Annotated in this window: 23 protein-coding genes; all 23 read right to left on the bottom strand. The window is 45.6% G+C overall.

Going from position 1 to position 41,115, the window contains the following annotated elements:
- Positions 1-191: 191 nt before the first annotated feature.
- Positions 192-1,046, bottom strand: coding sequence for a UTP--glucose-1-phosphate uridylyltransferase (locus tag CPA45_RS20255; RefSeq protein WP_096654732.1), 855 nt, complete (start codon positions 1,044-1,046; stop codon positions 192-194).
- A 526-nt stretch (positions 1,047-1,572) separates the two neighbouring features.
- Positions 1,573-3,156, bottom strand: a complete 1,584-nt coding sequence (gene pgm, locus CPA45_RS20250; RefSeq protein ID WP_422822050.1) for a phosphoglucomutase (alpha-D-glucose-1,6-bisphosphate-dependent) — start codon at positions 3,154-3,156, stop codon at positions 1,573-1,575.
- Positions 3,157-3,614: 458 nt separating this feature from the next.
- The gene (locus CPA45_RS20245) at positions 3,615-4,838 is read right to left on the bottom strand and encodes a glycosyltransferase family 29 protein (RefSeq protein WP_096654730.1); all 1,224 of its coding nucleotides are present in this window, start codon (positions 4,836-4,838) and stop codon (positions 3,615-3,617) included.
- Positions 4,839-4,846: 8 nt separating this feature from the next.
- Positions 4,847-6,211 carry a phosphotransferase family protein gene (locus tag CPA45_RS20240; RefSeq protein WP_096654728.1) on the bottom strand — a complete coding sequence of 455 codons (1,365 nt, stop codon included), beginning with the start codon at positions 6,209-6,211 and terminating at the stop codon, positions 4,847-4,849.
- Between the two features lie 3 nt (positions 6,212-6,214).
- Entirely contained in the window at positions 6,215-7,954 is a 1,740-nt protein-coding gene (locus tag CPA45_RS20235; protein WP_096654726.1) for an NUDIX hydrolase, read from the bottom strand.
- 45 nt (positions 7,955-7,999) lie between these two features.
- Positions 8,000-8,764 (bottom strand): histone H1-like repetitive region-containing protein, encoded by a 765-nt coding sequence (locus CPA45_RS20230; protein ID WP_096654725.1) that lies wholly within the window; start codon positions 8,762-8,764, stop codon positions 8,000-8,002.
- Positions 8,764-11,046: an HAD hydrolase-like protein gene (locus CPA45_RS22885; RefSeq protein ID WP_096654723.1), complete on the bottom strand. Its 2,283-nt coding sequence runs from the start codon at positions 11,044-11,046 to the stop codon at positions 8,764-8,766. The genes CPA45_RS20230 and CPA45_RS22885 overlap by 1 nt, the downstream gene beginning before the upstream one ends.
- A gap of 34 nt (positions 11,047-11,080) precedes the next feature.
- On the bottom strand, positions 11,081-11,803 hold the full coding sequence (locus tag CPA45_RS20220; protein ID WP_096654754.1) for a 3-deoxy-manno-octulosonate cytidylyltransferase: 723 nt from the start codon (positions 11,801-11,803) through the stop codon (positions 11,081-11,083).
- Positions 11,804-11,876: 73 nt separating this feature from the next.
- On the bottom strand, positions 11,877-13,550 hold the full coding sequence (locus tag CPA45_RS20215) for an aldolase catalytic domain-containing protein (RefSeq protein WP_208858566.1): 1,674 nt from the start codon (positions 13,548-13,550) through the stop codon (positions 11,877-11,879).
- 533 nt (positions 13,551-14,083) lie between these two features.
- Positions 14,084-15,151 carry a glycosyltransferase family protein gene (locus tag CPA45_RS20210; protein ID WP_096654721.1) on the bottom strand — a complete coding sequence of 356 codons (1,068 nt, stop codon included), beginning with the start codon at positions 15,149-15,151 and terminating at the stop codon, positions 14,084-14,086.
- Between the two features lie 312 nt (positions 15,152-15,463).
- Positions 15,464-17,716: a glycosyltransferase family 2 protein gene (locus CPA45_RS20205; protein ID WP_096654719.1), complete on the bottom strand. Its 2,253-nt coding sequence runs from the start codon at positions 17,714-17,716 to the stop codon at positions 15,464-15,466.
- Between the two features lie 2 nt (positions 17,717-17,718).
- A complete protein-coding gene (locus tag CPA45_RS20200) occupies positions 17,719-20,121 on the bottom strand; it encodes a glycosyltransferase family 2 protein (RefSeq protein ID WP_096654717.1) in 2,403 nt (800 codons plus the stop codon).
- Between the two features lie 87 nt (positions 20,122-20,208).
- On the bottom strand, positions 20,209-21,753 hold the full coding sequence (locus tag CPA45_RS20195) for a glycosyltransferase family 4 protein (RefSeq protein ID WP_096654715.1): 1,545 nt from the start codon (positions 21,751-21,753) through the stop codon (positions 20,209-20,211).
- Positions 21,750-23,738: a glycosyltransferase family A protein gene (locus CPA45_RS20190; protein WP_096654713.1), complete on the bottom strand. Its 1,989-nt coding sequence runs from the start codon at positions 23,736-23,738 to the stop codon at positions 21,750-21,752. The genes CPA45_RS20195 and CPA45_RS20190 overlap by 4 nt, the downstream gene beginning before the upstream one ends.
- A gap of 110 nt (positions 23,739-23,848) precedes the next feature.
- The gene (locus CPA45_RS20185; RefSeq protein WP_096654711.1) at positions 23,849-24,748 is read right to left on the bottom strand and encodes an ATP-grasp fold amidoligase family protein; all 900 of its coding nucleotides are present in this window, start codon (positions 24,746-24,748) and stop codon (positions 23,849-23,851) included.
- Positions 24,749-24,857: 109 nt separating this feature from the next.
- A complete protein-coding gene (locus CPA45_RS20180) occupies positions 24,858-27,500 on the bottom strand; it encodes an enolase C-terminal domain-like protein (RefSeq protein ID WP_096654709.1) in 2,643 nt (880 codons plus the stop codon).
- 564 nt (positions 27,501-28,064) lie between these two features.
- A complete protein-coding gene (locus tag CPA45_RS20175; RefSeq protein WP_165771596.1) occupies positions 28,065-32,207 on the bottom strand; it encodes an MmgE/PrpD family protein in 4,143 nt (1,380 codons plus the stop codon).
- A 54-nt stretch (positions 32,208-32,261) separates the two neighbouring features.
- Entirely contained in the window at positions 32,262-34,211 is a 1,950-nt protein-coding gene (locus tag CPA45_RS20170; RefSeq protein ID WP_096654705.1) for a CapA family protein, read from the bottom strand.
- Positions 34,212-34,237: 26 nt separating this feature from the next.
- Positions 34,238-35,407 carry an ATP-grasp domain-containing protein gene (locus CPA45_RS20165; protein WP_096654703.1) on the bottom strand — a complete coding sequence of 390 codons (1,170 nt, stop codon included), beginning with the start codon at positions 35,405-35,407 and terminating at the stop codon, positions 34,238-34,240.
- Between the two features lie 13 nt (positions 35,408-35,420).
- Positions 35,421-37,325, bottom strand: a complete 1,905-nt coding sequence (locus tag CPA45_RS20160) for an acylphosphatase (protein WP_096654701.1) — start codon at positions 37,323-37,325, stop codon at positions 35,421-35,423.
- Positions 37,326-37,336: 11 nt separating this feature from the next.
- Complete coding sequence (locus tag CPA45_RS20155; RefSeq protein WP_096654699.1) at positions 37,337-38,731, bottom strand: enolase C-terminal domain-like protein; 1,395 nt, start codon at positions 38,729-38,731, stop codon at positions 37,337-37,339.
- Between the two features lie 78 nt (positions 38,732-38,809).
- Positions 38,810-39,997 carry a sugar-transfer associated ATP-grasp domain-containing protein gene (locus tag CPA45_RS20150; RefSeq protein WP_096654697.1) on the bottom strand — a complete coding sequence of 396 codons (1,188 nt, stop codon included), beginning with the start codon at positions 39,995-39,997 and terminating at the stop codon, positions 38,810-38,812.
- Positions 39,994-40,833, bottom strand: coding sequence for a hypothetical protein (locus tag CPA45_RS20145; RefSeq protein ID WP_133066804.1), 840 nt, complete (start codon positions 40,831-40,833; stop codon positions 39,994-39,996). The genes CPA45_RS20150 and CPA45_RS20145 overlap by 4 nt, the downstream gene beginning before the upstream one ends.
- Positions 40,834-41,115 lie beyond the last annotated feature (282 nt).

The following is a 41,115-nucleotide window of genomic DNA, read 5'->3' as shown; positions in this document are numbered from 1 at the left end:
ACACCAATCTATTGCACCTACCGTAGCGCGGCGTAACGAATCTCGCGAGGGACGAGCGTATGAGGCACCCGCGATGGGTGACGGCGCCACCTAGGTACGCCTACGCGGGGCAACATCCGCGGGTGCGCCGTAGGCTTACCCGCGCTACAAAACCGTTAGCATCAATTTATACGAGCTTTGTGGGGTTGGCCTTACACCTCGTAGCCCGCTTCTCGGGCGAGCGTGGTGTTGGCTTTTAGCCAACCTTCAATATGTCCGCAATCAAAGGTGCGGCCACGCATGCGGAAGGCTTGCACAGTTTTACCCTCCTGCATTAAGCGATCAATAGCATCGGTTAGCTGGATCTCATTGCCAGCGCCCGGCGGTTGATCACGCAATAACTCCATAATGCGATAGGGCAACACATAACGGCCAATAACAGAAAGACGCGAAGGCGCATCTTCTGGATTCGGCTTTTCTACCACCCCACGCATATCAGCACTCTCACCAGCAGCGGGTTCGTCACAATCCACAATACCGTAACGATAGACCTCTTCCTGGGGCACTGCTTCTACCATAATCTGCGAAGCATCATTGGCATTCCAACGTTCTACCATGCTGCCCAGGTCACAGGCACTGCTACCCAACTGGGGTTTTACCAGCACGTCAGGGAGAATAACTGCAAACGGCTCATCTTTATCCAGCAGATGTGCTGCGCAGAAAATCGCATGCCCAAGGCCTTTTGCGTTAGGCTGGCGAACGCTGGTTACTTTGAGCTGTTTCGGAGAAATAGAGGAAAGCGTTTCCAGCAACGCATTCTTGCCTTTACTGGCCAGCGAATGCTCCAGTTCAAAGTGAGCATCGAAATGGTCTTCAATGGCCGATTTACCCGCCCGAGTCACTAGAATTATTTCATTAATACCCGCTGCCAGCGCTTCTTCCACCACATGCTGAATAAGCGGGCGATCCACAACGGGTACCATTTCCTTGGGAATCGCTTTGCTGATGGGTAGCAGGCGTGTGCCGAAACCGGCCACCGGAATAATCGCTTTGCGCACTTGGATCATCATTAACGTCCTTTTACTGAGCATTGCTCTTCAGAGGGAGAAAAGATAAAGAGCAAATCCACTCTAAACTGAAAGCAAACGGTATACCGAATGATATAACAAATAAGCAGGTAATTGAGTCGAACCTTCCAACGCCAGCACATCCCGGCAAGCCCTATGCCCAAGCAAGCCCCGCCGCGGGTGCGCCGTAGGCTTACCCGCGCCACAAAACCTAATAACCAAACCACCACATATCTGTAGCGCGGTGTAACGAGCTTTGTGAGAGGAACGAACACATGCGAGGCACCCGCGGCGAATTAGCCACCCGACCGCGCCTCGCCACCATCGCGGGTGCGCCGTAGGCTTACCACGCGTTACAAAACCTAATAATCAAACCACGACATATCTGTAGCGCGGTGTAACGAGCTTTGTGAGAGGAACGAACACATGCGAGGCACCCGCGATGGGTAACGGAACCACCCCACTCCGCCTAGGCCCGCGGGTGCGCCTCGCGCCGCCGTATGCAGCTGGATAGGTGCGTTAGCGGCTAGCTTTTTAACACGCTGGAAAGCAGTGCGGTGGCGCTTTCAATGAGGTCATCCAGGTGCTGTGAGCCTTTAAAGCTTTCTGCATACACCTTGTAGAGTGATTCAGTGCCACTGGGGCGGGCGGCAAACCAGCCGTTTTCGGTAGTGACTTTCAAACCGCCAATGGTGGCACCGTTGCCAGGGGCGTTAACTAATACAGCAGTAATAGGGTCTCCAGCTAACGTAGTTTCGGTGATACTTTCGGCGCTTAGCTTTTTAAATGCGGCCTTCTCTTCGGCAGTGCACGCTGTATCTACGCGCTTATAGAAGGGCTCACCGAATCGCTCGGTTAACGAGCGGTAATACTCGCTCGGTGTTTTACCAGTAACCGCTGTAATCTCAGCGGCTAATAAACAAAGCGCAATACCATCTTTGTCCGTCGACCACGCCTGGCCATCACGAGTCAGCAGGCTAGCCCCTGCGCTCTCTTCTCCGCCAAAGGCAAGCCAGCCATCGTATAAACCATCTACAAACCACTTAAAGCCAACCGGCACCTCATACAGTTCGCGCTGATGGGAAGCCACGACACGGTCAATCATAGAAGACGACACCAGCGTCTTACCGATCTTCAGCGTACTATCCCACTCAGGCCGGTGGCTAATAAGGTAATCTACGCATACCGCTAAAAAATGGTTCGGGTTCATTAGCCCGTTGGCATCAACAATGCCATGGCGATCGGCGTCTGGGTCATTGCCAAAAGCAATATCAAAGCGGTCTTTAATCTTCAGCAGATTTGCCATCGCATCGGCACTAGAGCAATCCATGCGAATTTTGCCATCGTGATCCGGTGGCATAAAGTTAAAGCGAGCATCGATCGATGTGTTTACCACTTCAAGATTGAGGCCATACAGCTCAACCACTGCTTGCCATACTGGCAGAGCCGTGCCCCCCATGGGGTCTACCCCAAGCGTAAGATTAGCTTTCTGAATAGCAGCCATATCAACGACATTGCCCAGCTGAGCTACATATTGGGCAGTAAAGTCGTACTCCTTAGCGTCCGCCAGAGCCTGCTCTAATGGCACCAAGGAAATATCACTCAGCTGACGCAGCAAGTACGCATTAGCGCGTAACTCAATCCACTTTGTTGTTTCGGTATCGGCAGGGCCACCGTGGGAAAGGTTGTACTTAATGCCACCATCTTCAGGTGGGTTATGAGAAGGGGTAATAATTAAGCCATCGGCTAAGGCGGCCCCAGGAAGATGGTTGTGCTGCAAAATCGCATGGCTAACGAGCGGCGTTGCTGTGATGCCGCAATCTTTCTCGATAAGCACCTGTACTTTATTAGCAGCCAGTACACGCAACGCGCACTCCCAGGCAGGCTTTGAGAGTGCGTGGGTATCGTAACCAAGAAATATCGGCCCTTGGTAGCCCGCTTCAGTGCGGTAGTCCACTACAGCTTGGGTAATCGCAATAATATGTGCAGCGTTAAAGGTGCGCTCCGTTGCACGGCCCCGATGCCCAGAAGTACCGAACGTCACGCGCTCTTTTACCACTTTGGCATTTGGGGTCTCATCAAAAAAGAGTTCTATGATATTCACTATCATCGTGTTTTCCATAACAGAGCTGCCAATAACAGGGCTATCCATACTAGAGCACCTTAGCCTTTTAAAAAAACTGATTTAACTTTCATTAACACTTTTCATTAACGCACTAACTTGGCTACTTTCATCTACCAAATTAGAGCATAGCAAAAATAGCAGCTCGACCGCTAAGCTACACTTGTCGGCCCAGAAAAGACCTTGTCAACAAGACCCTGTCAACATAGACCCAATCCACATAAACCTTGCCAACATAGACCCTACCAACATAAACCCTACCAACATAGACCCTGCAACATAGCGCCTATCAAAAGAATCCCCTGCCATTGGGATTATGCAGGCGCTAGGGCGACCAGCCCGCGTCATCACATGAAACAATATGATCCACCTAAAATTAATTTTAATTTATCAGTGTAACCCTTGAGAAACAACTGGTAAAAAAGAGTAAAAAGTCAGATCAAACATCAAAGCACACCTAGCAGAAGCTTCTTATAAACGACGGCTTCTTTTTTCCAATTGTGACGGGGCGCAGCAAAAGCCATCGGATCAGAGTAGTGGTAAACACCCTCCTCCTCTACATTGCCGTCGATACTCAAGCCAATCATACTATTTTTAGGGAAGTAGCCTAGAACTCGATAAATAGTATAGCAAGTCATCAAGCCAGATGAAGGCGGAGAACCAATCATGGCCTGCAGCTCAAAAAATAATTTTTCATCAAAAAAATCCGTAGCTTGCACCTGAGAAGAGATCTCAAGTACCTCAGGCCATTTCGGTATGGAACGATAGATAGAGTTAGGACCGGTAAAAACAACTAAGCTGACGCCTGCTTGCAATGTCCGATCAATCAGCGGTGTCGGAAGCATTCGCACCCAAACATCAGTTTTGGAGCCAATATCATCGACAAAATTGGGCCCTAAAGAGTAATTATTAAACCTAATCACAATACGTTGAGCATCAATCCACTCACCGACATTCGCACCGATAACACTAGGGGAATTTCCCACTACACATATAGACCCCTCTGACTTCTTAACAATATCAATTAAACTCAACTGTGAAGAAGCTAACCGATCAACTTCATGATGCGCCGTCACAGGGGCAAAGTAGTGAGTGAGCGCTAGATAGCTAGCTGAGGCACATGGAGATAAACGGCCAACTTGATACCACTTTTCAGCCTCGTCTATTTTATTTTGCTGTAAAAATTCAGAAGCCAATTCCAAACAGGCGCGATAATAGAAATTCTTATACAACAGACCTACTGAAGCCATTTCAGAGTCAAAGGTACGTAACTCGGAGTCTGTCATCCTGCGGGTTTCTCGCAATGTCGCAATTAACTTAAAGAGATAGTAATTCTTTAGTAATTTAGCCCCCCTGTCAGCGGCTGCCACTAGAAGACTAATGGTTCTATCATTCACCTTTCCAGTCGCTCGCCGAGACAATGCGATAGAAAGAAGAAACAAGCCTGACGATTTTTTCAAATCACCCTGGCGATACAGCAAAAGCACTTCTTTAAATTTCTTCTTCTCGAACAAGCGGTAGGCAAAGATCCCTTTAATCCAAGGAAAAGATTTCTTCATCAAAAAAAGTGAAAACGTATCTAAGCGAGTACTCAAGAAAAAGCGACCTCGAAAGTAGGAGGCACAAAAAACAAAAATTTGCATCGGCAAAAATATAATTTTTAAAATCACTTACTCTCCTACCACTTATCAATAGACATAATATTATTTCTTAAAAACAACAAAGCATCTCCAATACGGCTCTCTTTTTGTTTCTCTAAATTTCTAAGGCAATGAAAATAACAAGCCCACCATGTAAAAATCTTATTATGTGCAGAAAATGGAAATTTATCATGCAAGAAAAACTGAACCTCAGAGTATTTCAAGTTTGCTTCAGACACAAAAGTCGCAATATCATATCCCAAAGGACCAAAAGACAAATTCCCCCAATCAATGACAAAAAACTCTCCATCACTTGAAAGAATCACATTATCTGCTTTAAGATCAGTATGACAAAAGCCACTATCCAGCGTATCATCACCTAACAGCTTATTAAAATGAGCTTTCTTTAAGAAGAAAAAACCTATATCTAGCGCATATTGCGTTGATGAAACCGAAATATTACGAAGATGCTTTATCCTTCTCAATGAGAAAATAAGCATCAACCGAAGATATTTATAAGATGTATTATCATGTGTATTAAAGAGAACATTTCGTAAGTTCACCATATTACGCCCTAATGACAGAGGCAAAGTCGGAACTCGAAATCTATCTATCTTAATACTAGAAAGTCCACCACTTTTCTCAAGCTCATGGCCACCAAACTCACAGCTACCAAACTCATTATCAATTAATTTATCAGCATAAAAATCAGCGTTACCTAAACGCTCTACTAGCTCTAAAACTTTGTCATGCGGAATAACTTCAATAGGTTCAAAACTACCCTCACCTTGGCTTATGTAAGGAAAGCAAATTGCTTTAAATGGACTTTGATTGCCAGAGTAATAAACCGGCCTTAAAACAAAGGTGGATGAGATGAGAGGAGCGCAATATTCATAAAAAAATGCTTCACGGATATAGTTGTCTTTCTCCTTGTAGAACTTAGTAATAAACTCAGTCTTCTTATTGGCTACATGAAGTATACATCCCCTATTTGCAAACCCGCCGGGAAAAGAAAATTGCTTAGTCACACGGCCAGCCACGGGCAGCGCGCCCCGTAACTCTCGCATCATTCTTTTCCACTGCTCAGAGTCTATTGTCTCCATAGCCAAGTTAAAATAGGATAAAGCACTACGTTTTTTCCCTAAGGCACTGAATAATCGCGAGCATGCCCAGTAGTAACGGCATTGCTCGCTAATCACTAGCTTATCTGGCCGTACCCTATCTATATAGCTAAGTGCAGAAATCCATTCTTTCTCCCACACTTCCGCCTCTATACGGAGTAGATATATATAATCAGTAGCATTTGGTTGCAGGCATGCTAATTTCAGATAAGCAAGGGCAAGCTTGCGCTTACCCTCCTTCAGCTTATCAATTGCGATCACTGCATAGTGCTCAGCCAGCATCAATTATAACTCTACGGAACGACGATTAGCTGAGTTATGGTCAGCATAAAAATCAAGAGCCATTAGTGCGTTAGTGCTAATAATAGACACTGGCATATTTTTAATCGTAGCAGTCTCCCACCACAGATGCTTAGTAAGCTCAGTCGTTGTCTTCATAGACACAAAGTACTTGTTAGGGACATCAATTTTATAGACGAAATTTAGAATATATTCGTCTTTTCGATGTGGTTCAGGATAAGAAATCAATTGCTCAAAGCCTACTATAGGTTGAGCTTGAAGACGCAACACCTCAGAACCAAGCAAATCCTTCGTTAGCTTACCAAAAGCACTATCTAAAGTAAGGCCTGGGGCAACACGCATTGACGGTAAATCAAACTGGTTACGCGATGGGAAAGAGCGTCTTTCAGCCATCAGCACCCTACCTTCACCATCCTCAATTACCAAGCTAATCTTGATTGAAAAAACAAAAGGCTGTGGTTTATTATAATTAATAGTGTGGGTATCCAGGTACTTAAAGGCATTTCCAGACAGCTTCGATCTCGGCATGAACACCTGCTCACACTCTGGTATAGCCGCACATAGCTCCGCGAGCGTTGGCTTTGGCTCCTCATCAGTTGCTGTTGCTGCTACTTCTGCTTCCGGTATTTGTACTAGCGTTTGTCCATATGTAGAGGTAGCGCTAAGTGCAGGTTTAGTTGTCTCACTTGCATAGACAAACGTATTTTCTGCCACCAGGAAATTAATTAATTTCTCACCATCAACTGCGATATTAAATGTTAATGCTGTTCGCTTTAGTGTCTTACCCGCAAGATTTTGACGTACTTGTAATACATCATCGGTAATATCCATAAAGGATAGTACGCCATCTGGTAACTTACTCAAATTTGGGGAGATACCATAGTACTCACCAAGTAGGCGCCTCAACCCCATTGCAATCGTTTCTTTTGGGTTCAGCATTACAAAGGGCGTGGTTGCACCTGCATGTTCAATAGGATGTAATCGCACCACACGTAAGAGCGGCCCACCTACCTTTACTAGCCTTGCAAGCTCTTTTTGTGGATCTTCAATAACAACAGGGGTAACCGGTTGAGGCAATGAGGGTATTTCACATACCTCAACTTTGCTATCAGACGTGCTGTGGCGGCGATAAAAATCTTCCGCTGCGTCAAAAATTGGTTTTTGTGCAGGCTTTAAGTTTAGTGTTTTAAATGATGGTAATCGGTAGCTTAGAAGTTTTACTTTAGCAGAATTTGCTTTCGATAAATTATCAAATGCTGTGCAAAACCAGCTTGCTATTACACTGGGAGTTTCTTGCATCCGTATTAGTTCTAGCTCGTAAGGCAAAGCATACCGATAAACCTCGAAGCCTAATCTTTTTTTTATCTTTGCCCCAAACCCATTCGATTCTCTAGGATGAAGTAGGTACACGAAGCGTATATCATTAGAATAGCTCTTTCGAATAGCTTCCAACATTGAAAAATAAAGAGTTTCATTCATTGAATCTCTCTCAACAAACGGAGCACCCAAAAAATGAACAAGAGAACAGTTCACTTCTTTTGAATCTAAGCTACTGCGTAATAAAGACTGATCATTCTCAACAACCCGAATTCCATTTACGGGGAATAAGTCATAGACAGAATAAATTGTCTGGCGCGTAGGCAATTTCACTTTGTTCTTCAAAGTTTTTTCATGCCACAGATAGTGGTATGCCTTACGGTAAAGCTTACCTACATTAGTTTTCATTAGCACACCCAATTCAATTAAAACCAAATTAAAAAAATATTTAATTTATTTTCGCCTTACTGCTGGCCTTTTAGCTACCGGCTTCTTTGCTACGGACTTTTTAGCTGCTACTGGCTTTTTGGCTACAGGCTTTTTGGCCACCGGTTTCTTGGCTACCGGCTTCTTGGCTACCGGCTTTTTGGCTACCGGCTTCTTGGCTACCGGCTTTTTGGCTACCGGCTTTTTGGCTACCGGCTTTTTGGCTACCGGCTTCTTGGCTACCGGCTTTTTGGCTACCGGCTTCTTGGCTACCGGATTTTTAGAAGACAGGTTTTTTTTCTTCCGACTTTCACGCACCTGAGGTGGAATAACACGCTCTTCTTGCCATAGAAAATATGATAAGGTTCCGTCCTCAAGCCAAACCAGCTCTTTAGCTTCAACAAAACTAGCGATGACTTTATTTTCCTGCTGCCGATTGTGGCATAGAAAAACATAGCGACACCCTTTTGCCTGATTTAACTTTTCCTGCCACTCTTTAAAGAATCGATACTGAATAATTCTCTTACGATTCCCTTTTTTCTTAATCCTAGGTGGCAGCGGGAATGGATCGATCCAAACAACATCTTTCCACTCAACAAAACTCTCTAAAGAACGGTCTAACGTAAGGTTATTGCTTATTAGCTTCAGGACCAAAATACATTGACGAGTATCCAATCCCCAGTTGTTAGCTGCTTGCAAAGCGTTATAAACATGCAATGGAGTATTGCAAATAAAAACAGCTTTAACCCTATCCAGATCAACATCAAATTTATCTGCATTAGCAATATTCATTACACCCCCTCCCTGCTCGCATATTTGAGCTGCGACTCTAGGGCCTTAGATATTCTATAGCCTATTTCGCATTCATTTTCTTCTAAATCAAACTCATAGGCTGGAAGACAGGGGTCAATATAAGCATCCAAGTGGCCAAAGAACGTAGATTCACCTATAAATTGTAAATAATGATAAACATCGTTTTCAGTATGAACATACCCACCCGATATTTTCCCATAAGCTTCTATCAAATCTTTTTCAGTACGAATTTTATATATACCTGGTGCATCTTGATAAATAATATTCCCCAGCACCAGGGCTGGTTTCAACTTCAACCAAGACTCTAACGCTGCAGTGCCTGTGAGAGTAGCAATCGCTTTAGCATTCAATTGTAATTTATCAGAAGGAGCATCCATGCTAATCAAAACGACATTCGGGATGTTTGAAATTTGCTCATAAAAGTCCATTGCTCGAACTTCAAGCTTTTGATAAGGATGTTCCTTCACAACTAGCACCCAATCCTTGGGAAGCTTTGAGGATAGAAAACTAATAGCTCTAACCTGATCAGAAAACATGCCTCCCAATGGGTTAGAACTAGCCTCAGGCTGCATGTGAAGAGCATAATATATAAATGGAACTTCAGGAACACCCTTAACAGCTAATGATGAAAGCTTTTTCTTATTACTTAATTCTGCTTTTTTTGCAATCCACCCAAGGCGTGCTCTAGAAAGCTTCTTTTGATAGAAAAACTTAAGAAAAGAACTAAAATTATCAACAGCAGCTTTAGCTGGCACATATTGAATAGGCGGTTTTATTCCTTTCTGACTTAATACAGAACGAGATAAACCACCAAGCGTTTCATCTCCCATCACAACTTTATCAAATATCAATTGCAAGTCAGAAGCAAGGGGTGAGTTATACTCATTAGATCTAGAATAACTAACCAGCTCTCCTTCTCGATTATAAACCTCACTATGATTGTATAATGATTCAGGAATATAGAGCCTTGCCATTACTCCTGGCACTATTGGCATTCTATAGGGGAAAGCAGTCGGTATCTTTTTAAACCGACATAGCTCATAACATATTAGATCATCACCTAAGTGAGGCACATTAGAATTAACATAAAAAAGTATCTTATCTTTTTCTATCTGGCTATCCCAGTAAGTTATTTTATTTAAAGTTTTTTTCCTTATATTATCGGAAATTTGAAAAAAAGGAATCGAAATAGATTCTAGCTGTGAATAACGATGCCTTTCTTCCATTTCCATGATGGAGGAAAGGCTTAAATTAGAAGTTAATTTTTCCAGGTTAGAAGATGAGCACTCTGATAAATACTTTGGAGATGAATCCTTAAAGCATATTTCCTGATCAACTTGTCGGCCAAGACCTTCCTTAAAATAGTACATTGCAGAACGAGAAAAAATAGTCGGAAACACAGAGAAATGACTAGCAATGTGTTTCAATACACCAGGTCCTATAGTAAGGCCTCCTGCAAACCTAGACTTTTTTAAAGGCGAAAAAGGAAAGCCAAAAAAGTAAGCATTCTCTCTATCAACCACCTCTGAGATTAATTCAGCCCCAGTTTGCTCCTTCTCAATCAAAGCTTTTTGCTCAGCTATTTGAGCAGCGATACTTAGGGATATAAAACTTTCAAATGCCGGAAGACTGTGGCTTTCAACATACTCTTCCCAGCCATCAAAATCACTGACTGCGGAGAGGAACATGAAGTCAAGACCATTAGCCTTGGCTACTTCATGATCATAGCGGGCATCACCAAAGAAGATACCGGGGTAATCGCTGTCTTTTAAATCCAGATTTTTGACTAACGTTAATTTATCAACAGGGTTACCGTAGATGCCGTCAAAAAACTTTGCTAACCCTTTAGCTTCAAGTACCCAACGAACCTCATCCTGTGCCCCACCGGAGACAACAAATTTTTTAGCTTGGGCTGGAAGGCTTGTTAAAAACTCAAGTACACCGGGTAATACCTCACAGCGAACAAGCCCTTCGGCTGTCAACTTACCATAATCATTCAGCGCTTTTTGGTACTTATCTTCTGGCAATTCAGAGAGGTTAAGGATATTCAGAAAGAAGTATTCGAACTTTTTCTGCCTAGAAATACCACCATTGGCTTTATGATATTCAGTGAAAGCCTGTGCAGCAGGCTCTCCATAAGGAAGCGCTGCGTGATAAAAGGCTTCCGTTTTGACGCGGTTGGAGTCTAATAAAACGCCATCGCAATCAAATACATAAGTATTAAATGATTTAGTCGGTGTATTTAGCTTGTATTGGGTCATCTCGCCATCCGCTGGGGCTTATTTCGATCAATGTTTAAGCTTCTAGCGCCTTAAGCACACGCTCTACATCTTCTGGAGTATCTACTGCAATGGAGCTACCAGAAACTGGCACCATCCTCACTTCATACCCAAGCTCTAAAAAACGCAGAATTTCTATATCCTCCAATTCCTCTAAAGGAGTTTTTTGCTCTTTAGAAGCGTAGTCGCGTAGTGCCTGCGGTGGAAATGCATAAATACAAACTTGCTTATTAGCACGCACAAAATCAGCGGTTTTCGTACCAGGAATAGGAGCGCGGCTCATATACAGAAGACGACCATCCGGCCGGAAGACCACCTTTGGTACGGTTCTACTACTGTAATCCTGCTCAGTTTCAATGGCACAGTAGGCATTGAGTACTTCACCAGGCGTTTTTTCTGCTAGGTCGATCACTTTCTTAATATCGTCAGGGTGAATCATCGGCTCATCACCCTGCACATTAATATAGAGGTCTGCCTCTAGTTTTTCTGCTGCTGCCGCTAAGCGATCAGTACCCGTCAGGCAGGTATCTGGGGTCATTACCCACTGCATTCCATGCTCTTCACAGTGGTCAATAATCCGCTGGTCATCTGTTGCTATATAGACTTTTTCTTTCCCCAACACAGGAACGCAGCGCTCCCAAACCCGCTTTAGTAGGCTTTTACCTGCAATGTCTACCAATGGCTTACCTGGGTAGCGTGTGGATGCATAGCGTGCAGGTATTAGAATAAGGGTCTTCATATCGATCATTTGCTCCAAATTAAATAAATTGCGCATGCAGTATCTGCATGCGCACGTAATACATCGCCTGCTATTAAGCGGACATTCTTTGGGCAAAGATCTCTTTCTCCACACCCTGATACACAGCTTCAGAGAAGGGAGAAACGGTAGCGATAGAGAGGCTAGTAGGAGTAATTGAGGTTAACGGCAGGACACCAGGTTGCTCGTTATACAGGCCTAGTGCGTTTTCCATCTGTTTATGGCGAGGATCTTCACTTGTGTAGCCATCAAAGCCAGCAAGATAAAGATTAGAGGCACCACCAGCATTTACTGCCGCGATGGCATAAATTGCTGAAAGCGCGTGGGGAATGGTTGCGTTTTCAGCCATCACCTTCAATTCACCACTTTCGACGCTGACGCCGTAGTCTTGAATTGTCCAGTGGTTCCAGGTGTCTTTATCTACATACTGGAGCAAAGCATTTGGTGCTAATAGCAGCCCCTGATTTTTCGCATAAAAGTCTTTATCTAGCATCAGGCGGTCAGGGTTACATGCGGCCCATGAGTCGATTAAGTGGCTGGGAATCCAAGGGTTGATATTGATACAAATAACGTAAGGTTTTTTCTTTTCAATAAAGTATTCAAGCGCTTCCAGGTGGTTTTTCACCTCTTCGCCTGGCCCTACCAACAGCACATCACGACCTTCAAGCCAACCAGTGGCATCCCACGTACCAACACTCACTAGTGGCTCGCTTTCAGTTACATCTTTTAAGCGATCCCGCGAGAACCCGCTGGCACCCGCTGCCCCCAAACGCTTCAGCGCTTTGACAATAGCGACAGGCTTGTAGCGCTCATCGGATAGCATTTCCTGAACATAGGTTGGGTGAACACCATAGGTCGCGGAAAGGTGGTAATAAATACTTGGGCCCCAACCACACTCCCGTTGTACTGGCTCAAACTCTTCAATGACCAAGCTCATTAATGCATCGAGTTCTGTTTCTCGCATGCCTTGTTTAGACAGCTCCAGCAACAGGTACTCCATACGTACGTTACCAGCACCACGCCCCATGCCAGTTACCGTACCATCAATCCACGTTACACCTTCTTTAATAGCGGCCAGCGCATTAACCAGCCCCATGCCCATATTGTCGTGTGCATGGAAGCCCATAGGACCTTTCCAGGCTTCACGCAGTGCACTCACGATAAAGCTGATATCGTCGGGCAACATGTTTCCAAGGGAGTCGGCAAAATAGAGGGAGTCAATTGGCCAAGTGGCTGCAATTTCAGCCTTTTTGATTAATTCATCGCGGCTGCGACCACTGGATTGCATTAAGTTAAAGCCAGTGACATAGCCTAGCTTATGCAGCTCTTCCATGATTTCGCCGCAGTTATCCACTTCATTGAAGTGAGCAGCAACACGAACCAATGTGACGGGGGAGTCTTCAGCTTTACAAAATAGCTGGGAAACAGTTTCCTTTGGATTTCCGTACTTTAGAAGATCTTTCGCATTACACATTACACCGATCTTCAAATCGCGGGGAACGTCGAGGCGCTTAATCCAGGAATCAGGGGTGTAGGCGTAAGGACCTTCGAAAGCGCTGGATTCCAGTGCTCGAAAGCCAAGTTCTACATAGTCTATACCAGAAGCTGACATTACTTGTAGATAGCGGTTTGCCAACTCTGTGGAGTAGTCCCAGTTATTGTAGTAACCGCCATCACGGAAAGTACAATCTAGAACCACCAGATCCTGGCATTCATTTTGGTTCATCATTTCTCACACCCCTTATCATGTTTACTCTGCCAAGCAGATATTTAGTAAACTAATACATGACAAGCTAAGCACCTGATAGTGTTAGCTTTTGTTACGAGGTGAGCTTTTTTGGCGTGTACCGTATAAACACTACATAGGTACTGTATAAGTACCATACGAGCACTATTAGTACTGTATAATTTTTATTAGGTCTTGCTTGCTGATCTGTGCCAGCCTTTTCAGTTCAATAACCCGTGCATGCCCTTCTTTTTAAAGCTTTAGCATTATGATCCTACCCAGTAATAATCGAGATCTCAAGAATATAGTGCATCTCAATGTGTTCCACCACGGAAAATCAACGATATGAGTGAAGAAAACAGTCATCCATGTGATTCTGAGGCTAGTTTTGGGGAAGATCTGTAGACCTCCCTTACACTTTCCTTGTATCCCCCAAACTAAAGCCAAAAAAAACCGGCTCTTGTGGAACCGGTTTTTATCCAAGCCATTGAATTTTCAATCCATTAAGTAGCCTAACCTGAGCGCTGATCTTAGTCTTAGCTAGTTCTCGCTCTCCAAAAATCGAATGCGTGCTGGTGATGACCAATAGAGGCAGCTTTTTTTGCTGCGTTTTTTGCCATAGCGAGGGTTTGGGCAGGGTTATTCAACAAGATTTTCATGCACTGCAGCCAGTCGTTGGGGTCATCGTTCGCGAGCATGCCATCAACGCCGTGCTCAACGACCTCATTGTATGGGTAACGGTTGCTATAAATACCCACCCCGCCCATGGCTGCAATATCCAGAAACTTAATGTACGACTTTCCGGCGTTAAACTCTGTTGGCCACAACGGTGCCAAACCAATATGGATGCGTTGCTGCCCCTGGTATTCACGGAAGGCATCCCAGGGCAGCGGTGCAGGCGTATAACAGCGCGCCAGCGAGCTTAGAGCCTTGGGTGTGTACTGCCCCAGCATAATTTCAAAGGCGACATCTTTACGCTGGTGATGAAGATCAACCATCGCCGGCGCGATATGCTCTAAATCCGCCACATGGGCTCGTGTGCCATAAAAGCCAACCATCCAGGGCGTTTTGCTAGAGGGCGGTGCGTCAAAATGCGCAAAGCCAGGTAAAGACGCTAGCAAAGGCGGCGTCAACACTGACACCTTCGAGTGCTGGGTCTTTAGCGTATCAGCCAGCTGCTGGCTGGAAGCCACCACTTCATCGGTTAGTGCCAATATAGCTGGTTGATAATGAACCACATCCTTCATACGTCGACGATAAGAATCAGGCAGTGTCTTGTCGTGCACCGCTGCCTTTACGTTATCGTCAATCAAATAAACAATGTGGCCCAGCTTATGTTTATTACGAGCTAACCATTTCAGCCATACGGTAGGTAACGAACGGCAAACCAGTACATTCGCTTCTTCAAACATGGCTGGCAAAGCCCTGGTGTACCGCCATGGAAACCAGTGGCTACGCGTTTGAACCTCATCAACCTCAATACCTAGCTTCTTTAACTCTGGTGCTGCTGACACTAAAAAATAGATATCTTCTGTTGGATAGGCACGGTCCCGCAACATTACCCATCGGTGCTGGCGTTTTCGCGGTATCTTCCGCTCAATCATGCTCAATGGAATGCTCCTTCACTTCCTGGCTTGTAAAATAACTGCAGCACTGCGGGCTATACAGCAAAGGCACAAGGGCCAATTGCGCTACCCCTTGCCTTGCCAAACATAAAGAAGCAGAGCGTGGGATAACGAAACAGGCCCAGGTGTTGCCGGGATACTACTCAGGAATGCTAAAGCCACAGGTACTGCACTTATTGGTTGGGTTCAGGCTTTTGTACTGACATCATTTTTGTAATCGCGCCAATAACTTGGTGATAGCACTGTCCCCTCTTCTTATATCGCCTCCTTCCTGTATTACCTTCTTCCTTATCACCTCAGCGAGAAGTCCTCGTGCGCTAAGGTTAGGTTAGGGTTATAGGCAGGGTCTTTATCTAGCAATGGCCCCCACTGCTTGCGCATATAACGTGCTTCTTTCAAAGCACGGGCACGTTTTTTGGGCGTATCATCGGCCCCGCGTGAAATAGACTCATGGTGGTAGAGTTCGGCGTAGGGAGTCCAGAGATTACGTAGCCCCAGCTCATGCACCTTTAAGCAAAGATCTACATCGTTGTAAGCAACGGCGAGGTCTGGTTCGTTAAGGCCCCCCACTTTTTCAAATACCTCACGGCGAAGTAGCAGACAGGCTGCCGTCACGGCCGTTAGGTTTTGCACAAGCTGTAAACGCCCTGCATAACCTTCCTCGTTATGCTGGAAAAAGCGGTGTGCATGCCCTGCCACACCGCCTACCCCTAATACAACGCCACCATGTTGAATGGTCCCATTGGGGTAATAGAGCTTTGCACCCACACAGCCCACTTCCGGCCGGGATGCCTGGCTGACCATTTCTGTTAACCATTCGCCATCGATAGGCTCAACATCGTTATTAATCAGGCCGATGATGTCGCCTTTAGAGTGCTTGGCACCAAAGTTGTTAATTGCCGAGTAATTAAAATCGTGGTTCCAACGCAGTACTTTTACTCTGGAGTCCCGCTGCTCCACTTCGGCCATATAGGCTAGTGTTCTAGAGCAGCTGGACTGGTTGTCTAAAATCAATAATTCAAAGTGCCGGTAGTCGGTTCTCTCTAAGATAGCGTCCACACATGGCTTAAGTATTTCGACACCATCGCGGGTAGGTACCAACAAACTCACCAATGGTTGAGGTGTAGGCACTGGCCACATAACCCGGGCAGAATTGGCCACACGCCCCTTTTCAACGTGAGCAGATAGGTTTTGCTCATTCAGGCTCAAACGCACCAGCGAAGGGTAATCGTCAGCCGGTGAGAGGGTAAACGGAGATACCCGATGAAAAAGGATGCGGCCAATATGCTCAATTTTCTCAATGCCAGTGGCCAATGCATTTAGCGCCAGCTTAGCCTGCCAGTTGCCCACAGAGCTGGCACAAGGCAAGCCACCAGCAGGCATTAGCTGCGGCAATTTATCCCCGCGCACCCATATCGCACCGCCAACATACGGCTGAGAAAGCAGTAAATCCGGGTTCCATTGAGGTTTAAACAGCGGCGAGTGGCGCATGCCATCTGCGTCTAACTCATCCTCATCGCTATAAATTAACTCGGCATCCGCACAGCGCGCCAATGAGTAAAGCGCATGGGTTGAAAGCCTGTCACCAGGACATAAAACAGACACCCACGTAGAGGCAGAAAGTGCCGTTGTAAGAGGCTCAGACTGGGTATCAGATACGGTAATACGCGGGTCTTTTGTAACCAGTGTCTTTATGTGCTGCAAAATAGCGCATTTCTGAACATCGTGCTGCTGGGCATCATCTTGCTGAACATCCGCCGTGCAGTCTGGTGCAGGTAATAAGACTACTTTCCAGTTGCCAAGCGGTTGATCCTGAAGACTGGCGATGGTGCTATCAAGCGCAGCTGCGGTATGGAAACCCGTGATAGGAATGTAAAAGTAGTACATACCGACGAGGTCTAGCTGACGCGCTTTAATGTTCGCACTGACCTTTGCGGCATCAGGTTTGTCTTCAAACTTACGCACCCAAAGCCGATAGTTACGACGTGAGCATAAGCTGATATAGGTCGACTCATATTCACGAATCACCGTTCTACGCCACGACTCCCCCCGCTCACGGGCGCGTTCACGGATAATGCCAGCCGCCTCTTTTGGGGTAATATCGCGATAATCCTGATGAATATTAATCAAACGCTGCAGTAAACGGTCGCGTGCAAACGCTGGCGTTACCCACACAAGACGGAAATGCGGTATTGAAAAATGCCCCTTCGCGTTCATCGGCCTGAAGGCGATACGCTTTACCCCCCAAGGCACATGCACCAGCCGCTTACTTAACTTGCCAACCCGCAACGGCATATCAATATTGAAGGTTCTTCGCCCCGCTTCAAAGCGAAAGCTGGCTGCCACTGTGGTTACCGAACGGTCTACCATCAGCTCAATCATATACCAGCCGGGTAAATAGACATTGCGCTGGGTGGTAAACTCCATCGACTCGTCGAGTGCTTCCCAGCGATGGTGATAGGCATCCCATACCACATTATCTTTAGGCTCTAGCACTTGCTGAAACGTCAGCGTGCCTAGCACCACTTGCATATTAGCTGTCATCGTCACGCGCTAAACCACCCTGCTGGAAGGCAATCATTCCATTTATCCATCCCCCATCCCGCTAATTTAGCCTGGCCAGCAGGCATGCGTTCAGCAAACGCGGCGGTATGTTCTTCCATGCTTACGCCTTCTGTTTTATCAAGAATGGTATCTTGCAAAGACCACGTGACTTGCGGTGCCTCTACCATAAAACGTGCATTCGTTTGTACTAACACTACCTGGGCAGCGACAGAATGAACCAGTGACACATCAACATTACCGGCGCTATGTACAAATATCACACGGCGGAAAATACGCACTAAAAACGGAAACATCATATAGCTTGACGAGGCCCCCATCACCAAACAGCACTGATCAAGCACAGCATCGCTATTTTCCCACACTATCACCCGCCCAAAATTGGCCAGGCCATTGTCGTAGCGTTTCAGCTGCCGGTGGTCAAACGAGCTTAAGCGCTGGGTAGCGGCCATACGTACAGGGTTCAGCTTATTTCCTAGATCCCCACGTAAACGCACCACTTTATACTGATCTTCAGCGAACCAGTGCTCCGCCTCTTCTAGCGTTGCCAACCCTAACCGGCGTGCCACTTCGCACGTAACGTGCATAGCGCCTTGCTGTGTCCAGTGGGTATCCGTCACATGGTAGGCGTCATCGCCCATCTGCTTCAGCAATGTTTCAGGATACAAACAAAAATCATCAGGTAACGCCGCGACCACCTGATCAGCCGGTGAAACCTCCCCCATGGGGTAAGGGTGGTAGTGGCTCATCACCCGTTCTTTACTGGGGGCAACCACCATCAACACCTTCGCATTTACTTGATGGGAAAGCGACACCAACTGCTCGGCATAGGCAACCCACTGAGCGATAGCCTTCTGGCCTAACGACATATAGCCAAGGTGCTGATAAAGACTAGCGTTAGTATCTTGATCCAAAAACAGCCAGCCCTGCTTACCAATCAGCGCGCTTGCCCGCAGTTCCTGTACTGATGCATCGGGCATAAGCGTTAAACGCTCTAGCGGAATACGTTGCTCCCCGGCTTCAGTAGGCAACACAGCAGAAAGCTTTACATTTCCTGAACGAATCGGCAGCTCAATACGGAAGTGAACGGTGTCATCAAGACAGCCACTGTCATGGTCAGCAAAGTCATTGTCACCGAAGTCATTACCACCAACGTCATCGCCACCAAAGTGGTTAGCAGGAAACACGTACTCCACACCTGCTTGCCAGGTACAGGCGAGCTTTATGCTTTTTTTCTCTTTCTTTTTCTCTTTCGCTACCGATAATCCTTCAACACTCAAGCTTGCCTGAAGCAATACGCCACGCTGGGTGAGTATCACCCGCGATGGCTGAGGCCATGTTCGCTGCCAGGCAGTAATGGGCGATGCCAGGGGGGCAGTTTGAGCTCGCATCGGTGTATAACGTACGCGCCGCCACCATGATAAAGAAGACGCCAGTGTTTTACGCCATCGCGACTGCCGAGGCGCATTAAAAGGGATCGCAAATGCGCTGCTACTAGGTAACGAAAGTGACTGCTGGTGTACACGGCCCGCCCATACCAGAGCGGCATTACACTCACGCCCATTGCGGTCAAAACGTGAGAAATAAGCCTCACCGTGGGTGGCTGTCAAAGTGCCGTTCCAAGGGCTATCAACACGACGCAATACCTGCCCAAGCACAAACTCTTCCACTGATTTTACCGCATAATGATTAATGCGAGCGCCCTGCCAACACACCCGACGGCTTACGCCTGGCTGCTCCTTGGCCAATTGCAGTGGTGCACCTTTGCTATTAACGTAGCGGCCCGCTGTTAACACTGCATGGCGCTCATTCTCAAAGTGACTAACCCGCGAAGGCCTAACCACACTTTTGTAAAGCCGGTTATAACGAAATTTACTGTAAGAGCGTTGGGTAAAGCGCTCAATCACTAAGCCATCGCCACGAAAGCGCTCTCCAGAAGAACCAAAGCATGCAGAATTAAGCGCCAAAGCGCTTACATCCGGGTCGCTAAATATCTTACCAAGCCAAGCACGTAACCCATTTTCCGGTAGCGTGTTATCAGGCGTGTCTTGAGAGTCGCCATCCTGAGAATCGCGGTCCTCATCCAGCGGCAGTAAAAACTCATCCGCATCAATGAAGGCGACAATATCCAGGTACGTGGGGCAAGCTGCCAATAAAGAACGGTAAGCGAAAGGTTCACTTGCCCCATCATCACCGCCATAGGGATGCACCAATGTCACTAGGCCAAGGCGTGAAAGTTCACGTAAATAAGCATAAGAACCATCGCTGCTGCCAGTATCTGCAATAACAAAATGCTCAACACCTACAGCCAAATGGAAAGCAACCCACTCTTGCAGTGCATCCAATTCATTTTTAATTACCGCCGCAACACCTAACCGGGGCAACATATTCGACGTTGAAATAGTCCTTCACTCCCAGTCGTTGCTATCGTCTTGTCTATCAGTCTTGTGCTGATAGTCACTACTAGTCATCGTTTACTTGTTACTAACCGAAACATCACTTTGCGGCTCGGCTTCTACCGTGGCCACAGGAAATAGATAGCTTAACGCCTGTGCCATCGCTACCTGGTGAGCCTTAGCACTAAACAGAGCATTAGCGCGCTGGCGGCCAGCATGCCCCATAGCAATGAGCAATTGAGGCTCCCTTGCCAATGTTTCAACCCACTGAGCCACGCGCTGCACATCCCCCTTGGGGGCTAAAAATCCTGTTTTGCCATGCGTTACAAGTTCAGGCAGTGCACCCCAATCATAGGCCACTACAGGCCTTCCAGCAGCCATCGCCTCTAATACAGTACGGCCAAAAGACTCCTGAAAATGCGAGAGGTTCACCACAATGTCCAGGTTCGCCAGTGCATCCTGCGGGTCTTCCGCATAGCCTTTATGGATTAAATAACCTTCCTTACCCATTTTAAGTCGCTGATGAAGTAAGGCTTCTAAATCCGGGGTGCTTGCCCCGTATAAACAACACTCTACCGCAACGCCCTTGCGTGCCAAGGCATCCGCTAGCGCGGCAAAGTCTACAAGCCCTTTTTTCGGGATCAAGCTTCCCAGTAACCCAATCCGTAGCGGCCGTTGCCCATCAAACTGTAAAGCAGGAACCGTTTGCCAAACAGGCATATCTATCATATTGGGTACAACCGCAACCGGCACGCCTCTGTGCTGGAACGCCTCGGCAGTACATTGAGAGTTCACAATCAAAAGGTCTGAATGGGCAACAGCATGGGCCACCACGCCCTCAACCGAACTATTTAGCGCTTGGCAAAGGCCTGGGTCGTGGGCGGGTAGCTCACGAACGTGCGTTAACACGGGTAAGCCTAACTGCCTAGCCGCCACCGAAGGTGCTTGTAGTGTTAGCGTATTCACATACACAGCGTTAGCGCCTGTGGCTTCAAGCAGCGCCTCTATAGCGGCTAGCGTGGTGGCGTCATCAGCCTCACCCTCTCGCCACCAACCATAAGGTATGGCGTATACCGCACGGCTAACGCGTTGCAACGTGGCTACATAGCCTGGGTTGCTAACGTTAGGCACTACCACCACAGTGGCAACACCTAACGTCTCAAGAGTACGCAGTGCATCTAACAAGCTGCGTTCCGCGCCATATAACCGCGGGTTAACCGTGTGCGCAAATACTGCTAAACAAGGTTGCCCATTCAATGCCGCTTGCGCACCGCTACCGGGAAAACAGGGCATGGGGCTTAGTCCTCGCCAACGCCCCCACCACCAATAATGAATAACCGCCTGGGCAGGCCCCCACCATTTATTGCCACCATAACGGTAACCATAACCGCTGATGCTAATACGCGGAGATAGCTCACGGCCCTCATCAAGGCCGTATAACAGACAATGGGCGAAGGCACTCCCCTTAGCAGCAGCTACATCTGGGTAGCGCAGTAAATACCACGGCTTGTTGAACAAGCGTGCGACTGCCCAAAACAAAAAGGGGTAACGCCAGCCATGCTGCCGCCACCCCTTCTTGTGCTGCCCCCACCCCAGGCTTTTAAACGCCCGCCATACCTTCATAGCACCACTCGACCACCACCAGCCAAATACGCAGTTAATAATTCTGTTTGCGCAGCGGGTAGCGGCTTACCTGTTAGGTCACGCACCCCTTCACGCGTCATTAGCTGCGGCACACTATCTGGCCAGCTAACCGAAGGAGCAAGCGTTTGTACACGCACTTCGCCACAGCGCAGTTTGATACCACCATGGGCAACGGCAATGCCTTCTTCGTGGCATAGCTCCCACATATCATCCGCCAGCCAACGGGTATTAAAGTCATCTGGCCTGCTCCAGGGGCAAACCACAACGCGGTACCCTTCATGGCGCAACCGCAGTAGCGTATTCAATAACTGCAGCAGTTCTGGGTTGCGTGCAGAAACATCCGCCACGATAGCAATATCGTAGTGCATACAGGGCTGTGGATGGTTACCCAAAGGCGTCGGGAAAAGCCGCCGTGCGCTTTGGTTAGACATTACCGGCACCACCTGACGTTCCCGCCACCACGACGCGGCCTGATGATATAAGTGCCGCACACCGCAATGGATGGTGCGCACGTGGGTCGTTTTACGCTGGGTTAATGAGGCTGCCTGTACTAACGAAAATGCCAAGGGCACATCGGCGGCCACTTTCAGCAATGCCTCAGTGCCGTAATGCTTCTGAAGTCGCTCTACAAATTCATTATCCGCCGCTACCGCTACCTCGTCCCACAGCCCCAAGGTATCGAATACCTCACGACGAACCATAACAGATGCCGGATTAGGCTCTAGCCAGTCAGCACATAAATGCCATGGCCCCAGCGGCTGTAAGTGCTCATCTACCCGTACCCAAAACGACTGGGTAGCCATCACATTGGCATGTTGAATCAGCGCCAATACCTGGCGCTCAATTTTTTGTGGATGCGACCAATCATCGCTGTCATGCACGGTAACAAAGGCGCCCTTAGCGGCTTTTATACCCGTGTTTCTAGCGCTGTAAGCACCCTTGTTTTTCTCGTGCCGAATCAGCCTGAGCTTAGACTCCAAGCGTGCTTTTTTTTCTACGCGCTTGGCAGTACCATCGGTACTGGCATCATCTACCACTATAATTTCAATGTTAGGCCAGCTCTGAGCCAGTAGCGACCTCAACGCTATATTGATCGTGGCTGCGGCGTTATATGCAGGCACCACTACTGACACCAGCGGCATACGCCTACGCACCTTGGTGCGTACCCGGCGTGTTTTTAACCGCCCTAAGCCACTTCTCGACTCCACAGGCAGTAGCGGCACCAGCTTACGCTTGGCAAACCATTTGTTAAGCGATGCTAAGCGCTGTTCCAGAGGTAAGTTGACCGATGCTAATTGCAGCATCGCCTCATCAAACCCCTTGGCAGAAAAGTGCTGATGATCGCGCAGCTCGTCAAGGCCAGCCTGCTTACCCAAGCGCACATAACACTTCAGTAACGCCTGGGGAACCACCCGCTGGTATGGCCCATCATCGCCTTCAGCCAGTGTTTGCAAATACGCCAGAGCCTGTTCATAACGCGACTGCCCATAGTACCAGCTAGCTAAATACCACAGCGCCGCTGGTTGCCCCTGAGCTGCCAACGTCTGCAATTCAGGGATAGCAACACCCGCATGGCCATGCCATGCCTGGTGGTGTAACCAAACCGCCTGCCCCTGGAACAGAGGAAAATCGCTGATATGCCCATTGGCAGAAGGCAAACGCCCCTCATGTATGCCGTAGCGCAAAAAGTGCAGCAGCGGATTAACCTTAGCCCGCCCCACGTCACCATAGCGGCTGGTGTACCACTGGGAATCAAACCTAGGGCTAGGGGTTAGCCCCGCCCGCCATCCCAAGCGCAGAAAGTGCAGTTCAGGCCTTACCCACAGCCAGCGCTGCCAAGTAGGCATTTGCAGCTGATAGTGGCCCCGCACGAACTCGCCGTGCTGGGCTAACAAACGAATATCGCTGCGCTCTTTTGCATTGGCCAGCGGGTAAAGCGCTTTTAAAAAAGAAATAATAGCCACTAATAAGCTCAACTACACTTTGGATAATTACAAAAAACGCTGAAGGAAATGGTCTTCGGCGACTGGCAACAGCACGCATTACGAAGGTTATTAACTGGCTTGGCCCCGGTTTAAGGGATAGCCAAACTCGTATCTAACTCAAACATTGCCCCTAAATAAAGATCTGCCTGTTCACCAAAGGAGTGATACGTACCCGGTACCGGCGTTAACTCACCTAATACCGGCCCCTGGCGGGCTTCGTATAAATCCACACGGCAGAAAGGCGTAGGCAATGCGGCTGAAACCTGCTCTGCCATTTTTAGCAATGCATCTGGGTTACGCGGTGGCAATAACGCCGAATCTATTGCTTCTTCATATTTACCCGTTGTAACGGGATGCCAATCACGATCATACCAGCGATAATACTGCCCCTCGGGCTGACGGGCTACCTGCAAAATTAAACCTATGCGCCCACGGAATGCATAGAATTTAAAATCATCGACTGGACGTAACAGACCTGAAGGCGGCAAAAGCAGCTCTTCAAGCTGCCAATGGTTAGGAAACTGATGCTCGCGCATTTCCTGGTAGAGCTGTTCGAGAATATCCACCAAACGCAAACGGCAGCGTAGCTGCAAGCACTCAAACGTTATCTCATCTACCCGCTTGAGCGAGAGTACCCCACGGGAGCTATGGGCTTCTTTGGGTTTAATCACACACGCATCTATACCTTCCAGCACATCACGTAAATGCTGTAAGGAAAAGTCATCCTTAAGAATTTGTGCCGTAAGTACACCCAGTGCTTGCATTTGGCCTGCTACCCACCCGCGATTCCCCGCCAGCTCCGAGAAGCTGGTAACCCCTGGCTGCTGCTCTTCGCGCTGATAGCGGCGAACCAGCGCATCCATGGTTACCCGAAAGGACGGTGGCACTGGTAGCGAGCCTTTGCGGGCCGGGTGAGAGGCTTGAACCCAAGCCAACTGCTCTGGCTGCAAAAGAAAATCATGAAACGAAGGGAAAAGTGACGTGGTCATTTAAACAACTCTAAGAAGGCCACCTAATCGTGCAGCACAGGCAAATGGTTGGCGATACAGCAGTCAAATGAAAAAACTGCAACAGTCAGATAATTTTGCGAACAATTACTTAAAAAAGAAATGACGTGACTTTTCTAACATCGCTACTACTGCTGACTAACATTGAAATCAAAGATGGGAGAGTCAGAATTTTAGACAAATCCCCTTTACAAGATAAAGCAGTTACGAATCGGTAGCGTTGAATTTCACACTCAACCCCTTCAGCTTCCAGTTCACGAAGAATGTAGGTGTGCTGGTGATGGTCTAATTCACCCTCGACCTCGATAAACATACCCGTATAGCTAGAATTCTCAAGCGCTGTGTCAATATGGGAGTAATTCTCTCCCCACTTTCTGTGCAACACAGAGCATAAAAACTCACGTGCTACATTGACCGGTTTTCCATACATAGGAAAATGAGCAGCGCATATAGAAGGCGACGTATTAACCTCACAAATACATGCCTGCTGGCCATTAATAGGTTTCGTATAATCTTCAAGAATAAAGTCCACCCCAGTCTCGTATAATTCTTGAACACTATTTACAGCTTTGATTGCAGCTTCCAAAACAGTAGGGTGTACTTTATGAATCACAGACCGCGTATCAGCTCCTTGACTGATAGAAAAAACAGGGCTTATGGTAACAACTTCCCCCACACAAAGAATGGAATTAAGCGTTTTCCCTTGCCGCTTAATCTGGAACTCAGCAGCTGTGCTTTTCTTCAGATTACTGTTAGAGAGCCTTGGGTTCTCGGATCTTAGCTTATTTTTTGCATCTATAAGGTCATTAATAGAACTAACCCCATCACCAACGACGTGTGGCTGGATTCTCTCAATAGCCGCAACCGCTTTACCACCAGCTACTATAATTCGTAGCTCTTTACCAGAAACATGCTTTTCTAGTATTAAGGTATCATCATTCCTTTCACTAGCCAGTTTATTGTTAGTAACCTGATCAATTGCCCATAGCAATTCCTCAGAATTAGAGATATTTGCGGTTACACCAACACCACCAGTCCCCACTCCTGGTTTAATAACTACAGGCCAGCCTAGTTTCTCTGCGTATGCAACAATTTCAGCTCTATCATCGTGAATACTGTATGAGTTACCCTCTGCGACAGGAGCGCCCGCAGACCTAAACAATTCCTTAGTAACTGCTTTCTCTTTACACACTAGCCTTGTTTCTTTCGGAATGCCTAATGCTGCTGTCCAGGAGAAGGTTGCTATATTACCAGCCTCGAAAACTGAGAACTTAGTTGGTGTAGAGCGAACGGAGTTAAGCCCGAAGAGTAGTGCTTCACGCTCAATTAAGTGATTATCCAGTTCCTTAGGAGTAAAGCCAAGCAGTTCTTTATTTTTATAAACATTCAATGATTTATCAAAAATCAACGGCTTATCGAAAGCAACTCCCTCTCCTCTTGAGAAATAATCTTCTTTATATTTCTCTATAGCTTTATAATCCAGGTCAGATCCTAGTCCTGGCTTATCCCCCAGAAGAATTTCATTTATTGAAGCTGAAACATAGCGAAGTGGATTCTTTGCAAGGTTTTTTTCAACATTTGCAGCAGGTGATGTTGTGCAAAAATCAATTCTAGGAAGTGCTTTATAAAGGTTGTAAATAGCCCTACCCATCATATCGCTGGTACCAATCATACCGCCTATATAAACCATGGTATCCGGCGAGTTTTTCTCAACATATTCACCAAGCTCTAAGGCTTTAAGCAAACCACCAACTTTGGGTATTTTTATATTAATTGCTTTACAGCCACCATGGCTCATCAGTAACTTAAAATCATCCAAGTCCCATAATGACTCATCTGCCATAATAGCGATTCTGCCATATTTCAGCGGCAGCAACTCATCACACAGCCGCTGTAGAGAGCATAGCTCTTTCACGTACTTCTTAGGAAGTGGCTGCTCAATAATCATTAACTGCTTTTCATTATCCTCCTTGCTCATCCAGTCAACAGCTAATTGTATAAACTCGATTGCGCCTTCTGGTGAAAGCGCCTCATTTAAATCCAGCCAATACGAGGTATTTTTTGACAACTCCCTATTAACATCTCTCATGCTATCTAACCTATCAAGGTTTTCAGCATGGTCTGCTGCGCCTTTACAGCGAAACGCATCAAATTTTTGTGCTTGACTACGTAATCTATCTATAATTTCCACAGCACCTTTGGATGCTGAAAGCGTGGAAGCAGAGACATAAGCACGTTCTCTTTTTTCTCCCAACAAAGACGATACAGTTATACCTAGCTTTTTAGCAGCCAAATCCAGCAAAGCAATATCAAAGCCCGAAAGAATTCCTCGAAATGGTTTATCTTTATTAACTTTTTTAGCATTTTCTACCGCACAAGCCTCTAACTCTGAATAAATAGCTTTGACTGACGTTAACGCAGACTCTTTATCACTGAAGTCGACAATACTTTCACTAACTATTTCTAGCATTTTCCCAACAACGCCAGATATATATTTCTTATGATCCCCGGTGAGCTTAGACCCGCGAGCAGCAGCTTCACCTACTCCGGCAATACCATCACACTCTAGTCTAATAAGATAATTTGTAGACTTTGTACTTGTAGCACGAGAGGTCGAAAACGGTTTTATTAACGGCACAACAACTTTGTAACACTCTGCTTTAGAAATCTTTAACACACTAGATTTTTTTGAAGCTTCTTGACCAAGAAAATAATTAAATAGTTTTGAAAACATATACCCCCCAAGTTACCTACTTTTTTTAGCACTACCAGAAACCGCCCAAACATTCCTAGACCAACATATATTAGATACGCACTTTATTCGCCTTGAAAGATGATCAGCAACTCATCACTAATTAGTAATTAGTAATTAGTAATTAGTAATTAGTAATTAGTAATTAGTAGAGAAAGTGTAGTGCCACACAAAACCACTTATATTAAAATCTTAAAGTTCAAAGCCCACTACGTTATTAAATAATAAAAACACATAAACCGAACCATCTTCTAATTAGCACCTGAACAAACATCAATCATTTACCTCTATTCAAAAAACCATTCACTATCCTGTTGTACAAGTATTTAAACAAGGATCAACATGGCCCATTGAATGTGACGATAAGAGTATCAACGCTCGCAAAATATTACAGATATCTACAGCAAAAGGCTCTCTTTAAAATGATTGATGGGCCCTCAACACATATATTGAAGGCCCATCCAGTCTCTACAATCGACTTACCTTACCCTCGATTGTAACGACACACCAGATTATTAGAAGCTTCTCTACCTAACCAAGTTAAACTCAGCAAACCTTTAACTCGGAGAGAAAGAAAGACACATCATCTACGCTATCAATAGACATAACTTTTTCATAAATCTCTTCAGCAGCTTCATGAGTTATAACGCCACTACAATTCTGGAAAAACTTATTAGCAACCAAGTCTCTATCTAGTGTAACCTCATTACCACTTGCTAGATCAACTTTGAACACAGACGTTCTTCCATCTACAGTAGCCACCTCTACAACAGTAGTTCTTTTCTTTAACGGATAGCCCCTAGCTAACTCCGGAGATCTAACAACCTCAATTTTATTCACAAGGTCATAGACCTCAGCATCTTTTAATTTTTCATCTGAGAACTGCTTAACTGTTAGCTCACGGTCTACCGCATAACGAGCAAGGCAGTAATACATATTAAACTGAGCTTTTTTATAGTTAATACCAGGGCTAGGCTTTCTTTTAGCAACATACATACCAGCCGGTAGCTGCCTAACCACTATATTCTGGATAGATTTATGGTTTATTTTAAGCTCAGACAAAGCACCTTCCAAAGCCTCAATTGAAGAGTGGATCATTCTGCAGGTTGGATAAGGTTTAACATAAGTATTAGAAACTTCAAAACCAGAACCAGCTTCGGAGAGTAAGAATGGTAAAGTACGTTTTATATCAAACTCTATTTTTGGGCCTGACTGCCCTGTTAAAGCTATTCTTGGACCTACCAAACCTGAATATGCTTGAAAGCCTCTTATTAAGAAGTTTTTATCTGTACCTGAAGCTTGTTGACCGAAACCACTAGCAGACAAATAGCCTGAATACCCCAGCGCGCTTGAAATTTGTGGCACAGTAAAATTACGGAGCTTCGAACTTACTGCCGAAACTGCATATTGTGGACTTTTAGGTCGATTAGGGCGACGACCGCGGATTTTAGTTGCGATATCATAACCAAGCGCTATTGCTGTTATTAGCTGCTTTCCATTAACTTTTAGTGACTGAGCTTCAGCTAAAGCGGCCGGAATAACAACTCGCCCAGGATGTGGATCACCGCTTCGAGCTGCGGCGATTCGATGTCCATCGTTAAAGTCATGTAACTGCATATATGCTGCATTAACGAAGGCAGCAGCAGGTCCAGAAAGCCTCGCATTAATACCAAGTACAGTTGAATCCCCTCCCTCCCCACCAAGTTGAAGACCTATCTTTCTTACATTATCCATTCTCTCATCAACAGATGCCAGATATAGCAAGCCAAGTGCATCAAGAAGTAAAAGCTTTACTCTCTCTACATCATGCTTTGACAAATCATCATAAGATAGCGCATTAACATAATTGTAAATTTCGCTTCGCTTAGCGTCTATAGAATTTGCCGGGAATAGTGAAAACAGAGCAGCCCTTTCAGGCTGTAAATACGTTTCTAGCTCTTGTTCAGAAATATATTCGCTTTGAGCTGTATTTACTATTAGAAAATCGTCACAACTTTTTTCATCTAAATTAGTTGTAAGAATACGCTTTACAGAAGATTTTTCTGGACCTGCAGCACAACTATTTAATAAAGCACGTACGCGATCATTCACTCCTTGGAAAAGACCTTCTATTTTGTTATCACCGATATTTCTAACCCACCCTTTAATTTCAAGAGCTTTAGCCTTATTTTTTATCCACCGGCGAAAACCGACATTAGTTACTTTTCCCTCAAGGACAAAATACAGACTATCACGATGCTCTTCTTCCAAGCTAACATTAACACTATCATCTAATACAAAAACATTATCGAGACTACGCACTTGATCACTAGAGTAGCCTTTTAAGAATACATCCACTTCAGCATTAGATGCATTTGTTACTTCAACCCCCAAGGTTTTAGCAACTTTCTTGCAAAAAGCATTTATTGCTGAATGAGTCCCTTTTGTTATCATTAGAAGACTATTCTCATCAGATCTGAAAACACCTCCTGTTAAGCCATATTCGCATCCATTGAGCCATAATTCCTCCAGATGAGAGGATGCTACTTCCATCCCCACAATCTTAAAATATTTATTCTGGATTAATGCAGAGCTAAGACAACGGCTATTATAAATAGACTCTATCACCTCACCTGCGACATCACGTTCAGTTCCAATACTAGGAAAATGATGCATTCCAAAATCAGGTGAAGCATTTATCTCCAACACATTCCAAGACTGTTTTTTTGCAGGTTCCGAAATACTTTCACAAAACAAATCAAGACCAAAATGGAGTGGATAACCCAATGAAGAATAAGCCTTTCGAGCAATATTTTTAAAATCTGTATGGATGTACTCCGTCACATCTATACAATCACCACCAGAGCTTACATTGGCAGCACCCCTCAATCTCAGAAACTCGCCACTCTTAGGTACGCTATCAAAATCATAACCAGCTAAAGCAAGATAGTCAGAAGCTTCATCATCAAGACTTATTAAACTTTTCTTCAAATAAGGGTTTTGCAATCTCTTATTATTTTTTTCATCAACTAGCTCTCTAACAGACTGGATCCCATTACCAACTACATTTGCAGGCACACGCTTTGCGACAGCTTTAATTTCTCCAGCCACCACGAAAATCCTGAAGTCGCTACCTGATACTTTTTCTTCTATCAAATAATCTTGATAACCAGTTTTTAATATATTACTTATGCTCTTGCGAACCTCATCAGAATTTTTCAAATCAACAAAAACGCACTTACCACCTCTACCAGAATTAGGCTTAACAACAACGCTATAGTTTAGCTTATTTGCAAAAATTAAAGCTTCCTCAATATTATCATTGCCGTACAAGTTCGCGGCTGGAACATTTATACCTTCACGGCCCAAAATTTTCTTGGTTAGATGCTTATCATCCATCACTGCTTTTGAGGAAGTACTGGTTAAGCTCGAAATACCTCTACGGAAGTGAACCTTAGGCTCATCTCCATTACCATAAACTTCAAATATTCTTGTATTAAACGAATGTACATTGAGCCCTCGTCTAAAGGCAGCCTCAATAATCAATCTCATATTTAATAGACTAGAAGGATAGCTATTGCAATCAACCTTGTAACTTATCGGTGGCGAAACATGGTCATTCCCCAACCTTTTCTTCTTATTAGCATTAACTGAGTGATGGTAATCAACTATTAAAGAAGCTACATCAACAGGATCTCCATGCGTAGGATACATAGAGCCAGTCAGTGCAGGCCTAGCGTTAACTTCAATTACAGAGTAGTTCTCATTACTTGCAGGTTTGGTAAAGTCTTTTATTAAAAAATCAACTCCTATATAGTCAAGCTCTGGAAATAGTTCCTTTACCCGAAGCGCTAGCTCTAAGTAGCTAGGATGAACATAAGGCAATATTGTTATTGCATCAGCTCCAGCACTTACATTGCCACGATCATCCAGGAATACCCTTTTCCCATGAGGAATCACAGAGTCAAAAGTGTAACCTTGCTTTAGCAAAGCTCTTTCTGTTGATTCAGTTAGCTTAATCTTTGCTTTAGAAACAGATTTTTTTCTTACTAGGTTTTTTAAATCAACCAAATCTTTAATACTTGACTTTCCATCGCCTTCAACAGAAGCAGGCTCTCTAACCAGTGCGGAAGCAACTTTATCTCCCACTACCACTAGCCTAACATCTCTTCCTTCAAAATAATCTTCTATGACAAAATTATCATCACACACTCCCTTCTCTGATAAAGCCTTAATATTATCTATAGCTTCTAGTAAATACTTCTCACTCTGAATATTAACTCTCACTCCGTGGCCTTCAGCACCTCTGGAAGGCTTTACCACTTGTGGAGTTTCACAATCATAGAAATAGTTCAAGGCTTCTTCTTTAGTCTTAAGTATTATTGATCCACTAGGAACCGAAACCCCACCTCTTTTCAGAATCTCTTTAGTTAAGTATTTACTTTTCGCCATATAAAAAGCAGGTACTGGCGTATTTGACATAAGCCACATTAATGATTTAACACCACTTTTCTCAAAAGAATAAAGTCTTTTGGAATAGACCTCAACATCGTACCCTTTTTCTTCAGCGGCAATAGCAACAAATCTAGATTGACTACTTAAATCAAACTTTTTAAATTTTGAGCGATCAACATCAAGCTCATATGTTTTTTCACTTAAAAGCTTCAACACGACATCTAAATCGCTAGTTTTTTTACTTAGCTCAATCATATTATCACCGAAAACCATTAAATTAAATTTACAAGCATTAAAAAATATTAACCATTAACCTTTATTTAACTTTCTATATATAGAATGTGCTATATATTCTGCTACATTAATGGGCTTTCCATAACTCGGATAAATATGACCACCTATGCCAGGCCTAGTATTAGCCTCGACAACAATATAGTTATCTTCACTAGCAGCTTGAGTGTAGTCTTTTGAAAGTATATCTACACCTATAATATCTAAACCTGGAACAGACTTAGATACTTTTTCGGCAACAGCTTTCATTGAGGGATGAACTAGATCGGTTATGTCCATTGAATGAGCACCTGTTGATAGATTTGCTTTACTATCAATCAAAAGCTCTTTTCCCTTTTCTAACACAGCATTTAAGTTATACCCTCTAGATTCAAGCCCCTTTTTACGAGACTCATCAATTAATAACGGCCTCTTCACTAAGTTAGGATTTTTTCTACGCCTTAAATTCTCCTTATCAACTAGGGAGCTAATTGTAGACTCACCATCCCCAACCAAATATGGAGGAATACGCATGCTAACGGCCACGCATTTACCATCAACAACTAAATAACGAGCCTCTTGAGAACTATTAAAATAATCCTCTACTATAATTTTATCTTTTGTATATTTAGCTGCGTAGTCCCAAGCTATATCAAACCCGTCCTTACCAACATTCACGGAAACACCCTTTCCTTTATTTCCGTTCAGAGGTTTCAACACAGCCGGCTCAATACTTTCAAAAAATAACCTAGCCTCTTCTTTTTCAGACGCCTTGTAAGACCGCCCATTAGCCACATTAACATTACTTCTAGCAAACAATTCCCTAGATACATCTTTGTCTTTAAGACTTCTAAAGCCAACTAACGATGTAAAACTTGTCTCTGTCTCTAACAACTGGCACTCTTTTCCATTTAACTTTACAGCTAAATATCTGCCATTTACAGAAACGTCAAATCCGAGCTTTTCAAACTCAGCAGACATTACCTTACTTGTCGAAAAAGGTTTATCAAAGTCATAAACATTAAACACATTACTTGGCAAAGCGCCTTTTTCCTTGACTCTAAAACCTGATTCTTTATTATTTGTATGAATCACTTTTGCCTCACAACTACTAAGCCATTGATTGTTATGTTTCTTAAGCTCTAAAGTTGGTACCAGCCCATATGGTTCTGCATCCATTGATGCATACCTTCCGGGAGCATTAAACACAAAGTTCCCTATCGATAGATAGGCATTTTTACCCTCAACCTCAATTACTTTGTCCTTTTTATGGCTTCCATGACCAACTATCATGTCCGCACCAAGAGTTAAAATATCTTCACACCACTTTTGCTGAGCTTCACCCACATCCTTATAGTCAATACCTTGCCAATGTGGAATAACAATGATTTTCGCTCCCACATCCAACTTACGTATACTGTCAATGCTTTTTTTAATTGCATCAACATTTGTACTAGCAATTCCTGGCTTATTTTTCTTAGCAAAGAAACCATACTCTATATATCGCTTCCTAGCCCTCATACCATTAAGTATATAAACTTTATTCTCACTATCAGGAAGATTTATTACATACGGCTTTCTTGCCTCTTCAGTATTTCTCCCAGCCCCGATTGTAGCTATCCCATTAGCATGAAGAAGATCGATCATCTCAACCAACTTCTCCTCACCAAAATCCATAGTGTGATTATTGGCAAGTGTTACTGCTGTAACCCTCAATTTTTTTAAAACATCGATAGTTACATCTGGATCATCAAACCCTGGGTATTCTTTACCTTCAATCGGCTCGCCTGGTTTTTTGGTTAACACTGTTTCCAGATTAACAATTATCTCATCACTCCCCTCCAATAGGGGAGCAACCCCTTCAAAAAAAGAGAATGGGTCATTTTTTAATCGCTGATAAGCTTCTGGATATTTATTCTTACTTTTCTCAAGATAATAATAGCCGAGACTTGTATCGCCACAGAACGTAATTTTGAAAGGCTTCGTCATTTTAGGTTAAATCCATTCGTCAAATTTTATCGGCAACAAACACTTGTAGGCACTTCGTTTATGCCTAACCCATTTGCATAGATCCACGTTAGGCTCGCTAGCGCCCAGGTGGGGCCACTAAGCTCGAAGTGAACCCGTCCGGTAACTTCATCTAACTCATCCAGTTTTAATCCCAACGCTAACACATTGGCAACGTCGGTTAGCTCCTGCTTTAGCCGTAGCCCGTTACTTACACCAGAGAGCTCTACATGTATAGTTGCTTGCTTTGATAAGTCGGGCATTTTGCATTCTGCTACCTGCTCTAAAATTGCTTGCGTGGTATCAAAATGGTCTGTGATGAGCTTATAGCATTTGAGGTGTTCTGAAAGCGCGATGACCACATGGTTGTCGTCGCTTGCTGGCTCTAAGGGATTATCGACGATTAAATCAACCCGCAAAAAGTCCATTCCCTGCAAAACCTTGGCCACTTTACGGCCAACCGCTTTGTAGCTTTCATGGATATCAGCACTTTGCTGCCACTGCTTAGCACCAGCAGGTTTCGTAAGCGCAGCCACTATTTTGCCAAAGGCCACTATAAGCCTTAGTTGCTGGCCTTGCTGCTGCTTTTCGACCATATAGCGCACACTTAACGGCAGAAATTTGCGGCCGTGCTCGTCAATATGATCTTCTGAAAGCCGTGTCATGGCATAGGGAGATGCGGATAAATCACTGGCTTTTTGCTTTTTAAGCTCGCGTGACTGCCTGAACAGAAACTCCAGTTCTGCATCATTTTTAATATCTTTGATGTACTCTTCAAATAATGTGTTACGTATGACAGGCTTAAGTACAACGGGATAGCCAATTTTTCGTGCGTAGCGAATGTGGTCACGTATTGAGCGGCCCGAAAACGATGCGGCTTTTACAACCTTAACCCCTGAACGTTCTAGCCTGGCACGCCATGCGCGAATATCCTGGCAAAAATTAACTTCGGGCAACAAGTTACGGCCACTTACACCACATACATAACCGCTTGGCTTAATGTTTTCTGCCCCTGCTTCTGGCGTGGGTATTTGCTGGTAATAATAGGCCAGCTGACGGGGCAGCAGTAATGATTGGGCGCTGTTGGGCATACGCATTGCATGCACTAACAATCCTTCCCGCGTAATAGCAGGCAGCTTGCCAAGTAAATCTGTGAAGTTTTCGAGACTTGCATCCATCACGGGTTAGCCTTCAGGGAATTAGAGTGAATTCATCGTAGTGGGTTACATCGAGATGCGTTGTGCGAACCGAGGTTGGCAACGCTTCGGATGGCCCTCGAATACACGCGGTTGTTAGCGCGGTGATTCCCACTAGCGATCCTTGCAGCACCGCTTCCACTTGCCTTGGCCCGATGTTTTTCACGTAACCTGTTAGGCCGCTACGCTGTGCATGACGGGCAAACCATTTACGATAGCCAACGCCGGTTACTTTGCCGCGGATGTTCACCTGTACAGCAATATTGTCTTCAGGTAATGGCGTAAGCGGTAACTTATTCTTGATCAACACTTCTTCAATAGCATCTCTTGGCACGTTTACCGGTTCACCAAACATGGTGTAACAGGCGGTACCAATAGCGGCATGTGCATTTAGCTCACAGATACCTATATCGGTTTCACCAACAGGCTTACGGTGGTCTTCGATCAAGAAATCAATACCGCAATAATCCAGCCCAGGAACTGCTTTTACAGCGTCTTCCGCTACCTTGATAATGCTCGGGTGCATTTCATGCAGAATATTAACGCTATCGCCCCCTTGGGAGAGGTTACAAGAGCCGGAAAGTATGACCTGCTTGCCCGCCGTAGGTACGCTGTGTAGCGTTAGCCCCTGTTTATCCAGCTGATATCGGGTAGCTTCACTGAATACAATGGGCCGTGATTTCAGGTGCGGGATATTTTGGCGGTAACGGTTTTTGATCAGTATTAATTCGGCAATATTGTGCTTACCATCACCGGTTACGTTGGCTGGCGCCCTTAGTGTCGCAGCGCGCACCGTGCCACCAATCACCATAATGCGGTAATCTTCACCGAATATATGTTTTTCTACGATAAAATCATCGTGGCCTAGCTTACTGCTCTCAAGCACATGAAAAGCACTTTTTAGCTCTGTATCGCTAGTAATGTTTGGTACTACACCAATACCACGCACCCCGGTCGCTGGTTTTACAACGACGGGATAACCAATCAAGTTGGCAAATTTTGTAGCGTTCTCGTAGTCACCTGCAGGGAACATTCTCCCACGGGGAACCGGAAAGCCTAGTGGCGCTAAAAATTCACGCGTCGCTTCTTTGTGAGTACATAGCGAAATAGCATCAATACTCACCAATGGCGAACGACTTAATTTGAAATAGAATCGCTGGCCATTGTTATCCGCTGTAAAAACGCCTTTACCAGTACGCAGGATGTTGTAGCCCTGGCGTACGCACTCACGCTCCATTAAGTGGCTTTTTGCGTCCATCGTTCCTAACGGAAGCATAAGCACGGTGTCGTTAGAACTGTTGGGTGATAGCGGCTCTGAAGGGGTCTGAGGCTTACCCTTGATAGTGGGTTGATAGGTATACGTTGGCGGCTCTGCTTCTGGCAGGTAGAGAACGTTCTGCGCCCTTGAGAACAGTGCTTCCACTAGCGCAGTATCGGAGGCAGCCGTTTCGGCTGCCTCTTGCTGTGCCAACGCTTTGAATACCTTTCCTAGCAGTTTGTAAGTACTGGTAACAGCAGACTGTATTTTGCTCCACTGACGTTTATCAAGTGGGCCTGCGTTATCAATCAAACTATCAGTAGCTTCTACCCATTTCCTTGCGGCAGCGGGCATGCTGCCACTTAGAAATTTCTCAGGCGCTAATTCGCTGCCCATTAAGCGTGATGCTACTGTTTCCAGGTAATCCCAGTAACGGGCAGCCATCGGCTTACCGCTACGCTGCCCCAGCCCCCCTTCTATAGCAGCTACACGCTCTTCACCTGCACAGGTAACTGCCACTTTAAGGTAGAAGTTAGCCTGCGTGGCACCACTTGCCCATATGTTGCGTGCAACAGGCTCGCTATATGGCTTGTCATAGGCGATTAGCTCAATGCGTGTAACATAGAAAGGGTCTTGCGACATTTACAACACCATTATTGAGTTGGGTTGAGGGTAGCTTCTAGCGCTTTGTCAGAGTAACTGTAACGTTCTTGTTCAGCTAGCTCGCGATCTATAAAGCGATCATCATAGACACTTTCGAGCAACGCTTTGCGTACTTCACGCGTGTTCGCACGACCGTCTTCACTGAACGCGTGCAGCTCCACCAAGCGCTTGCGCAACCCTGAACGACATAGGTTAGTCGCAAAACCTGGGCCTTCCGGCGTCTGTAGTTGGCTATTTTCAAGCGTTACATGAGGATACACTAAGCGCGTTTTACCCTCTTTTTTGAACGAGGTTGAGAAATAACGATTAAAGCGCATGGCACTGGCCAACGAAACCATAGCAATTGAGTTCAGGTTTGTAGTGCCATTAACACCAGCTAAGAAAATACCGCCTTTGAAGCCATGCTGCTCTGCCTCTTTTTCGACTTCCAATACTTCGTGGTAGCCACCTGCTTTTTGAGGAACGATTTTAAGTTCCACATGCGGTAGGTAAATGGCTAAGCGGCTGATTGATTCCCGGCCCCACACTGGCTTAGATAACATAATACGTAGCGGGGTACCTTCCATTTTGGAAAATGCTTGCTGGTAAAAAGCATCGGCATCTTCGTGGAAGGGATCTTCAACGATAATCGCGACATTCTGTTTAGCAGCTAGCCCCGTGAGGGCAACTTCATCACAGAAATCACTCCATTCATCCGGAGACCAGCGCTGGCCTGCGTTCAGAATAATACCTTTAAGATCGTGGGAGCCTTCTGAAAGAGCGAACAGAAGCGAATTGACCAGGGCACTGGCATCTTTTCCGCTGATACGCTTACCACGGCGAAGCCAACCGCTCACTTGCTTGCCCTTGGCGATAGAACGCTGTAACCGTGCAGGGTTTTTGAGTGGCTCGTTGAATACGTTGCGCTCAACGTTTAGCGGCGCTTCTGAGCTGGTTAACTGCGCAACACTAACCCCACGGTTTTTGGCGATTAAGTCTAGCAGTGCACACTCAGCTGCAAAGCAAACGGAAGGGCTTGGGCGTCGTTGACTTGCTACATTACCAGCGATACCAGAAATATCGCTGACAATCTCTTGTACAACGTCATTCGCATGCTCAGTAGGCGCTTGAGACGTTAAATCCAACTGCTTACCCACAAGACGCCTTGCCACTTTGCGAGCGTAGCGTAGGGTGCTTTTCAACGTCTCTTCGCTGGCACTTGTAGGCCTTGCTTCGCCTAATCCTACTAAAGGCGCTCCGTCATGCTCTCCTGTCACTCTAATAAAAAATGAGTACTCACTCGGCTTTTTTGCTTGAGCTGATCCTTCTTGTGTCTTTGCCTCGCGCTCAGCACGACTCAAAGGCATGTTTTTCAACAGGACTACTTCTGCATTACAAATTTTCACACAACCACCTCTTAAATAGGGTTTAATTAACAGTCGAATTAAGCATTCGTAAAATGCTAATTAAGATTAATGCTGGCGTTAACGAATAATACCATATTTAGCATACAGCTCAACGACTATCTCATTGCTAAACAGTGGTTTATGCATCTGAAAAAGCCGTACTTGGCTATAGCTATTTCCCTCTAATACAACAAAGTCATCATCTTGAAGTATTAAGTCGAAGCCACAGTACTTCAGATAAGGCAGTTTGTTGAATAAAGTTAGCAGTTTATTCTTGTGTGCCTGCCAGTTGGGAATATAAGCACCCGTAATTCTTTCGCCAGTATCTGGGTGCGCTGCCCAACGTTGGCCGGTAAACCGGCCTGCTGCTGCCACTGCGTGGCCTAGCTCCCCTGTTTCGTTATTCACTTCTATGCTTAGCCCACCCAACGAGAAATTATCAATTGGGTAAGACTCACTATTACCCACCCTTAATACAGCACGTACTAAATAAGGCTCACCAGTAGTTGAATTGCGAACCACTAAAGCACGTACCGTGTTAACGGTAAGTGGGTAAAGTCGCTTAGAAAACTCCCCTTGCTGTACATATTCATTAATAATAAACGGCACCCGCTGGCGGCTAAATACTTCACCTAGCGCTTCTGCTTTTACACTGAAGCGCGGATTCGTTGCATCGTTGGTTTCCACCACGGCGTGGCGTTTATCTATGCGAATAAAGTACACACTGCCGCCACCGCCACCACCTAAGGGCTTGGCGACTAGCATTAGTGGGCCAGCTTGGCCGGCTTCTATCTGTTGCCATAGATCAGTGTGGGGTATTACCCTTCCCTGGCGACATACCGCTACAGTACGCGGTACATTGCAATACTGGCCAAACACTTGGTCAAATAGTATTTTGTTATTAAAAACAATGCTATAAGAGCCGTTTACTAAGCGAGTAAGCCAGCGCTGCACATCGCTTAGGTAAATATCGATATTGTCGCGATTTAGCCCATAAAGCCTTGCTTTTTCAGGTAAAAAGCCACGCTCGTAGAAGAACTGAGCTTCTTCTTCGCTTAGGCGTGCTAAGTCTGGGTCGGCATGAAAGTCCAGCGTAAAGCGTTTTAGTAGCGCAAGCTGGTCGGTTTCTTTAAGGCTTTCCATTAGACGCTTGTGGTGGTCTTTCGGCAGCACGGTGTCGCTAAGTGCTACTACCTCCGTTTCCTGAGCATCTGGATGGGTCTTGGATGCGTGCTTGGTGGCCCAAAAGGTGGTATCTCTCTTCATATTCCAAACTCACGCATAAAGTCGATGGCTGTTTGGTTTTGCATTAATGGGCCATGTACCTGAAAGTCTTCCACAGTGGGCATGCCCAACAAGCGAATCAGCTTTGGGGTTGGTGTCGAAATATCGATATCTACTTGTATAAAGGAGTAAAGCGATTCGCTTTGTAATGGAAGTATGATCGTTTTAATTGCTTGTAACCAAGCAGACTTATAGCGGTATTTTTCCCAGGGCACAGGTTTTCTCGGCCCAACCACAATGCCACTGGCGTTAAACCGAGCCACACTGCGGGTACGCCCACTGTTGGGTGATAGCTGCATACTAAGCGCCATGCCCACAGTGGCGGCGGTGGCTTTTTTGGTAGCCACAACAGAAAGTGGCACCAGCCCTGCACCTGCTGGGTCCATTATTAAAATCACTTTTAGCACAGCCCCTGTGGGCAGTGCTTGTTTAGTCACTGTGGGGTTAGCCACCATCGGTATGCGCTGGTTATAGAGCTGCCACTGTAGTTCTGTATTTTCCAGCAAGGGTTGCATTGGCCCATTGGTGTGGGCCAGCAGGCTAGCTTGTAGATCGCTGATATAGGCATCTACACGTGTGTCTGGCAGCTTGTAAAGGCGCTTACGGTTGGGTAGAAAACCACGGTTATGCAGGTATTCTGCTTCCTGCTGGGCAAGGTTTCCCTGCTGCGTACGAAAAGTATGACTAAATTCACGCCACGCTTGCACACCTTCACTGTGCTCTAGCCTTTTAACGCGGCCTAAGTGACTTAGGTCTGCGCTTCTGCGTGTTTTGTATATAACACGGTGATTGTTTGCACTGCCTTGATTGTGCAGCATGCTTTGCACGCCGCCCAGGAAGGGGGTTGGCCTGCGGTCTTCCTCCCTGCCGTAACGTAAATAGTGCAGCAGTGGGTTTATAGAAGCACCGCGTACATCGTCGTACTCTTCTAGGTACCACTGCGTGTGAAATCCTGGCCCTGGGTTGTGCCCTTGCTGTATGCCATGCGCTAAGTAGTAACCCAGCGGGTCTTTTACCGCACTTTGTTCTGGTCAAGTCGTAGCGGACACTTTTATTAAGCTGCTTCCGCGATTTTCTCGATCTCCCTTGGCGCGTGGTAG

The organism is Vreelandella nigrificans, from assembly GCF_002374315.1.
GTDB lineage: Bacteria > Pseudomonadota > Gammaproteobacteria > Pseudomonadales > Halomonadaceae > Vreelandella > Vreelandella nigrificans.
This window is presented reverse-complemented; position numbering and strand designations above follow the sequence as displayed.

Bases quoted from the DNA above. Each gene is read 5' to 3' on its own strand.
- CPA45_RS20255 (WP_096654732.1), bottom strand. From the start codon at position 1,046: ATGATCCAAGTGCGCAAAGCGATTATTCCGGTGGCCGGTTTCGGCACA.
- pgm (WP_422822050.1), bottom strand. From the start codon at position 3,156: ATGATAGTGAATATCATAGAACTCTTTTTTGATGAGACCCCAAATGCC.
- CPA45_RS20240 (WP_096654728.1), bottom strand. From the start codon at position 6,211: ATGCTGGCTGAGCACTATGCAGTGATCGCAATTGATAAGCTGAAGGAG.
- CPA45_RS20235 (WP_096654726.1), bottom strand. From the start codon at position 7,954: ATGAAAACTAATGTAGGTAAGCTTTACCGTAAGGCATACCACTATCTG.
- CPA45_RS20230 (WP_096654725.1), bottom strand. From the start codon at position 8,764: ATGAATATTGCTAATGCAGATAAATTTGATGTTGATCTGGATAGGGTT.
- CPA45_RS22885 (WP_096654723.1), bottom strand. From the start codon at position 11,046: ATGACCCAATACAAGCTAAATACACCGACTAAATCATTTAATACTTAT.
- CPA45_RS20220 (WP_096654754.1), bottom strand. From the start codon at position 11,803: ATGAAGACCCTTATTCTAATACCTGCACGCTATGCATCCACACGCTAC.
- CPA45_RS20215 (WP_208858566.1), bottom strand. From the start codon at position 13,550: ATGATGAACCAAAATGAATGCCAGGATCTGGTGGTTCTAGATTGTACT.
- CPA45_RS20210 (WP_096654721.1), bottom strand. From the start codon at position 15,151: ATGATTGAGCGGAAGATACCGCGAAAACGCCAGCACCGATGGGTAATG.
- CPA45_RS20205 (WP_096654719.1), bottom strand. From the start codon at position 17,716: ATGACAGCTAATATGCAAGTGGTGCTAGGCACGCTGACGTTTCAGCAA.
- CPA45_RS20200 (WP_096654717.1), bottom strand. From the start codon at position 20,121: ATGTTGCCCCGGTTAGGTGTTGCGGCGGTAATTAAAAATGAATTGGAT.
- CPA45_RS20195 (WP_096654715.1), bottom strand. From the start codon at position 21,753: ATGAAGGTATGGCGGGCGTTTAAAAGCCTGGGGTGGGGGCAGCACAAG.
- CPA45_RS20185 (WP_096654711.1), bottom strand. From the start codon at position 24,748: ATGACCACGTCACTTTTCCCTTCGTTTCATGATTTTCTTTTGCAGCCA.
- CPA45_RS20180 (WP_096654709.1), bottom strand. From the start codon at position 27,500: ATGTTTTCAAAACTATTTAATTATTTTCTTGGTCAAGAAGCTTCAAAA.
- CPA45_RS20175 (WP_165771596.1), bottom strand. From the start codon at position 32,207: ATGATTGAGCTAAGTAAAAAAACTAGCGATTTAGATGTCGTGTTGAAG.
- CPA45_RS20170 (WP_096654705.1), bottom strand. From the start codon at position 34,211: ATGACGAAGCCTTTCAAAATTACGTTCTGTGGCGATACAAGTCTCGGC.
- CPA45_RS20165 (WP_096654703.1), bottom strand. From the start codon at position 35,407: ATGGATGCAAGTCTCGAAAACTTCACAGATTTACTTGGCAAGCTGCCT.
- CPA45_RS20160 (WP_096654701.1), bottom strand. From the start codon at position 37,325: ATGTCGCAAGACCCTTTCTATGTTACACGCATTGAGCTAATCGCCTAT.
- CPA45_RS20150 (WP_096654697.1), bottom strand. From the start codon at position 39,997: ATGAAGAGAGATACCACCTTTTGGGCCACCAAGCACGCATCCAAGACC.
- CPA45_RS20145 (WP_133066804.1), bottom strand. From the start codon at position 40,833: ATGCTGCACAATCAAGGCAGTGCAAACAATCACCGTGTTATATACAAA.